The organism is Streptosporangium sp. H13245 (genome assembly GCF_055690525.1).
This window is the reverse complement of record NZ_JBSZKT010000026.1, coordinates 1-56,658: the sequence shown is the minus strand read 5'-3', so window position 1 is coordinate 56,658 and position 56,658 is coordinate 1. Positions and strand designations below refer to the sequence as shown.

At 69.5% G+C, this 56,658-nt stretch carries 51 protein-coding genes and 3 pseudogenes; 34 read left to right on the top strand and 20 right to left on the bottom strand.

Annotation, left to right across the window (positions count from 1 at the left end):
- Positions 1 to 434: 434 nt before the first annotated feature.
- Entirely contained in the window at positions 435 to 680 is a 246-nt protein-coding gene (locus ACW9TB_RS28080) for a hypothetical protein (protein WP_472751066.1), read from the bottom strand.
- Positions 681 to 904: 224 nt separating this feature from the next.
- Between ACW9TB_RS28080 and ACW9TB_RS28075 the strand changes: the two genes are divergently transcribed.
- Positions 905 to 1,243, top strand: coding sequence for a hypothetical protein (locus ACW9TB_RS28075; protein WP_472751065.1), 339 nt, complete (start codon positions 905 to 907; stop codon positions 1,241 to 1,243).
- Between the two features lie 569 nt (positions 1,244 to 1,812).
- Here ACW9TB_RS28075 and ACW9TB_RS28070 read toward each other — a convergent pair.
- Positions 1,813 to 1,986, bottom strand: a complete 174-nt coding sequence (locus ACW9TB_RS28070; protein WP_472751122.1) for a hypothetical protein — start codon at positions 1,984 to 1,986, stop codon at positions 1,813 to 1,815.
- 335 nt (positions 1,987 to 2,321) lie between these two features.
- Between ACW9TB_RS28070 and ACW9TB_RS28065 the strand changes: the two genes are divergently transcribed.
- Together ACW9TB_RS28065 and ACW9TB_RS28060 are read left to right on the top strand one after the other, a co-directional pair.
- Positions 2,322 to 3,530 carry a serine hydrolase domain-containing protein gene (locus ACW9TB_RS28065; protein WP_472751064.1) on the top strand — a complete coding sequence of 403 codons (1,209 nt, stop codon included), beginning with the start codon at positions 2,322 to 2,324 and terminating at the stop codon, positions 3,528 to 3,530.
- Between the two features lie 553 nt (positions 3,531 to 4,083).
- On the top strand, positions 4,084 to 4,611 hold the full coding sequence (locus tag ACW9TB_RS28060) for a GNAT family N-acetyltransferase (RefSeq protein WP_472751063.1): 528 nt from the start codon (positions 4,084 to 4,086) through the stop codon (positions 4,609 to 4,611).
- Between the two features lie 271 nt (positions 4,612 to 4,882).
- Here the strand turns inward: ACW9TB_RS28060 and ACW9TB_RS28055 are convergent, their stop codons facing one another.
- Positions 4,883 to 5,167 carry a hypothetical protein gene (locus tag ACW9TB_RS28055; RefSeq protein WP_472751062.1) on the bottom strand — a complete coding sequence of 95 codons (285 nt, stop codon included), beginning with the start codon at positions 5,165 to 5,167 and terminating at the stop codon, positions 4,883 to 4,885.
- A gap of 673 nt (positions 5,168 to 5,840) precedes the next feature.
- Between ACW9TB_RS28055 and ACW9TB_RS28050 the strand changes: the two genes are divergently transcribed.
- Positions 5,841 to 5,984: a hypothetical protein gene (locus ACW9TB_RS28050; RefSeq protein WP_472751061.1), complete on the top strand. Its 144-nt coding sequence runs from the start codon at positions 5,841 to 5,843 to the stop codon at positions 5,982 to 5,984.
- Here ACW9TB_RS28050 and ACW9TB_RS28045 read toward each other — a convergent pair.
- Complete coding sequence (locus ACW9TB_RS28045) at positions 5,974 to 7,509, bottom strand: carboxylesterase/lipase family protein (protein ID WP_472751060.1); 1,536 nt, start codon at positions 7,507 to 7,509, stop codon at positions 5,974 to 5,976. The two genes, ACW9TB_RS28050 and ACW9TB_RS28045, sit on opposite strands and share 11 nt — an antisense overlap.
- Before the next feature lie 326 nt (positions 7,510 to 7,835).
- Between ACW9TB_RS28045 and ACW9TB_RS28040 the strand changes: the two genes are divergently transcribed.
- The 3 genes from ACW9TB_RS28040 (at position 7,836) to ACW9TB_RS28030 (ending at position 12,220) form a co-directional block, all read left to right on the top strand.
- Complete coding sequence (locus tag ACW9TB_RS28040; RefSeq protein ID WP_472751059.1) at positions 7,836 to 8,207, top strand: VOC family protein; 372 nt, start codon at positions 7,836 to 7,838, stop codon at positions 8,205 to 8,207.
- Between the two features lie 209 nt (positions 8,208 to 8,416).
- Complete coding sequence (locus ACW9TB_RS28035) at positions 8,417 to 10,801, top strand: HelD family protein (RefSeq protein WP_472751058.1); 2,385 nt, start codon at positions 8,417 to 8,419, stop codon at positions 10,799 to 10,801.
- Positions 10,802 to 10,864: 63 nt separating this feature from the next.
- On the top strand, positions 10,865 to 12,220 hold the full coding sequence (locus tag ACW9TB_RS28030; protein ID WP_472751057.1) for a serine hydrolase domain-containing protein: 1,356 nt from the start codon (positions 10,865 to 10,867) through the stop codon (positions 12,218 to 12,220).
- Here ACW9TB_RS28030 and ACW9TB_RS28025 read toward each other — a convergent pair.
- Positions 12,163 to 13,059: a LysR family transcriptional regulator gene (locus ACW9TB_RS28025; RefSeq protein WP_472751056.1), complete on the bottom strand. Its 897-nt coding sequence runs from the start codon at positions 13,057 to 13,059 to the stop codon at positions 12,163 to 12,165. The genes ACW9TB_RS28030 and ACW9TB_RS28025 overlap by 58 nt on opposite strands.
- Positions 13,060 to 13,136: 77 nt before the next feature.
- On the opposite strand from ACW9TB_RS28025, the gene ACW9TB_RS28020 reads away from it, so the two are divergent.
- Complete coding sequence (locus ACW9TB_RS28020; protein WP_472751055.1) at positions 13,137 to 13,841, top strand: CTP synthase C-terminal region-related (seleno)protein; 705 nt, start codon at positions 13,137 to 13,139, stop codon at positions 13,839 to 13,841.
- Positions 13,842 to 14,052: 211 nt separating this feature from the next.
- The gene (locus ACW9TB_RS28015) at positions 14,053 to 14,877 is read left to right on the top strand and encodes a cytochrome P450 (RefSeq protein ID WP_472751054.1); all 825 of its coding nucleotides are present in this window, start codon (positions 14,053 to 14,055) and stop codon (positions 14,875 to 14,877) included.
- Positions 14,878 to 14,982: 105 nt separating this feature from the next.
- Here ACW9TB_RS28015 and ACW9TB_RS28010 read toward each other — a convergent pair whose 3' ends face one another.
- A complete protein-coding gene (locus ACW9TB_RS28010; RefSeq protein ID WP_472751053.1) occupies positions 14,983 to 15,651 on the bottom strand; it encodes a class I SAM-dependent methyltransferase in 669 nt (222 codons plus the stop codon).
- 158 nt (positions 15,652 to 15,809) lie between these two features.
- On the opposite strand from ACW9TB_RS28010, the gene ACW9TB_RS28005 reads away from it, so the two are divergent.
- The 5 genes from ACW9TB_RS28005 (at position 15,810) to ACW9TB_RS27985 (ending at position 19,200) form a co-directional block, all read left to right on the top strand.
- Complete coding sequence (locus ACW9TB_RS28005; RefSeq protein WP_472751052.1) at positions 15,810 to 16,406, top strand: helix-turn-helix domain-containing protein; 597 nt, start codon at positions 15,810 to 15,812, stop codon at positions 16,404 to 16,406.
- Between the two features lie 249 nt (positions 16,407 to 16,655).
- Positions 16,656 to 17,474, top strand: coding sequence for a helix-turn-helix domain-containing protein (locus ACW9TB_RS28000; protein WP_472751051.1), 819 nt, complete (start codon positions 16,656 to 16,658; stop codon positions 17,472 to 17,474).
- 59 nt (positions 17,475 to 17,533) lie between these two features.
- Positions 17,534 to 17,971, top strand: a complete 438-nt coding sequence (locus ACW9TB_RS27995; RefSeq protein WP_472751050.1) for an SRPBCC family protein — start codon at positions 17,534 to 17,536, stop codon at positions 17,969 to 17,971.
- A gap of 102 nt (positions 17,972 to 18,073) precedes the next feature.
- Positions 18,074 to 18,766, top strand: a complete 693-nt coding sequence (locus ACW9TB_RS27990; RefSeq protein WP_472751049.1) for a DUF2306 domain-containing protein — start codon at positions 18,074 to 18,076, stop codon at positions 18,764 to 18,766.
- Between the two features lie 242 nt (positions 18,767 to 19,008).
- The gene (locus tag ACW9TB_RS27985) at positions 19,009 to 19,200 is read left to right on the top strand and encodes a hypothetical protein (RefSeq protein ID WP_472751048.1); all 192 of its coding nucleotides are present in this window, start codon (positions 19,009 to 19,011) and stop codon (positions 19,198 to 19,200) included.
- 136 nt (positions 19,201 to 19,336) lie between these two features.
- Here ACW9TB_RS27985 and ACW9TB_RS27980 read toward each other — a convergent pair whose 3' ends face one another.
- Positions 19,337 to 20,101, bottom strand: a complete 765-nt coding sequence (locus ACW9TB_RS27980; protein ID WP_472751047.1) for a TetR/AcrR family transcriptional regulator — start codon at positions 20,099 to 20,101, stop codon at positions 19,337 to 19,339.
- 86 nt (positions 20,102 to 20,187) lie between these two features.
- On the opposite strand from ACW9TB_RS27980, the gene ACW9TB_RS27975 reads away from it, so the two are divergent.
- The 3 genes from ACW9TB_RS27975 to ACW9TB_RS27965 are packed head-to-tail and all read left to right on the top strand — an operon-like array spanning position 20,188 to position 23,109.
- Complete coding sequence (locus tag ACW9TB_RS27975) at positions 20,188 to 21,132, top strand: ATP-binding cassette domain-containing protein (RefSeq protein ID WP_472751046.1); 945 nt, start codon at positions 20,188 to 20,190, stop codon at positions 21,130 to 21,132.
- Positions 21,129 to 21,938, top strand: a complete 810-nt coding sequence (locus ACW9TB_RS27970; protein WP_472751045.1) for an ABC transporter permease — start codon at positions 21,129 to 21,131, stop codon at positions 21,936 to 21,938. Before ACW9TB_RS27975 ends, ACW9TB_RS27970 begins: the two co-directional genes overlap by 4 nt.
- Before the next feature lie 40 nt (positions 21,939 to 21,978).
- Positions 21,979 to 23,109 carry a serine hydrolase domain-containing protein gene (locus ACW9TB_RS27965; protein WP_472751044.1) on the top strand — a complete coding sequence of 377 codons (1,131 nt, stop codon included), beginning with the start codon at positions 21,979 to 21,981 and terminating at the stop codon, positions 23,107 to 23,109.
- A gap of 533 nt (positions 23,110 to 23,642) precedes the next feature.
- On the opposite strand, the gene ACW9TB_RS27960 is transcribed toward ACW9TB_RS27965, so the two are convergent.
- On the bottom strand, positions 23,643 to 24,788 hold the full coding sequence (locus ACW9TB_RS27960; protein WP_472751043.1) for a hypothetical protein: 1,146 nt from the start codon (positions 24,786 to 24,788) through the stop codon (positions 23,643 to 23,645).
- A 634-nt stretch (positions 24,789 to 25,422) separates the two neighbouring features.
- A pseudogene (locus tag ACW9TB_RS27955) lies at positions 25,423 to 25,672 on the bottom strand (catalase/peroxidase HPI); the annotation flags it as partial.
- 134 nt (positions 25,673 to 25,806) lie between these two features.
- Between ACW9TB_RS27955 and ACW9TB_RS27950 the strand changes: the two are divergent.
- From ACW9TB_RS27950 to ACW9TB_RS27925, 6 genes are all read left to right on the top strand, one after another.
- The gene (locus ACW9TB_RS27950) at positions 25,807 to 26,649 is read left to right on the top strand and encodes a helix-turn-helix domain-containing protein (RefSeq protein WP_472751042.1); all 843 of its coding nucleotides are present in this window, start codon (positions 25,807 to 25,809) and stop codon (positions 26,647 to 26,649) included.
- Between the two features lie 75 nt (positions 26,650 to 26,724).
- Positions 26,725 to 27,342, top strand: coding sequence for a dihydrofolate reductase family protein (locus ACW9TB_RS27945; protein ID WP_472751041.1), 618 nt, complete (start codon positions 26,725 to 26,727; stop codon positions 27,340 to 27,342).
- 258 nt (positions 27,343 to 27,600) lie between these two features.
- On the top strand, positions 27,601 to 28,179 hold the full coding sequence (locus ACW9TB_RS27940) for a dihydrofolate reductase family protein (protein ID WP_472751040.1): 579 nt from the start codon (positions 27,601 to 27,603) through the stop codon (positions 28,177 to 28,179).
- Between the two features lie 1,010 nt (positions 28,180 to 29,189).
- Positions 29,190 to 30,659, top strand: coding sequence for an MFS transporter (locus ACW9TB_RS27935; RefSeq protein WP_472751039.1), 1,470 nt, complete (start codon positions 29,190 to 29,192; stop codon positions 30,657 to 30,659).
- A gap of 452 nt (positions 30,660 to 31,111) precedes the next feature.
- The gene (locus ACW9TB_RS27930; RefSeq protein ID WP_472751038.1) at positions 31,112 to 31,486 is read left to right on the top strand and encodes a hypothetical protein; all 375 of its coding nucleotides are present in this window, start codon (positions 31,112 to 31,114) and stop codon (positions 31,484 to 31,486) included.
- A complete protein-coding gene (locus ACW9TB_RS27925) occupies positions 31,477 to 31,752 on the top strand; it encodes a hypothetical protein (protein ID WP_472751037.1) in 276 nt (91 codons plus the stop codon). The genes ACW9TB_RS27930 and ACW9TB_RS27925 overlap by 10 nt, the downstream gene beginning before the upstream one ends.
- 267 nt (positions 31,753 to 32,019) lie before the next feature.
- Here ACW9TB_RS27925 and ACW9TB_RS27920 read toward each other — a convergent pair whose 3' ends face one another.
- The 4 genes from ACW9TB_RS27920 to ACW9TB_RS27905 form a co-directional block, all read right to left on the bottom strand.
- Positions 32,020 to 32,553 (bottom strand): VOC family protein, encoded by a 534-nt coding sequence (locus tag ACW9TB_RS27920; protein WP_472751036.1) that lies wholly within the window; start codon positions 32,551 to 32,553, stop codon positions 32,020 to 32,022.
- A 647-nt stretch (positions 32,554 to 33,200) separates the two neighbouring features.
- On the bottom strand, positions 33,201 to 34,379 hold the full coding sequence (locus ACW9TB_RS27915; RefSeq protein ID WP_472751035.1) for a hypothetical protein: 1,179 nt from the start codon (positions 34,377 to 34,379) through the stop codon (positions 33,201 to 33,203).
- On the bottom strand, positions 34,376 to 34,849 hold the full coding sequence (locus tag ACW9TB_RS27910; protein ID WP_472751034.1) for a SigE family RNA polymerase sigma factor: 474 nt from the start codon (positions 34,847 to 34,849) through the stop codon (positions 34,376 to 34,378). The genes ACW9TB_RS27915 and ACW9TB_RS27910 overlap by 4 nt, the downstream gene beginning before the upstream one ends.
- Positions 34,850 to 35,602: 753 nt before the next feature.
- On the bottom strand, positions 35,603 to 35,740 hold the full coding sequence (locus tag ACW9TB_RS27905; protein WP_472751033.1) for a hypothetical protein: 138 nt from the start codon (positions 35,738 to 35,740) through the stop codon (positions 35,603 to 35,605).
- Between the two features lie 18 nt (positions 35,741 to 35,758).
- Here ACW9TB_RS27905 and ACW9TB_RS27900 point away from each other — a divergent pair, with 18 nt between their 5' ends.
- On the top strand, positions 35,759 to 37,063 hold the full coding sequence (locus ACW9TB_RS27900; protein WP_472751032.1) for an alkaline phosphatase PhoX: 1,305 nt from the start codon (positions 35,759 to 35,761) through the stop codon (positions 37,061 to 37,063).
- A gap of 241 nt (positions 37,064 to 37,304) precedes the next feature.
- Here the strand turns inward: ACW9TB_RS27900 and ACW9TB_RS27895 are convergent, their stop codons facing one another.
- Positions 37,305 to 37,517: a hypothetical protein gene (locus ACW9TB_RS27895; RefSeq protein WP_472751031.1), complete on the bottom strand. Its 213-nt coding sequence runs from the start codon at positions 37,515 to 37,517 to the stop codon at positions 37,305 to 37,307.
- A gap of 590 nt (positions 37,518 to 38,107) precedes the next feature.
- Between ACW9TB_RS27895 and ACW9TB_RS27890 the strand changes: the two genes are divergently transcribed.
- The 8 genes and pseudogenes from ACW9TB_RS27890 (at position 38,108) to ACW9TB_RS27855 (ending at position 48,337) form a co-directional block, all read left to right on the top strand.
- Complete coding sequence (locus tag ACW9TB_RS27890) at positions 38,108 to 38,470, top strand: nuclear transport factor 2 family protein (RefSeq protein WP_066367953.1); 363 nt, start codon at positions 38,108 to 38,110, stop codon at positions 38,468 to 38,470.
- A gap of 564 nt (positions 38,471 to 39,034) precedes the next feature.
- A complete protein-coding gene (locus ACW9TB_RS27885) occupies positions 39,035 to 39,415 on the top strand; it encodes an FmdB family zinc ribbon protein (RefSeq protein WP_472751030.1) in 381 nt (126 codons plus the stop codon).
- Positions 39,416 to 39,417: 2 nt separating this feature from the next.
- A complete protein-coding gene (locus tag ACW9TB_RS27880) occupies positions 39,418 to 40,341 on the top strand; it encodes a hypothetical protein (protein ID WP_472751029.1) in 924 nt (307 codons plus the stop codon).
- 2 nt (positions 40,342 to 40,343) lie between these two features.
- Positions 40,344 to 44,615: a CHAT domain-containing protein gene (locus ACW9TB_RS27875; protein WP_472751028.1), complete on the top strand. Its 4,272-nt coding sequence runs from the start codon at positions 40,344 to 40,346 to the stop codon at positions 44,613 to 44,615.
- Between the two features lie 665 nt (positions 44,616 to 45,280).
- Positions 45,281 to 46,030, top strand: a pseudogene (locus ACW9TB_RS27870) (DUF6193 family natural product biosynthesis protein); the annotation flags it as partial.
- 22 nt (positions 46,031 to 46,052) lie between these two features.
- Positions 46,053 to 46,751: a recombinase family protein gene (locus tag ACW9TB_RS27865; protein WP_472751121.1), complete on the top strand. Its 699-nt coding sequence runs from the start codon at positions 46,053 to 46,055 to the stop codon at positions 46,749 to 46,751.
- Between the two features lie 220 nt (positions 46,752 to 46,971).
- Positions 46,972 to 47,250, top strand: coding sequence for an IS3 family transposase (locus ACW9TB_RS27860; protein ID WP_472751120.1), 279 nt, complete (start codon positions 46,972 to 46,974; stop codon positions 47,248 to 47,250).
- 442 nt (positions 47,251 to 47,692) lie between these two features.
- Positions 47,693 to 48,337 (top strand): DUF1345 domain-containing protein, encoded by a 645-nt coding sequence (locus ACW9TB_RS27855; protein ID WP_472751027.1) that lies wholly within the window; start codon positions 47,693 to 47,695, stop codon positions 48,335 to 48,337.
- 194 nt (positions 48,338 to 48,531) lie between these two features.
- Here ACW9TB_RS27855 and ACW9TB_RS27850 read toward each other — a convergent pair whose 3' ends face one another.
- From ACW9TB_RS27850 to ACW9TB_RS27840, 3 genes are all read right to left on the bottom strand, one after another.
- Complete coding sequence (locus tag ACW9TB_RS27850) at positions 48,532 to 49,218, bottom strand: GOLPH3/VPS74 family protein (RefSeq protein ID WP_472751026.1); 687 nt, start codon at positions 49,216 to 49,218, stop codon at positions 48,532 to 48,534.
- 230 nt (positions 49,219 to 49,448) lie between these two features.
- A complete protein-coding gene (locus ACW9TB_RS27845; RefSeq protein WP_472751025.1) occupies positions 49,449 to 50,183 on the bottom strand; it encodes a helix-turn-helix domain-containing protein in 735 nt (244 codons plus the stop codon).
- A gap of 138 nt (positions 50,184 to 50,321) precedes the next feature.
- Positions 50,322 to 50,684, bottom strand: a complete 363-nt coding sequence (locus tag ACW9TB_RS27840; protein WP_472751024.1) for an aminotransferase class I/II-fold pyridoxal phosphate-dependent enzyme — start codon at positions 50,682 to 50,684, stop codon at positions 50,322 to 50,324.
- Positions 50,685 to 51,017: 333 nt separating this feature from the next.
- Here ACW9TB_RS27840 and ACW9TB_RS27835 point away from each other — a divergent pair, with 333 nt between their 5' ends.
- Positions 51,018 to 51,965: a GlxA family transcriptional regulator gene (locus ACW9TB_RS27835; RefSeq protein ID WP_472751023.1), complete on the top strand. Its 948-nt coding sequence runs from the start codon at positions 51,018 to 51,020 to the stop codon at positions 51,963 to 51,965.
- 37 nt (positions 51,966 to 52,002) lie between these two features.
- On the opposite strand, the gene ACW9TB_RS27830 is transcribed toward ACW9TB_RS27835, so the two are convergent.
- From ACW9TB_RS27830 to ACW9TB_RS27820, 3 genes and pseudogenes are all read right to left on the bottom strand, one after another.
- Positions 52,003 to 52,998 carry a zinc-dependent alcohol dehydrogenase family protein gene (locus tag ACW9TB_RS27830; protein WP_472751022.1) on the bottom strand — a complete coding sequence of 332 codons (996 nt, stop codon included), beginning with the start codon at positions 52,996 to 52,998 and terminating at the stop codon, positions 52,003 to 52,005.
- Between the two features lie 812 nt (positions 52,999 to 53,810).
- Positions 53,811 to 54,114: pseudogene (locus ACW9TB_RS27825) on the bottom strand (response regulator); the annotation flags it as partial.
- 414 nt (positions 54,115 to 54,528) lie between these two features.
- The gene (locus ACW9TB_RS27820; RefSeq protein ID WP_472751021.1) at positions 54,529 to 55,419 is read right to left on the bottom strand and encodes a helix-turn-helix transcriptional regulator; all 891 of its coding nucleotides are present in this window, start codon (positions 55,417 to 55,419) and stop codon (positions 54,529 to 54,531) included.
- 138 nt (positions 55,420 to 55,557) lie between these two features.
- Between ACW9TB_RS27820 and ACW9TB_RS27815 the strand changes: the two genes are divergently transcribed.
- On the top strand, positions 55,558 to 56,337 hold the full coding sequence (locus ACW9TB_RS27815) for an NAD(P)H-dependent oxidoreductase (protein WP_472751020.1): 780 nt from the start codon (positions 55,558 to 55,560) through the stop codon (positions 56,335 to 56,337).
- Positions 56,338 to 56,658 lie beyond the last annotated feature (321 nt).

The window sequence follows — 56,658 nt, the reverse complement described above, 5'->3', positions numbered from 1 at the left end:
CTGCGGTACCTGCCTGGGAGTGGGCGGCGAATGGATCGACCGGAACGACACCGGCCCGAAGCGGAGCATCTGGGCTGCCTGCGCCTCGTGTTCGGGGGTGGGGCGGCGATGACCGATCCGATCACCTGCCCCGAATGCGAGGGCGAGGGCGGCCGGTGGTTGGGCCGTCTGCGGATCGCGTGCCGGTTCTGCCACGGCCGGGGCCGGGGCTCCCTCGTACGCGAACCGCCCCCGCTACCCCCGCAACCACCGCGGCGGCGCCGACCGCCAAGCCGCCCGTGCCCACCTGCGCATGCAACGCGACGCGGCCGCTGCCCGAGCCACCCGCCCGGCGGTTGCCGCGTGAGCATGACGGTCGACCGCGCTGGCTGCGCCCCTACTTCAAAATCTACCACTCCGGCTGAAAGCCAGGGATCTCATCTGGCGACCACCACTCAGGCTGATAGTCGGGGTGGGTGAAGTAACGTTGTGGCCAACCCCAGCAAGGTCAGCAGGCCCTGTGGAGTTCGCTCTGCGCTGGAGATACGGCCGATGATCTGTCGCCGGTTCTCAACGTCGCCGAGCATGTCTGCGGCAATCGAGCGCAGCTCCGGTTTTGGATAGCGCCACTCCTGCTCGTCTTCGTCAATACGAGCATGCAGGAAAGCGAGCAAAGTATCCATGATGTCCAGAGCGTTCACAGCGTCATCATTCCTTGACCGCGCCGACCGTGCCAGCTCGGTTTCGCTGGCGCACCGGGCGCAGGCCGTTCATCATCAAAGGCATGACCTTCGGCGGCCAATACGCTTACGTGATTCAGACACGCGAACCCGGACGCTCTTCGTGGTCGTGGGTGAGCTATGGCGACGGGGAGCGGCGGATGGCCGGGCGTGGGGTCGTTGATGATGCTGTGGGTAGCCCGCGCGTGTTCGGTCGCGCTACTTTCCGCGCCTACCTCGGCCATCTGGTCGCTGAAGCAGGCGGGGCGGTGGAGTACTTCCTGGACGAGGAGTATGAGGAGCACGGCACTGACTGGCGCATCATGGTGTGGGACGTCCCCGCCACGGGCTACGACCAGCGCAGCACGGTGCCGCCTCCCGGTGATCCGCTCCGCGCGGGGTATGCCCTCGCGATGGCTATCGAGGGCGGCGAACCGCACTACGTGGGCAGGTGGAGTGGAGCCGACGTCCGCAAACAGCTGCGCGACCTGGTGGTGCGGGCCGAGGCGTCGCCTACCGGGCAGGCCGTTCCTCCCGCCGTCTGAGCTGGCTCTTCTCGGGGTGTCACATCGGCGTGCTTGGTCTGGTCTTCCTGGATTCTCAGTCGGGTGGCATGTCGACGAAGCGGCTGTAGTGGCCCTGGAAGGCCACGGTGATCGTGGCCGTGGGGTATTGCGGTGCTTGGCCACGATCAGGTCGGCCTTCCCCGCGACCCTTCAAACGCCGCATGGAACGCTCTGGCCAGGTCCCGTGATCGTTGTCGCCCTCCGCAGGAAAACGCAAAGCAGCGATAGCGGTCCAGGAGAGCATGTCGAGTGGTCGCACCGATGGGTCGTACGAGGGCATTGGCGCAACCAATGGCACCTCCGCCTCCAGACTCAACGCGCCATGTGGATCAGCGAACACGTCAAGGTGATCGCCTGGCGCCGCTGAGCACTCGGACAACACGAGAGCCGCCTTCATCCCCCGGAGGCGGCTCTCGTGTCGCACCACCACGCTGGCCAGCCATATCCGCCCGATCTCCAGCTACCCCAACCCCCTGTGTTGCTCGCGCGGAATCGATGTCAGCGACTTCTGTCAGCCCTGATCTCAGAGCTTGTGAACAAACCGATCGTTACGGGGACTGGCGTCCGGTTGATCGGGCGAGTCGCCGTCCCCTCGGGGTGATCATTGCCCAGAGGACCATGGCTTCGTGGTGCTCGGGTAAGCGCTCGTAGTCGCGGACGCAGCGGCGGCGCACCGTCTCAGGGTGACAGCCCAGCGTCGCGGCGATCGCCGGGCCTCGCATTCCCTCCCAGCTCAATGCGACGACCTTCGCGCGTCGGATCCATTCGGCGAGGCATGCCGGGCACCGGCGAGCCTGCGGATCTGATGTTTCTCCTCGCCGTTTCGCGGTGCCCGGGCGCGTGGCAGTTTCGGCATGACAGCACACCTCCCTGTCATCCACGATGCCCCTGGTCAGGACTACTGACCAGGGGCAACCGCAACACCCGTTGAGGGACAGAGCATTAGTAAGGCTTGAATCGACTGAACGGCCGAGGAACTCGGCCGAAAGTCCGATCCGGGGATCGGTTGATGAAAGAGATCATCTCAACACCAACAACTCAATGAATGTGAGGATTCGTGTTCACCCATCATCGAGGGCGCCCCCTGCAAAAGTTGATGGTGCTGGGGGTCTTCGCAGCGCTAGTGAGCGCCGTGGCCCCGACACCGGCCTCTGCCGCGCCCCATCCTGCCTACACCCACGCCGACCTGCGGCGGCACGTACGGGCCATCCACGCCGTGGGTGTCACAGGGGTGCAGGCCCGCCTTGTCGGCCCAGAGGGAACGGAATGGAGCGCCACCAGCGGCACCGCTGATATCCGGTCCCAGCGGCCGGTCTCGCCCGTCGGTCACTTCCGGATCGGCAGCTACAACAAGACCTTCGTGGCCACCGTGGTTCTCCTCCTCGCCGGTGAGGGCCGGATATCCCTGGACGACACCGTCGAAACCTGGTTACCGGCGATGATCCGGGGCAACGGCAACGATGGGCGGAGGATCACCATTCGCCATCTCCTCCAGCACACCAGCGGCCTTCGCGACGACTACCCCTACCCGGCGGCCATCGACTCCGCCGCCGACTACCACAGGTACCGCTACCGGACCTACAGCCCTGAACAGGTCATCGCTCGGGCCATGCGCCACAAGCCGTACTTCCGGCCCGGGAAGGGCTGGAGCTACTCCAATACCGGCTATGCCGTACTCGGCATGGTCATCGAGAAGGTCACGGGGCGTCCCTGGCATGCCGAGGTTGAGGCTCGGATCCTCCGGCCACTGAAACTCAGGAATACCTCATGGCCAGGCACCTCCGCCCGCTTGCCCCACCCCCACGCCAAGGGTTATGCCCGTTTCGAGCAGTCGAAAAGTTTCGTGGACGTCACCGAACACCGGGATGCGGACGCCTCAGGTGGCTTGATCTCCACCACTGCGGATCTCAACAGGTTCTTCCGTGCCCTCCTGGGAGGCGGGCTGTTGCAGCCCGCGCAGTTGCGGCAGATGAAGCAGACCGTCCCGGTGGACCAGCAGATCCAGCGGATATGGCCGGGAGCCCGTTACGGACTGGGACTGTTCTCCCAACGGCTGTCCTGCGGAAAGACCTCCTGGGGGCACGGCGGCGACATTTTGGGGTTCACGACCAGAGGCGGTACTTCAGAGGACGGCCGTCGCAGCGTCACGATCTCCATCTCCACCAGCGTCATTCATCCCATCGACACCATCATTCGACAGGAGAAGGCGGTGTCGTCGTTGATCGACCGTGCCCTGTGCGCCGAAGCGCTGGCTACGGGCTCGTAAGGGCCCGCACGCCGCTCTCGACCACATCGCCGCTCACCCCGAACCCGGCGGGCCGATGGCGCCGCGCCGAATCCCGCTTGCCGGACGGCGATGGTGTAGGCCAGCCAAGCATGGTGATTTCCGAGCGTGAGCCCAAGCCTGAGCCCGAGCGTTACCTCGGTTACGAGCCCGGTTACGAGCCCGCTGAAGAGTCCGAACGCGACCCCGGTTGCGAGCGCGCCCGCGCTGGCCAGGCTGCCTGCGAGTCCGGCTTGCCAGGCGATGTGGCGTCGTTATAGTCAGCTGAGCTGGCGCGTGCCGCGTGTGGTTTTGTTCGTGGGAACTGACCGCACTTGGCAGCCGGAAGCATGATCTGTGTTCGCGAGAAGTGACCGCACCTTTGGTGGCTGCGGGTCTGCGGCCGTGGTCGCCCTGGTGCGGGGTGAGCGGAACCGTGCTCCCGCCAGGTCGCGGCCGCTCGGGCATAGCCGGAGCACGTGGGGAACGTGGTGAGCGGTTGGCGCTTCTGCTTCGGCGGTAGCGGGGCGGTGACTGGTCGGACATGATGTAACGAATGACCACTGTGCGCATGATTGCGGATCAGGAACCCGTTGAGATCGTCATTGCGGATGAGAGCGATCTTTCCGGAATCGTCGATATCTTGAACGACGTGGCGGCAAGCTCGATCGCAACCTTTGATACCCGGCCGACCAGCGTGGCCGAGCGGCAGGCCTGGTTCGAGCAGTTCTCCCCGACAGGCCCCTACCGGCTGCTGGTCGCTCGGCGTCACGGTCGAATAGTCGGTTATGCCTGTAGTCAGGCTTACCGGAGCCACGAGGCGTTCCGGGACACTGTTGAGCTCAGCGTTGCTCTCGACACTGGTTGCCGGAGCGGGGGCGTGGGAACGTCGCTGTATCGCGCCCTATTCGAAAGCATCACCGACGAGCCGATCCACGCCGTCGTCGTGGGAATCGCCATGCCCAATGACGCGTCGGTCGCCCTCCATCGCAAGTTCGGCTTCACAGAGGTCGGTACCTTCCGCGAGTACGCCACCAAGAACGGCCAGTACATCAGTTCGCTGTGGATGCAGCGGCTCTTCTGAGTCCGTGAACATGCCGTCTTGGCCGAGGAGCACGCCCGGCGCGGCGACGAACTCAGCGAGGCCTCCCGCGGCCTGTTCCGCCCCACCTGATCGCAGCGGCCGGGGCAGTCATAGGTTCTGGGAAGTTGCCTTCCCGCTACCTAGATGGCCTATGAACTGCGGAAACGTGCGCTAACTCACGATAAGTGAGCACCAGTTCGAGATTCCTCGTGGTCCGCCGGATTCTGGGCAGCATCCAGCGGACCACGACATCATCCGAACGGATGCGTCATCATGGGCTCACTTGAATGTACAGATCGACCCAGCCGTTACCGCCCCGGCATTGGTAGTCGTACCATTCCCCGTTGCTAACACCCCGGTTTCCTCGGTCATAACACAGCCACCATGGGTTGGGGCCGTAGAAGGTGTCGTAGTAGCGCAGCGGCGACATGGCCACCGCACCACCTGTGGTCTGGGTCGCAGTGGCGGCCGTGGCGCCGCCTGCCAGCCCGACGCCGATACCAGCTGTCAACACCATGCCTACGCCGATGCTCGCCAACAGTTTACGAATACGCATTCCTTACCTCTTTTCACCCCTGCGGCGTACTGTTTCCACAAAGCACTATGGCAAGCGAATAATCATTCCAAAAGAAGGATTCCTGCCAATGATCTCGTCATTTAGGGCGAAGGTGATTGGTCCATTTAAATTCACTGAATAGCCATTTTCTGTCAATCTTCTGTTGCCTGGCGTGATCTTGAGACGGCATCCAGCAGGGCCCCACTCTTGTCGGCGTCACCAGGGAAAAAGTGGCTCCGTGTGACGGCGGTGACGGTGGGTGATTCGCAGAAACGAACGATTGTGCGAGGTCAGCGCCGTCCTCGTTCGGTGAGGCATTCACCCAGGTCACCATTCGCAGAACTCCTCTCACAACCGGAACGTTCTGAGAGATGGTTCTGAGACGGCTCTGATCTATGCGAACGCTCCACTTCGCCCCTGGTGACGGCGACCCGAGCGGGGGCCCTCTGTCTCTGGGACCCGAGACGAGACAGCCCGGCCCCCGTGACATCGGAAGACGCCCACGATCAGGTCCCCGGCTCCGTCGACCTGGACATGGTCCGGGCGGTGTTCGAGACCAACGTCTTCGGGGTGATAGCGGTGACCAACGCCATGCTGCCGCCGCTGCGACGGGCACCGGCGCCGCGTGTCGTCAACGTCAGCAGCGCCCCGGACGCTCCCTTCGCAGTCCGCGATGGGCGCGCTGACCGTGCGGTACGCCAACGAGCTGCGCGAGGACGGCATCCTCATCAACGCCGCCCCCGGCTACGTCGACACGGAGAGCAACAACCACAGCGGGCCGGTAACCCCGGCCGGGGTTACCGGTACTACGGGCTGATCAGCGGCAGCGCGGAGAAGGTGTGGTCCTGCCAGATCAGGCGGGAGGGCTCTTCCGGGTAGGCGGTGACAACCGGCCGGGTGTCGAAGCACTGAACGAGGCGCTGACCGGTGTCGTACGCGGGCCAGCCAGGGTCGCCGTCGGTGGCGAACGAGGTCCACGCCGCGCGCATCCGGGCGGACAGGGCCTCCGCCTCCGGAGAGGGTGTCTCACCGATCAGTACGGCGGGCTGGCCGCGGTCCAGGTTGCCGAAGACGAGCGGCACGTCGAGGCCGTGGCAGGCACCGAAGGCGCCGCCCATGCCCGGAGCGGGCCAGGCCAGCTCGTAGACGTGCGCGCGTCCACCGGCAGCCGTCTGGGCCTCGGCGAGGTGGAGCGACGGCATGCGGAACAGCCAGTCGGAATGGACCAGTTCGTACAGCTCGTCCGGGCTCGCCGCCGGGAAGGCGTCGCGATAACGGCGCGCGCCGTCCGGGCCGGGGGCGAAGACACGGAGGGCGTCCGCCGCCTGCTTCTCGCTCACCTCGCCGAACAGACCGTCGATGACGGTGAACAGGCGCTGCTCGTCGCGGGTGTGGCCGACGAGGAGTCCGATGTCGCGACCGGCGCCGTCGTTCAGGGCCTGCCACGGTGTGACGGCCAGGACCTCACCGTCGACCACGGGCGAGAAGGGGATCGTTCGGTGCGCGGGCCGGCCCCAGCGACCCGCCCAGCGGTCCATCTTGGCGGCGACCGCGTCGGCGGCGGCGGACAGCCGACTCGGGACGACGCCGGACAGGTCGGCCACCGTGGGGCGCAGCCCCAGCTCGTCGGCGCAGGCGGCGGTGATGTCCGCGGCGAGCTCCGGCGAGAAGAACGTGCCCGGCACGCTCTGCGCGACGGCCCGGTGAAAGAGCCCGGCCGCGCGGTCCATCGCCAGCAGCGCGGCGACCGATCCCCCGCCCGCCGACTGGCCGAAAACCGTGACCCGGTCAGGGGCGCCGCCGAAGGCCCGGATGTTGTCGCGCACCCATTCGAGAGCGGCGACCTGGTCGAGCAGCCCCCGATTGGCGGGAGCCTCCTCGATCTGCGCGAAGCCCTCGACCCCCACGCGGTAGTTGAACGTCACCACGACGACGCCACCGTCTCGCGCGAGACGGCCACCGTCGTACTCGGGGAGGCCGGACATGCCGATCGCGTAGGCGCCGCCCTGGATCCACACCATCACCGGCAGCCCCGCGCCCGGAGTGAGGTCGGACGACCAGACGTTGACCGTCAGCCAGTCGTCGTCCGCGTCCCGCGACAGCGCGCCCATGCCGAAATGGCCGCCCTGCGGGGGCGGCGGGCCGTACGAGTCGGCCTCCCGCACCCCGCTCCAGCCCTGGACCCGCCGAGGCGCGGCGAAGCGCGACGGGCCGACCGGGGGCTCGGCGAACGGGATGCCGCGGAAGACCGCCACACCCGCCTCCCGGCTACCGCGCAGCCTCCCGGCCGCCACACGGACTTCGGGCCGGGACCCAGATGGCACGGACTCGGCAGCGGTCATCACGACTTCCTCTCTCGGACCTGAGGAGAGGACTCGCCTCGGCCCCGGACCCTGCGAATCATCCCCCCGAGGCCGGATACCGCGCCAACGATTTATGGACGCACCCCGGGCCGCCGGGCGTCGTTCCCGTAGTGCCCGCGTGTGCCGGGGTCGCGTGGCGTGGCACGTCGCCGCAGGTGGTCGCGACGGCCGGGCCGAGAGAACCCGCGCCGATCCGCGTTCAGGCCCCTTCCGCGTCTCCTCCACGGCCGCGAGGACATCGGAGATGGCAACTCGCCTGGTCAGGGGTTGGCGACCCGTGGCCGATGCCCCGTAGGGTGCCGATCATGGCTTGCCGTATTTCCGAACTGATAATCCCCTGCCGGGATCCGCGACGGCTGGCGGAGTTCTGGTGCGAGGTGCTGGGCTTCGTCGTGCTCGACATCGACGACGGCGCGGTGGAGGTCGGGCCGAGGGAAGGGTTCGGCGGACTGCAGCCGACCCTCATCTTCAGCCCCACCACCGAGCCCAAGACGGGCACGCTGCGGCTGCACTTCGACGTCAACGCCACCGATCGCGATCAGGACGCCGAACTCGAACGCCTCCTGAGGCTCGGGGCGCGCCCGGTCGACGTCGGCCAGACCGGCGAGGAGTCCTGGCACTGCCTGGCCGATCCCGAAGGCAACGAGTTCTGCCTCCTGCGAGCCCGCCTGAGCTGAGCACCGGCCCAAGGTTCGAGGCACCGGGGCGGAGTAAGGCGGAGTAAGCACGAGCCGCCGGGGTCGGCATGGGCGACGTCGACAGCCGGTCAGATCATCCGTAAGAGCCCGGGCGGCGGACGCGCACTGGTGACGCGAAGGGGGATGCGTTACGCTATGCGCTCACACAAGAAAATACGCATGCCATCAGACAGGAGTCTACCAAAGACATGGAGCTTCGTCAACGCGATTCCGCCCTCGCCGAAGCGCTACGGGTCGAGCAGGCCCATGTCAGCGAGCTCTACGACCGCCTCGACATCGCCCGGGAGGAGACGCTGGCCGCGCTGCGCGCCGAACACGCCCGTGGCGAGAGCGGCGGCTCGCGTCAGGCCAGGATCGAGCGGGAGGTCGCCGCCGGAGAGCACGCCCGCCGCCTGGCCCAGCTGTCCGGGGTCGAGCGCGACCTGTGCTTCGGCAGGATCGACGACGCCGACGGCGAAACCCTCTACATCGGCCGGGCCGGGCTGCGCGACGCCGACCGCGAGATCGTCCTCGTCGACTGGCGCGCTCCGGCCGCCCGCCCCTTCTACACCGCCACCCCCGCCGCCCCCGGGCCGCTGGTCCGCCGCCGCCACCTGCACCTGCGCGACCGCGCCGTGGTGGGCCTGGACGACGAGGTGTTCGACCTGGAACGGCTGAGCGAGGGCGACCGCCGCACGCTGGTCGGTGAGGCCGCGCTCATGGCGGCCCTGCGGCGGGGCCGTACCGGCCGGATGGGCGACGTGGTGGCCACCATCCAGATCGAGCAGGACCGGGTGATCCGCTCGGGCCTGCCCGGCGCGCTGGTGGTCCAGGGCGGCCCCGGCACCGGCAAGACCGTCGCCGCGCTGCACCGGGCCGCCTTCCTGCTGTACGCCCACCGCACCACCCTGGAGCGGCGCGGCGTGCTGGTGGTGGGTCCCAACGCGCTGTTCTCCCGCTACATCGGCCAGGTGCTGCCCTCTCTCGGCGAGACCGACGTGGTGCTGTCGAGCCTGGGCGAACTCCATCCCGGGGTGCACCCCACCGCGGCCGACTCCCCCGCCGCCGCCGTCGTCAAGGGTGACCCGCGCATGGCCGGGGTCGTGGCCGCCGCGCTCGCCGACCGCCAGCGCGTCCCCGGCGGCGACCTGGGGGTGGCGATCGTCACACGGACCTCGGTACGCGACGGGGTCGAGGTGGTGGTCGAGCGGATGACGCTCACCGTGGACCACACCACCTGCGTACGCGCCCGCGACCGGGCCAGGGCCGCGCGCCACCCCCACAACGTGGCCCGCCGGTTGTTCGTGATCGACATGCTCAGGGCCCTCGCCCTGGACGAGGCCGCCCGGCTGGACGGGCCGACGGAGGAGGAGGACCTGCGTTACGCCCGCAAGATGCTGTGGGCGCAACCGGCGGTCCGCGAGGCGCTGGACGCGCTGTGGCCGCCCCTCACCCCCGAACAGCTGATCGCCGACCTGCTCGCCTCCCCCGACGCCCTCCGGTCGGCCGCCCCCGGCCTGTCCGGAGCCGAGCGCGCCGCCCTGCTGAGGCCGTACGGCGAGCCGTGGACCGTCGGCGACGTACCGCTGCTGGACGAGGCGGCGGAGATCCTCGGCGAGGACACCGGCGTCGGCGGCGGCGGAGAGAACGGGGCGCCGGAGTCGGAGAGGGAACGCGAGGAGGAGGAGCGCTACGCGCTGGGCGTGCTGGAGTTCACCGGCCTGCTGGAGGCGGAGATGATGGAGGCCGGAGCGCTGGCCGAGCGCCACCGCGCGCCGGGACCGGCCACGACCACCGCCGAACGGGCCCGCCGCGACCGGCGCTGGGCGTACGGGCACGTCATCGTCGACGAGGCGCAGGAGCTGTCGGCGATGGCCTGGCGGACCGTGATGCGCCGCGTTCCGGCCCGTTCGCTGACGGTGGTGGGCGACATCGCGCAGCGGGGGTCGGCCGCGGGGGCCCGATCCTGGGGCGAGATGCTCGACCCCTACGTCGGGGGCCGCTGGCGCCAGGAGCACCTGCGGGTCAACTACCGGACCCCGGCGGAGATCATGCGGGTGGCCGCGGACGTGCTGGCGGTTGTCGCGCCCGATCAGGAACCCCCCGAGTCGGTCCGGGACGGCGGGAGCGCGCCCCGGGCCCTGCTCCTCGACCTCGACTCCCCCGGCGCTCCCGGCGACCTCAACATCTCCGACGACCCCGGCGCTCCCGGTACCGATGACCGTGACGGCGACGGCGGTCCGCGCGGCCGGGCCGGTCTCGGCGCGCTGGCGGACCTGGTCGAGGGCGAGCTGGCTGAGATCGGTGAGGGCCGCCTGGCCGTCATCGTCCCCGACGCCCGCCACGCCGCGATCCACGCGCTCTTCCCCCCGCCCGCCGACGTCCTCGACTCCCCCGTCGCCGTGCTGACCGTCACCGCCTCCAAGGGGCTGGAGTTCGACGCCGTGGTGGTCGTCGAACCCGCCGAGATCCTGGCACAGACCCCCATGGGCGGGCACGACCTGTACGTGGCGATCACCCGGGCGACCCGGCGGCTGACCGTCACCCACCGCGCCGAGCTGCCGGCGATGCTCTCCCGGCTCGTACGGCACTAACCTGGGGGCACTTTTTCACGTTGGATTTCGCGTTGGGTCTCGTGTCGGGTGAGGAGCCATCTGATGTCGCCGGTTCTGGAGAGTACGGCTCGCGCGCTGCTGCGCAGGATCGCGGTCGAGCAGGCCCAGGGGCGCCTGCCGTCGCTGACCGCCGCGGTGGTGCGCGACGGGGAGCTCGCCTGGTTCGGCGCGCGGGGCCGGGTGGAGGGGGCCGTCCCCACCCCCGACACCCAGTACCGCATCGGCTCGATCACCAAGAGCCTGGTCGCCGTCGTGGTGATGCGCCTGCGCGACGAGGGGAAGGTCGACCTGCTCGACCCGATCGCCAAGCACCTGCCCGACCTGCGGGCCGGCGAGATGACCGTCGCCCAGTTGCTGTCGCACACCTCGGGACTGAGCGCCGAGTCCCCGGGCCCGTGGTGGGAGCGTACCGAGGGCGTGCCTGCCTCCGACCTCATTGCCGCGCTCGGGCCCGAGGAGGTCAGGCACCGGCCGGGACGCCGCTTCCACTACTCCAACGTGGGCTTCGCCCTGCTGGGCGAGCTGGTGGCCCGGCACCGCGGCGTGAGCTGGGCGCGGGCCGTGCACGAGGAGATCCTGCTGCCGCTGGGCATGCGCGACACCACCACACGGCCGCGCACGCCGCACGCCACCGGCTACGCCGTGCACCCCTGGGCGGACGTGCTGCTGCCAGAACCCGAGCACGACGCGGTCGCCATGGCCCCGGCCGGGCAGCTGTGGTCCACCCCCGTCGACCTCGCCCGGTGGGCGGCGTTCGTGGCCGGGGACACCGGGGGCGTGCTCTCCCCGGACACCCTGGCGGAGATGCGCGAGCCCGCGATCGTCGACGACGCTGACGCCTGGACCGGCGGGTTCGGCCTGGGCCTGCAGCTGGCCCGCGCGAACGGCCGCCGCCTGGCCGGTCACAGCGGCTCCATGCCGGGCTTCCTGGCCACGGTGTGGGCCGACCCCTCCGACAAGGTCGGCGTGCTGTTCACCGCCAACTCCACCGCGGGCGCCAGCCGCAACCTGCTGACCGACCTGCTGGCGATCCTCGACCAGCACGAGCCGCGCCTGCCCGAGGAGTGGAGGCCCGTCGCCGACACCGCGGGCCTGCTGGAGCTCACCGGCCCGTGGTACTGGGGGCCCAGCGCGTACGCGCTGCGGCTGCTGCCCGAGGGCGGCGTCTCCCTCGACCCGGTCGGCGGCGCGGGACGGGCCTCGCGGTTCACCGCGCGGGCGGACGGGACCTGGCTGGGCCTGGACGGCTACTACGCGGGCGAGATCCTGCGGGTGGTCCGCAGGGCCGACGGCTCCCTCAGCCACCTGGACGTCAACACCTTCGTCTTCACCCGTACCCCCTACGACCCGGAGGCGGAGGTGCCCGGCGGGGTGGACGAGGGCGGCTGGCGCAGCTGAGCGGCGAGCGCGGCGGCCGGGCCCGCGGCCTCGGCGTACAGGACCTCCACCCGGTGCGCCACGCGCGGCGAGCGCAGCGGCACCGGTGTCACCGCGCCCGCCGCCTCCGCCGCCACGGACGCGGGCAGCAGGGCCAGCCCGTGCCCGGCGGCGACCAGGTTCAGCACCGTTCGCACGTCCTCGCCGTCGTAGCCGAACGCGTCGCGAAACCCGCCCCCACCGGCCAGCTCACGCAGCCGCTCCACCGGTACGGCGACCGGCGCCCGCAGCCACAGGGCGTCGGCTAGGTCGGCCAAATCCAGGTCGCGCCGGTGCGAGAGCGGGTGGCCGGAGGGCAGGACCACCACCAGCTCCTCCTCGGCGACCCCGAAGCCCCGCAGCGGTCCCACGTCGGGGAGACGCAGCGGGTCGCTGGGGGCGGCGATCCCGTCGACCAGGCCGAGGTCGGCCGCCCCGGAGGCGACCTCGGCGGCGACGCGGTCGCGGGCGACGGCACGCAGCCCGCATCCCGGCGGCAGGCTCCGTACGATCGCCGGGACGCAGGCCAGCGGGGAGGCGGCCACCGTCAGCCGCCCGGCCGGTCCCGCCGCGGCGCGCAGCACGTCCGCGCGGGCGGCCCGGTGACGCAGCAGCAGCGGCCCGGCGTGTTCCAGCAGGCGTTCCCCCGCCCGGGTGGGCGCCACCGGGCGGCGGTGCAGCAGCGTCAGTCCCAGGTCGGCCTCCAGCGCGGCGATCTGCTGTGAGACCGCCGACTGGGTGTAGCCGAGCTCGACGGCGGCGTCGGAGAAGGACCGCCGGTCGGCGACGGTGACGAACGTACGCAGCAGGTGCGGGTCCACGGTGCATCAGTATCGCTTATCGGCCCAGCACGAATCATCGTTGGCGCTTACCCGGCCGCCGGGTCCAGGATCGGGGCATGACCACCGCAAGGATCGCCCTGGTGGGCGACAAGTCACCGTCTGTCCGGTCCCATGCCCGTATCCCCGTCCTGCTGGAGGCGCTGCGCGAGCGCGACGGGCTGGTGCTGGACGCCTACTGGATCCCCACCGCCGAGGCCGCGGTCCTTGAGGGGTTCGACGGCATCTGGATGGTGCCCGGCAGCCCGTACCGCAGCGAGAGCGGCGCGGTGAACGCCGCCCGCACCGCCCGTGAGCACGCCATCCCGTTCCTGGGCACCTGCGGGGGCTTCCAGCACACCCTCCTGGAGTACGCGCGCAACGTCCTGGGCCTGTCCGTCGCGCACGCCGAGAACGACCCGGGCGCCGAGGATTTCCTGCTGCTGCCGCTGGCGTGCTCGCTGGCGGGCCACGAGGACGCCGTCCGGCTGACGCCGGGATCGCTGGCCGAGAGAATCGTCGGCGCGGAGAGGACCGTGGAGCGATACTCCTGCGCCTTCGGGCTCAACGCCGACTACGTGCCCGCGCTGGAGGCGGGCGGGCTGCGCTTCACCGGCCACGACGAGGCGGGGCTGGTACGGGTCCTGGAACTGCCGGGCCACCCGTTCTTCCTGGCCACCCTCTTCCAGCCGGAACTGGCCGGAGACGGCAGCCGCCCGCACCCGGTCATCGCCGCCTTCGCCGCTGCCTGCGTCACCCACGCCATCTCCCCCGCGCGGGTGTAACCGCTGCCGCGGTTCGTACGGGTGGTTGGGCTCGGATGCTTCGGCGGGCGCCGAAGCATCCGGCGTCTAGCCTTCTGGGGATCGCCGAGCCACGGGGTGCCATACCGCGCGGCCCCCGGCGGAGACCGTGACAGTCCCCCGCCCCCGTGCCTCCGCGCTTCCTCCTTCGCCTTCGTCCGGGGGGAGGAAGGTCTCACCTCAGGGAGAACCGATGACGTCCGAGCCGCTGGTCGTGAGCAGTCCCGCCGAGATACGGGCCGTGCTGGCCGACCCTCGTTTCACCGTCGACCCCGTACCGCGCCCGCCGTTCGCGCTGACCGTGGCGTGGCTGCGCGGAGCGGTCGGCCGCTTCGCCGAGGGGGCCGCGCACGCCGAGCGCCGGGCAGCCGGTGTGGCGGTGCTGGCCGGGCTCGCCCCGGACGCGCTGCGCGCCGAGGCGTTCCGGCTCGCCTCCCGGGGCACCGATCCGGAACTGGTTCCGGTGCTGGTCCTGGCCGTCGCGCTGGGCGTACGGGCCGAGGACGCGGCCGGGGCCGTGGAGGCCGTCGCGGCGATCGCCCCGGCCTATCTACCGGGGAGCGGTCCCGGGTCCGAGCCCGCCGACGCCGACGAAGGGCTGGCGTGGCTCTCGCGCCTGCTGGGCGATCCGGCTCCGGAGCGGCTGGCCGTGGTGGCGGGGCTGCTCGCCCAGGCGTACGCTCCCACGGTCGCCCTGGTCCGCGGCGCTTTGGCCGCCGCATCGGCACGGCCCGCGGCGGGGGCAGGGGCGGGGGCGGGAACGGGGCCGGTGGAGAGCCTGCTGGACCAGACACTGCGCCACGATCCCCCGGTCCGTACGCTGCGCCGCAGGGCGCCCGGCGACGGAAGGACCGTGCTGCTCGACGTCTCGGCGTCCAGCCGGGATCCACGGGAGGCCCGTGGCCCGGACCTCGCGCGTACGGAGTATCTGACATTCGGGGCGGGACCTCGCGCCTGTCCGGGCAGGCAGGTCGCGCTGGCTCTGGCGGCCGGGACGGTCGAGGCGGTGACCCGATGACGTCCACGCGGTTCAGGGCGCCGCACCACGCGCCAGCGAACGGCGTTCGCTCCCCCCGCTGAGCAGGACCGGTGAGCCTGTTGGCGAACCTCCGGGGGCCGGTTCTCACTCATGGGATTCCCTTCGGGAAGGCAGGGGGGATCGGCGCCGGGTGGCGCGTACGACGACGTCGTGGAGGGGGGCCGCCCGGTCTCCGTGGCCGGTGAGCGTGCGGAGGTGCTCTTCGGCGGTGACGATCTCCCACTCCTCGCCGTCCAGGCGCGCGGTGATGGCCTCGGAGGTGGCCGACGCCTCGGCGGGAGGGTGGTGCCCGTGGCCGGTGGAGCCCGGGGTGTGCAGGTGCCCCACGATGAGCAGCGTGCCGCCGGGGGCCACCCATCCGGCGAGGCGGTCGTAGAACTCCAGCTGGGGCATCGCCGGGTGGGCGTAGTGGGTCATGACCAGGTCGAACCGCGCGTCCGGGGTCCAGACGCCCAGATCCGCCTCGACCCACCGCGGGTGTTCGAGGGCCCCGCTCGTCGCCGCGCGCCCGGCGGCGAGGGCGAGGGCCTCGGCGGAGATGTCGGCCGCGGTGACGTGCCAGCCCCGGGAGGCGAGCCAGATCGCCTCGGCACCGCCGCCGCACCCCGCGTCCAGCGCCGTGCCCGGCGTCAGGCCGCCGGTCTCACGGGCGAGGTACGGGTTCGGCGGGTTGCCGCCCATGGATCCGGGGCCTCCGGTTCGTCCCTGTCGCCAGTGCCGCTCCCAGAAGTCCCTGTCGAATTCGTGCGTCACGGCTCGTACTCCTCGTTCGCGATGATCTCTTCGTCGTGGCCGGTGACCTCGTCGCGTTCCCGCGAAGGGGTTCGAGAGGGCGTCTCCCGGTTCGTCCCCATGGTGCCGACGGAGAAGGCGGATGTGCAAACCTTGTTGCCAAATGGCAAAATGGGGGGATGGACGAAGCCATCGACCGCACTCTGGACGCCGTCGGGCCGAGGTTGAAACGCCTGCGGCTGCATCGTGACGTCACGCTCGCCGACCTCGCGGAGGAGACCGGCATCTCCACCAGCACCCTGTCCCGGCTTGAGGCGGGCCTGCGGCGTCCCACGCTCGAACAGCTGCTCCCGCTCGCCCGCGCCCACGGGGTCACCCTCGACGAGCTCGTCGACGCGCCGCCGACCGGTGACCCCCGCGTCAACCTACGGCCCATCCCCTGCGGCGACGGCTCGACCATCCTGCCGCTGACCCGCAGGCCAGGAGGAATCCAGGCGTACAAGTTCGTTCTCCCGGCCGGAAGCGACGACGCCGAGCCCGACCTGCGTACCCACGAGGGGTACGACTGGGTCTACGTCCTCAACGGAACGCTCCGCCTCGTCCTCGGGGAGCACGACCTCACCCTCAGGCCCGGGGAGGCCGCGGAGTTCGACACGCGCACCCCGCACTGGTTCGGAGCCACCGGCGGCGGTCCCGTCGAGTTCCTGAGCCTCATCGGCAAACAGGGCGAACGCGCGCACGTCCGCGCGGCACCGAGACAGGGCCCGGCCGAGTAACCGGTGCACGCGTGAGGCATTACGCGGTGAATACGCCGTCTTGAAGGCCTTTCCGGTTGTCGTGGATGAAAGCAGGACCGCTGACGATCCTGTTCGCGAAGATGGCGAACCGCGGCGGATACCTCTCGCCCTTGGCAGCCCGGATTTTGGAGCCGTGTCAGGCATCTGACCGCTGACTAGACTCGTGGTGTGTTCGATTCGCCTGACTTCGATACATCGTCTTATGCCGATTTCGACACACCGGCGTATGTGCGGCACACGTACAACAGCTGGGACAACGCCGGCTGGCGGTCGCTGCTGGTGCAAAGTTTCGACCACGCGTCCGAGGCCGAGCATCTTCCGCTGCCCGCGGTGTCCGACCTGCACATCGTGCTGTGTGTCGCCGGGAACGCGGACGTCCGGCTGTACGCCGGTGGGAAGCCCGTTGAGCGGCGGTGGGTGCCGGGCCACCTGGAGCTCATGGTTCCCGGTCGCGCCACCTCCTTCACCTATCGGGCGACGTCCAGGTTGCGGACCGTCCAGGTGCACGTTCCCTCGTCGGCCGTCCGGGAGGCCGCCGGGGCGCTGGGCGGTCGTGAGCCCGACTTCGAGGGGCTGTCCGCCGCCCTCCGGGCGGGAGATCCGGTCGTCGAGCAGCTTCTTCGCGCGCTGCCGGGCACCGGCGGCGCCGGTGACCTGTACGCGGAGTCCGCCGCGGCGTTCCTCTCGACGCACGTGCTGACCCTCGGCAGGGACGTGCGCCTGCCCGGTCCCGAGCATGCCGCCGTCCGGGTGAGCGTCGCCATCATGCGGGAGCGCCTGGCGGAATCCCTGACGCTGGCCATGATCGCCGCCGAGGTCCACCTGAGCGTGTACCACTTTGTCCGTGTTTTCCGGCAGGCCACCGGCGAGACACCGCACCGGTACCTCACCCGGTTACGGATCGAGCGGGCGCGGCTGCTCCTGTCCACCAGTTCCCTCAGCATCGAGCAGATCGCCCCGCGGTGCGGATTCGCCAGTCCGGGCGCGTTGTCGTCGGCCTTCCTGCGCCATACGGGTGTCCGCCCCTCGACGTACCGCAAGAACTGATCGATCGACGGCAATCGCCCGCATGTCCAGTGAGGTCGGCGGCTTCTACGTTTAACCGCATGCCGTACTCCTATGGCGTGACCGCGCGCTCGCGGGCCGCCCCCGACGCCGTCTTCGCGGCGCTCACCCATCCGGCCACCTGGCCCCGGTGGACGCCGATCGACTCCGCCGACGCCGAGAGCGGCGATCCCGCGGACCGGCAGGAGGTCGGCGACACCATGATCTTCCGCACCGGCCGCAACGTCGCCCGGGAGCGGATCGTCGAACTGGTCGACGACCGGCGGTTCGTCTACGACAGCCTGAGCGGGCCCTTCCGCTCGTACCGAGGGACCGTCGATCTCGCCCCGGTGCCCGGCGGGGGCACGCACATCACGTGGTCCGCCACCTTCGTCCCAAAGATGCCGCTCTCGGGTGGTTTCTGGCAGTGGTACCTGACCCGCTTCATGCAACGCATGGCTGACGGTCTCGCCGCGTACGCGAACGCCACCGATGGGTGATCGGCACCTCCCCACGGTGGCGGCGAAGCCCGGGGCGCGACGCGTCCCCCGCCGCGACCGGCAGTCGTTCCCCGACCCTCCGAGACAGTGAAGGGACACACCATGTCCACGACGAGAGCACGCTCCATCCGCGGCCGGAAGTGGTGGGCGCTGTGGGGGCTGATGGCGCTGTCCGCGGTCGGCTTCGCCGTCGGGTCGGTACCGCCGTACCTGACCGGAGACGCGGCCGACGCCCCACTGCCGCTCAACCCGGATGTGGCGTCGCACTACCTGTCCCTGATGGTGCACGCCGTCCCGGGCGGCCTCGCCCTGGTCCTCGGGCCGGTGCAGTTCGTCAACCGCCTCCGCGTCCGCCGGCCCGCGTTGCACCGCGTCGTCGGCCGGGTGTACATGATCTCCATCGTGATCGCGTCCATCGCGGCCGTGGTCAACGCCGCGGTCACGATCAGCGGCTTCGCGGTCCAGGTCGCGTTCTTCATCCTCGTGGTGGCGTGGCTGTACACCCTGGCCATGGCTTACCGGAGCATCCGCCGCGGCGAGGTGCAACTGCACCGGATCTGGATGATCCGTAACTACGCTCTGACGTTCGCCGCGGTCACGCTGCGCGTCTACCTGCTCCTCGGCCTGCAGCTGTCCCCCTCGACGGGGTTCGAGGCGATCTACACCTCCGCCGTGTGGGCGTCCATCCTGGGCAACGTCCTCGTGGCCGAGTACTTCATCGTCCAGCGCACGCTGGCCCCCTTGTCCCGTCGCCAGCAGCGCCGGGACACCCCGCTGGTCTCCACACCGGTATGACGTTCGTACGGTCGTGACCGCCGACGGCTCCCAGATCGAAACCGTACGGTTGTGACCGCCGACGGCTCCCAGGTCGAAACCTGGGAGAACAACCGCGTGATCTACTCCACCGCCTGCGACATCACCGACACCGAGGCCACCCGGTCGACCCCGACGACCTAGCCACCATCTCGGCAACCGGACCCCACCCGTCTCGATCTCGAATCACGACAAGGAGACCCGGCGGGCGGCTCCTAGGGCTCTTGGCTTTTCGGGGGGATCGGCCGGAGGCCACGGTCGTCGTCGAGGAGGACGGCGGTCGAATCGATGACAACGAGTACGCGCTCGCGGGCGAGCTCGCCGGGCTGGTCGAGTGGCTCGAAGTGATCGACCCACCCGGTGTGCGGGACCACCTCACCTTGATCGGCAAGGCGCTCATCGAGCGATACGGCTGAGACGGCCCCGACGACCCCTGCCTGGATCCTTCACCGCAACCGCGCAGGCCGGTGAAGGATCCAGGCAGTACGACACGTACAAGGCGATCCGGCCCGCGTACGTCTTTTCGGTGTCGAACGCCCGGCCCGCCCCCGCCTACTCCCCGGGCGGTCCGTCCTGGCGCGTCGACATCTGGGGCCCGGCCGTTGACGGGAGGGCCGCGGCGATGCAGTCGAGGACGCGCTCCAGCCCGTACCGGAACCGCTCGTCCTGGCTCAGGTGCGACTGGCGCGTCTCCGTCACGATCTTGGTGAAGATCGGGTACTCGCCGCTCTCCAGCAGTTGCCGGACGCGCGGGTAGCTGCGCGCCATCAATTCCGTCTCGGTGATCCCGCTGCGGCGGACCTCCTCGGCCCAGGTGACCTCGTCGCGGGCGGCGCCCTCGACGTAGCCGTTCAGGATGGCCATCAGGCCGAGGTTCTCGTCGATGGAGACGTGGGCGTCGAGCGCGCTCATCACCTGTTCGATCAGGCGCAGCTGGTTGGGGCCGTAACCGGTGCGTGCGCGATGCACGGTGGCGATCCACGGGTGGCGCAGCCACATCGCCCGCATCCCGTCGGCGTAGCGGGTCAGGTCCGCGCGCCAGTCGCCGGAGGGCAGTCCCTCAAGGTCGACCTCGCCCATCAGGTGGTCGGCTATGAGGTCGACGAGGTCGTCGCGACTGGGGACGTAGCGGTAGAGGGACATCGCGCCGGCGCCGATCTCGGCGGCGATCCGCCGCATGGTGGCGGCCTCCAGCCCCTCGGCGTCGGCGATCCTGACCGCCGCCTCGGTGATCTGCGCCCGGCTGTAGGCCGGTTTCGGCCCGCGGGCCGGACGCTCGGGCCGCATCCAGATGTTCACGTACTCGGCGTCGGTCACCGCCCCACCCCCCTTGTTGCGTACATGGTACCCAGTAATCTAGTGTGGCCGCCACAACCGCGTACAAGGTACCCAATGGAGGGGTTGTGGGGGATCCGATCGTGGTCGCCGAGGGGCTGTGCAAGTCCTTCGGCGACACCCGTGCGCTGCGGGGCCTGGACCTGAGCGTCCCGGCGGGAACGGTCTGCGGCGTGCTGGGGCCGAACGGCGCGGGGAAGACGACGGCGGTGCGCATCCTGGCGACCCTGTCCGCCCCCGACGCCGGTCACGCCCGCATCGCCGGATACGACGTCGTCCGCGAGGCCGGTGAGGTGCGGGCCAGGATCGGGCTCGCGGGCCAGTACGCCGCCGTGGACGACAAGCTCACCGGCCGAGGCAACCTGCGGATGTTCGGGCGCCTCTCCCACCTGTCCCGGCGCGAGGCGCACCGGCGGGCCGACGAGCTGCTCGAACGCTTCGGCCTGGCCGACGCCGGTGACCGCCAGGTCGCCGGTTACTCCGGCGGCATGCGGCGCCGCCTCGACCTGATCGCCAGCCTCATCCTGCGTCCCGAGGTGCTCTTCCTGGACGAGCCGACCACCGGCCTCGACCCGCGCGGGCGCGGCGAGATCTGGGACAGCGTCCGCGAGCTGGTGGCGGACGGCACCACGGTGCTGCTCACCACGCAGTACCTGGACGAGGCCGACCAGCTGGCCGACGACATCGCCGTCGTCGACCACGGGCGGGTGATCGCCGCGGGCACACCCGACGAACTGAAGGCCACCATCGGGGACCGCCTCGACGTCGTCGTCGAAGACCCCGCCGCGCTGCCCCCGGCGGCGACCGTGCTGACCGCCCTGGCCGGGACCGATCCGACGACGACGGGCGCCGACCGGCTCAGCGTCGCCCTGCCCGGTGGCGGCTTCCGGCTCGCCGACATCGTGCGCGAACTCGACCGCGCCGGAGTCGCCGCGGTCGACGTGAGCCTGCGCCGCCCCACCCTCGACGAGGTGTTCCTGCGCCTCACCGACCGTAAGGAGACCGTCCGATGACCGCCCTCGCCTCGCGCCTGCGCTGGACGTTCACCGACGGGCTGACCCTGGTCGGCCGCGAGCTGGGACGGCTGCGCCAGGAACCGGGCGAGCTCGTCGGTGCGCTGATCTTCCCGGCCGTCATGGTGGTGCTGTTCGGGTACGTCTTCGGCAGCGCGATCCAGGTGCCGGGCGGCGGCGACTACCGCGAGTACCTCATGCCCGGCCTGTTCTCGATGGTGACCTTCTCGGCGGTGATGGGGGTCATGACGCGGATGGCCTCCGACGCCTCCCTCGGGGTGATGGACCGGTTCCGCTCCATGCCGATGGCGCGGCTGGCGGTGCCGTTCGGCCAGACCGGCGCCGACTCCCTGGTCGGCCTGCCGCTGCTGGCCATCATGGTGGGGGCGGGCCTGCTGGTGGGCTGGCAGCCGCACCGCGGCCTGGTCCCCACCGCCGGGGCGTTCCTGCTGCTGATCGTGATGCGGTACGCGCTGAGCTGGGTGGGCGTCTACGTGGGCCTGAAGGTGAGGAACGAACAGGTCGCCAACGTGCTGGTGCCGCTGTTCCTGCCGTTCACGATGCTGTCCAACTCGTTCGTCCCGACCGGCGGCATGCCCGGATGGCTGCGGTTCCTGGCCGACTGGAACCCGGTGAGCGCGCTCACCGCCGCCTCCCGGGAGCTGTTCGGCAACCCGGGGACACCGTCCGGGGACGTGGCCTGGCCGCTCGCGCATCCGGTGGCCGCCGTCCTGCTCTGGTCGGCCGCGCTGCTGGTGGTGTTCGTCCCGCTGTCGGTCCGCGCCCACACGCGCAAAGGACGCTGAACGCCCGAATATCGCTCGTTCTCCTCAGAAAGGCATCTCAATGAAACACGACATCCACGAAGAAGTGCAGCGGATCCTGGACCGGGCCGTGGCCGAGGACGGCGTTCCCGGCATCGTCGCCGAGGTTCACGACGCCGACGGGACGTGGTTCGGCAGCGCGGGAGCGGCCGACCTCACCACCGGAGACCGCCGCCAGCCCCGGGAGTACCTGCACATCGGCAGCTCCGGCAAGGCCTTCACCGCCGCCACGGTCCTGGCCCTGGCGGCCGAGGGCAGGCTGAGCCTCGACGACCCGGTGAACACGTGGCTGCCCGGCGTCGTGGACGCGGGCGGCTACGACGGCGACAAGATCACCATCCGGCACCTGCTCAACCACACCGGCGGCCTGTTCCTCACCGGCCTCGCACCCGAGCTGCAGCGCAGCATCGCCACCCAGCCGGCCCGCGTCTGGACCACCTCCGAACTGCTGGACCTCGCGGTGTCCCAGCCACCGGTCGGCGAGCCGGGCGAGCACTTCGCCTACGCCAACGGCGGCTACTACCTGGCCGGCGCGATCATCGAGAAGGTCACCGGCAACAGCTACGCCGAGGAGGTCGAACGCACGGTCATCCGGCCGCTCGGCCTGACCCGCACCTACGTACGGCCCGCCACCGACACCGGGTACCCGACCCCGCACCCCAAGGCGTACGTCGCCGACATCCTCAAAGACGGCGTCGACCCGGCCTCGCTCACCCCGGAGGACTACGCCGCGCTGCTTGAGAACTCCGACCTGCCGCCCATCGACATCACCGAGCTCAACACCTCATGGGGGTGGGCGGCCGGAGGTGTCGTCTCCACCACCGAGGACCTGGGCCGCTTCCTCAGGGCGATCACGACCGGCACCCTGCTGCCAGCGGCCCAGCACCACGAGATGTGGACCATGGTCACCAACGACAGCGTCGTCTGGCTGCCGCACGCCCGCTATGGCCTCGGCGTGATCGAGTTCGACAGCGCGGGAATGAACGGCCTGACCGTACGCGGCGTGAGCGGCACCCTCCCGGGATCCTTCACCCTCGCACTGAGCACCGACGACGGCCCGAGAAGCGTCGTCATCCACACCAACATCGAGCCGAAGAACCTGGACATCCCCATCAGAATCATCAAGGCGATGTACGGCGTCACTCTCAGCTGACCGTACGGCCGGAGGAGCCGGAGTCAGGATCATCAAAGCGATGTACGGCGTCGCCCTCGGCTGCCCGTACGGCTGGAGAAGTCGGATATTCCAGCTATTTCGGCTGTTCCGGCGCGCGTGCCGAGTCGACGCCGAGCTGCCCGGCGGCAAACTCCAGCACCTCCCCCGGCATACCCGCCCCTCGGCCGCCCAGAGGTAGCGATCCCGGCGGCTGCCCGTTCGTGCATGACGGTTCTCATCCATCCCGTGCCCGGCTTCGGCGAGGACCGGAAGCCCCGTCCACGCGGAGCCGGGCCCCATTTTGTTCGCCGGTGTCGGCGAGAAGCCCTCGTCCGGCCCGGACGAGGGCTTCCCGCGCGTCGGCTTCGCGTACCCGGGCCGATCGATGGGGCCTGGTGAAACCCGGTGAAGCCTGATGAAGCCCAGTGAGGCCCGATCAGGCCTGATGAAACCCAGCGAGGCCCGATGAAGCCCAGTGAGGGCTTGGTAAGGCCTGATGAAACCCGGTGGAACCCGGCGAGGCCCGGTCAGGCTCAGCCGGGCTCGGCCCGTAGTTCCGCGGTGATCGCGCGTTCCCTGAGCTGGGCGGACTCGGCGCGCAGTGCCTCCATCTGGTCACGTAGATCCGACAGGCGCATCTGTTCCATGGCCAGCCGCATGCGTGCCTCGTCACGTTCGGCGACCGCCTCGGCCGCCTTGGCCGCCGCGCGCTCCCCCGCCTCGGCGATCTTCTCGGCGGCCCGTTCCTCGGCCTTGGCCACCCGGCGAGCCGTCCGCCTCTCCAGCTCGGCCGCCTGCTTGTCCACTCGTTCCGCCCGCGTACGCGCCTCGGCCGCCGCGGCCAGGGCCTGGGCGTGTGCGGCCGCCTCGGTGTCGGCGCGCGCCAGCGCCCGGTCCCGCTCGGCGTCGGCGGCGTCGGCGCGCGCCGACGCCGCCGACGCGGCACGCTCGGCCTTCCCTCTGGCCTCCTGCGCGTTCCTGGTCTCCTCCAGCGCCCGGTCCCGCTCGGCGCGCGCCTGCTCGGCCTGCTCCTGGTCGTGGACGGCCCGCGCCCCGGCCCGGCGCGCCTCGGCCTCGGCGGCCTCCACCCGCTCAGCCATCTCCCGCAGCGCCGCGTCCCGGGCCGCCTCGGCCCGCTGGGCCCTGCGGGTGGCCTCCTGCTCGGCCTGCCTGGCCCGGCGTTCGGTACTGGCCGCCTCGTGCAGCGCGGCCAGCGCCTGCTCCCTGGCGGTCTCCGCGTCGGCCAGCGCGGTGTCGCGTTCGGCGCCCGCCTCCTCCACGCGGCGCGTCATCGCGTCCCGCTCGCGCCGGGCGTGCTCGGAGGCCTCCCGCGCCAGGCGTACCTGCTCGAAGGCCTGTTCGCGTTCGGTGCGCGCGATCGCCACCCGGGTGTGCGCCTCGGCTTGCACCGCGCTCACCTTGGCCTCCACCCCCGCCGGGCTCAGCTCCTGCGCCAGCACCTGCGCCAGCGGCTCGATCGCCGCGACCATCCCCTTCTCCATGCGCTCGTAGAACTCCTCGGCTCTGGCCAGCGCCCCCTCAAGCCCCGGCGTCGCCCGCCGCATCTCGCGCTCGCGCTTGGCCACCGCCTGGCAGTCTCCCTGCGCGCAGTACGCTCTCGGCCGCCCTCGCCCGGCCCGCTGCTCGATCGGCGTCCCACAGTGTTTGCACGGCGTCATCGCACCCGGCTCCTGCATGGCAGGAGCCTAGCATCCCTGATTTTCCAGAAATTAAAAATCAAGAAACAAGATCTGTTGCGTCCAGCCCCGGCCAAAGTAACTACCGGGAATGGAAATTCCCGCAAGTTACTGCCCGAGCCGGAGGTGTCCCGTTGTGAAGCGGTGTGAAGCGCAGAGCCGATGTCAGCGGAAACGCAGGTCTATGACAGTGAGTTATGCGGCTCACAGGGTTGACCTGCGGCTTTCGGGTCTCAACGGTTGGCGGCGTGCAGTCTGCACCGCGCAGCTTTATGACAGTGACCATTTTCGTGACCAGAGGTGATGTCTTCCCACCTGCTTCGATGCTCGACACCCGCACCCCTTGAGCGGAGGCAGGGCGCAGTTCCGAGAGAGGCGTTCTCCGGTGCGACGACGGCCGCTGCCGCAAGGGCGTGAGCGCCTCAGGGCCGCTCAGAGAAGTCCTTAGGAGGCGGCAGAGCGTTCCCCGCGTTCAGCGGTGAGGTGCGTCCTTGAGCCCGCACCAACGGGTAATGAGCGAATCGATGCAGGTCACAAGCATGTTCTGATCGGCTTGATCGGTGATGGCCTAGTGCGGCGTCCGGTTTTGTGCAGGTTACAGGCCGACGTTTCGCATGGCGTTGTCCCGCCAGCGGTCGACGGCGCGGATGTAGCGCAGCACGATCAGGTCGGCAAGGTCGGCAAGCGAGATCTTCGCGCCACCGGCCTCGTTGAACTCACGCTGGATGCCCTCAAGGGTGTCCAGGACCGTCGCGAGCTGCTCGGGCTGGTTGACCTCCCAGCTGCGCTGCGGCTCCAGGCGGATTGGCACCGCCGCGCTTGTCGGTGGAGCGGAAACTCGCGGCGGAGGCCCAGGCAGTGGCCACTGAGCGTCGTAGTTGCCGGTGTGAGCCCGCCGGACGGCAGCCGGGGCCCCTACCCAGGTACGAATTTCACCCGCGCCTCCGGTCGTTGATGCCTGCGGCGGGTGCGAATCGCCTGATCGGCGATACTGGGGTCCATGGAGTATGTCGGCCGGGTGCCCGCCCCGCCGCTCGACCGGTTCATAGACGACATCTACTGCCTGACCGGGGTGCCCGGTCACCGTCGGATGGTTGTCCCGCCGATGCCGTCGACGCACCTGGTCATCAACCTGGGCGAACCTGCCCGCCTGTGGGATTCCGACCCTTCGGTGCCTCCGGAAGTGGTGTCGGACGGGTGGTTCGTGGGTCTGTGGACCAGGCGTTTCCTTTATGAGTACCCCACGCGGGTAAGGCTCGTCGGGGTGCACTTCAAGCCTTGGGGGATGGCGGCGTTTGTCGACATGCCGGCGACCGATCTGCGGGACCGGTGGGTGCCCGTCGACGCCGTGTGGCAAGGGTCCGTGGACCGGATCCGCAACAGGGTCGGCGAGGCCACGTCCGCCGCCGAGACGCTGCGGATCCTGGAGGAGGAGCTGCGCTCGCGCCTGGTCGAGGCGCCGTCGCGCGGGCTCGACCTGGTCCAGCACGTCGGCGGGTGGCTGGAAACCTCCCATGGTGCGATCCCTGTCGGTGCGCTGAGCGACGCCGCCGGAGTCAGCAGCACCACCCTGGCCACGCAGTTCAAGGCGCACGTCGGGGTCACTCCGAAGAGGGTGGCTCGGATGTACCGCTTCACGCAGCTGATCAGGTCCGTGGACGCCCTGCGCCCGGTCGACTGGTCGGAGCTCGCTCTCATGGCGGGCTACTTCGACCAGGCCCACTTCAGCAAGGAGTTCAAGGACTTCACCGGCCACACCCCGACGGAGTACCTGGCGCTGAGACGCCGGATGCCGGCCGAGCGGGAGTTCCCGCCGGACGACGGTCCGATGCCTGCTTCTTGATTTTCTACAAGCACAGCCCTTCCCGAGGCCAGCACAATCGGAGGTGACCATTCCAGAAGACTTAAGGAGACCCCCATGGGCGTAGTGATCATGCACAACGTGGTGTCGGTGGACGGCTTCATTGCCGACAAGAACGACGGAGTCGGGCCGCTCCACGACTGGTACTTCAGTGGGGACACCCAGCTCACGAAAACCGGTGCGGGGGGCGGGGACTACGACCACTCCCAGGGTGGAGGCGGCTTCAAGCTCTCGCGTGTTTCGGCGGCGTACGTCCAGCCGATGTGGGACTCGATCGGCGTGATCGTGATGGGCCGCCACCAGTTCGACCTGGTGAACGGCTGGGAGGGCCGGCAGCCCGCGGGCGACCACGTGGTCGTGGTATCCCACCGGCCCAAGCCCGAGGGCTGGCACCCCGGGGCTCCGTACCACTTCGTCGATGGCGTGAAGGCCGCGATCGAGAAGGCCCAGGAGCTCGCCGGCGACCGGGTCGTCGCCGTGAGCGCCGGCGAAGTAGGCGGCCAGATCCTCGCCGCCGACCTCGTGGACGAGGTGGCGATGGACGTGGTGCCGGTGGTGTTCGGGTCGGGCAAGCGCTTTTTCGGTAGCTTCGACGGGCAGCAGCTGCTGGAAGATCCCCACGTGGTCATCCAGGGCAACCGGGTGCTGCACCTGAGGTTCAAGGTGCGCCGCTAGTGAAGCCGCCCGCAATCTGGTGGGTCCGGATGCTAATGCCCGGCCCGCAGCGTGTGGCGTCACACCGGACGATCTTGTCGGCGCCGTCGTCGAGCACCGCGGCACGTACGAACTGGACAGGGGCGTCCTTGACGACGTGACATGGCATTTTCGGGCGGTTTGTTCATGTGGTCGCCGTCCTAGCTGTCCGCGCAGCATGGACGGCGGCAATGAACCCTTCCCATGTGCTGGCGATCAATCGCACTTCAGGAGGGCATCATGACGGCTGCCTACACCTTCGATGTCTTTTCCAGCCTCGACGGCTACGGCTCCGCCGACGGCAGCTGGACCGGCTACTGGGGCAAGCAAGGACCCGAACTGCTCGACCACCGCCTCGCCCTGTACGGCGAGGAGCGGCAGATGGTCTTCGGCGCCAACATGTATCAGGCGTTCGCGCGAATGCTGGCCGAGAGCACCGAGGAGTCCGACGTGCGTGACGCGTGGGTCACGTGGATGAGGAGCCTGCCAGCAACGGTGGTGTCGACCACTCTGGAAGAATCCCTCGACCGGCCGAATGCGAACGTCGTGAACGGCGATGCCGTCGACGTCGTCGCCCGGCTCAAAGAGGACTCGCAGGTACCGTTGCGCTCACATGGCAGCCTGTCGACGAACCGGGCGTTGATGGCCGCCGGTCTGGTCGACCGCGTCCAGGTGACGCTCTTCCCCGTGATCACCGGTCAGACCGGGCTGCAACCGATCTTCCGGGGTGCCCCCGACTTCGACCTCGAACTGATTGAGCGCCGGACGCTCGACGGTCACATCCAAGAGCTCATCCATCGGCCCACCCTGCGTGCCTGAGTCCGTCCGGGACCCCCGTCAATCAAGCAGCCGAACCTGCCGCGGTCTGGTGACACCAAACCTGGAGCGTGCGCAATCGACCCGGCGACACCAACACGGGGATCTCAGGCCACGGCTACGGCGCCGTCTTGCCGGTCACGGGATCAGCCCTCGTAGCTGCTCGGGCGGCGGTGTCCGCCGAGGTGCGGGGACGGGGCATGGCAGCGGCCGGTCCCAGGTCGAGGCGCTTGTCCATGTCGAGGCGGAACGTGCCGTACGGATTGACGTTGGACCAGAACAACGCGGTCAGGCCGCGCCGGTCCTCACGTTCTCAAACAGGCGTGGAAGTCGATCTGGTCGAACAACCCCGGAACGCCTGAAGAAGACGGACCGAAGTCGTCCGAACACACGGGGCATAGTCCCATGTCAGAGCTGGTCAAGGTCATCGATTACGATCGACACTTTGACCTCCCCCAGATCCAGGCCAACCCACGTGACCTGCATGAACAGTCTCTGCACAAGATCTCTGGGTCTTGATCTTTGCCGGGAATGGGTCGATTGCTGGAGCGTGAGAAGGTGGTCGGACTGCCCTCGGTGCCTGCGGTGGGGTTGACGGCGGCGCGTTCGAGGACGCGGTAGACGATGGCGCGTCCGGCGGAGAACACTTCCATCAGTTCGGCGATGGTAAAGGTGCCGGTGGCGTGCATCCAGCGGGTCTTCATCTGCGCGGAGCCATCTTGTGGACCCGAAGCCTTCAACTCACCTGAAGATCCGAAGCCCGTACAGGTCCTAGGTCCAAGGTCCCGGGCCATGCCGACCGGACGTCCGATGCCGTGGACCACGGCGAGCGGCACAGTCGTACCGAAGACAGCGCAGAGCACGCAGGGAGGGGAGGGGTGATGACCGGACCGGACGGACCGAGCCCGGGCGCCGCCCATCCCAGCGCCCTCAAGGGGTGTGCCAACAAATGTCCGCCGGTCCCGGTGCAGCCATGACAGCCACCGAACCACACACGGATGAAAGACACACCCATGCCCAAAACTCAGCCCCCGGCCCGCGGCCGACGGCCGGGATGGAGCCTCGCGCTGCTCGCGCTCGGGCACCTGATCATCAGCCTCGACTTCACCATCATCTACGTGGCCCTACCCGACATCGCCGCCGATATCGGCTTCACCCCGCACACCCTGCAATGGGTGATCACCACGTACGCCGTCCTCTACGGAGGCTTCCTGCTGTTCGGCGGCCGACTGTCCGACCTGATGGGACGTCGGCGGATGTTCGTACTCGGCATGACCCTGTACGGCGTGGCCTCCGTGCTGGGCGGCCTGGCCACGACGCCGGCGGTGCTGCTCGCCGCACGCGCCTTGCAGGGCCTCGCCGGCGCGGTGCTGTTCCCCGCGGTGCTGGCCCTGGTCAACACCGCCTTCGCCGAGGGCAGGGAACGCAACCGCGCGCTGACGGTCTGGGCCATGGCGGGCGCCGGCGGGCTCACAGCGGGCTCACTGGCCGGCGGGGTGCTCACCCAGACCCTGGGCTGGCAGGCCGTGTTCTACGTCAACGTCCCGCTGGCCGCCGCGGGTGCCTTCGCCGCCTTCGCCCTGCTGCCCCCCGACGGCCGCGTCACCAGAGGGAGCGTCGACGTGCCCGGCACCCTGACCGGCACCGCGGGCATCACACTGTTGATCTTCGCGGTCGCGCACGGCTCCGAGGTCGGCTGGGCGCGGGCCGAGGTGATGGCCGCGGCCGCTCTCACGGCGGTCCTGCTGGCCACGTTCCTGCGCGTCCAGGCCCGCGGTCGGACGCCGCTGATGCCGCTGCGGCTGTTTCGCAACCGCGCGCTCAGCGGAGCGGTCGTGATCATCCTCGTCTTCGGGCTGACGATGCAGGCCGTACCGTACTTCCTGACCCTGTACTTCCAGGACATCCTTGGCTTCAGCGCCCTGGAGACCGGGCTGGCGTTCCTTGGCCCGACCCTGTCGATCACGGCCGGCAACTTCCTCAGTGAGCGGCTGATCCACCGCTTCGGCACCCGGAACACGTTGATCACCGGCATCGTCGTCAATGCCGTGGGCGCTGCGCTCCTGGCCCCCGGCATGCACGCGGACGGATCCGTCCTCACCGTCCTGGCCGGGGTCGTCGTCATCGGCCTGGGCATGGGTATCACCTACGAGGCCATGTGGATCGCCGCCGGCACCGGCGTCTCGGCGGACGAACAGGGCCTGGCCTCCGGGGTGGCCTCCACCGCGCTGCAGGTGGGAACCGCCGCGGGTCTGGCGGTTCTCGTGGCTGTCGCCAACCACGACATCGAAGGGCTGTCCGGGCAGGCCCTGCGCGCCGCCTCCGCCGAGGGAATGCGCGCCGCCGTCTACGTCCTGGGCGCCGTCATGCTGACGGCTGTGCTGGCCGCCCTCAGGCTCCCCGGTCCGCGTGCCCGGGTCGCCGCAGCCGCGTCCCAGCCCGTCCCCGATCCGGACGCCGCCGACCTGCGCCCCACCGGCTGACAACGTCCGCGGCTCCGGCGGACCACGCGCCGCCGCCCGTTGTTCACGGCCCGCAGGGGCACTCCGCCCAGCGCGGGGCGGGGCGACGGGTGCAGCCGGGGCGGTGGCGCGTGGCCCGCCGGGAGCACTCTTCCTCCCGCCTCGGCTCGCCTCCGCTATCGGCTGGCCGGTTGTCGGTCGCGGGCCGAGAAGGGACGGCAGGAGGAGCGCCTATCTGGTTCGAGATGGGGCGTGCCCTTCCCGTGAGCGATTCCGATGGCTCACATGAGTGCGTTGACGGCTGGGTTTTGAAACGTGCAGCGTTTGAACCGATTGGTGGCCCTGTTCGTTGAGAGGGTATGTCGAGCAACAGACGGTGGATGAGCAGAGCGTGGACAACGGCGATGGTGCCGATGGTGCTTGCGGTAGGTGCGGTGGGGTGTGGGTCGCCGGGTTCTGCCACAGCCGGGCCGGTGGGTGCGCAGAAAAGGCTGGAAGCGGGGTTGGTGCGCGCGGAGGAGCCGGAGAGGAAACTGAAGGCTCGATCTGTGAACCGGGCGAGGCTAGAGCAGGGGCCACGGAACCCGAAGGTCAAGGTGGCCTACGCGTACGATCTGCTCAGCCACTGCGGCATCCAATATGCGAAGTTCGGCGGTCGGTGGTGGAGCATCAGCGCAATCCTCACCGATATCAGGTCACGTGTCGAAGGCTCGGGCAAGCCCGGCTTCAGCTACACGGCTGGCTATATGACGCTGTTCTCCAAGAACATGGCGGTGTTCGAATCCGACGTGTTCCCTCCTCTCCAGTTCGCTCCCGCGTCGAGCAAGGATGTGCCCTCGTGCGACTGACGACCCATCCCCGTGTTGAGCTGGACCCGCAGGCGCTCCGTCGCGCCATCGACCAGACGGGCGAGATCGCCCCGGTCGTAAAGCATCCGCCGGCGCTCAGCGACTTCGTACGCCGTGATGGCAGCTTTGATATCACCGGCCTTGGCCATGACCGTGGCATTCTCACCGTTGACCTTGATGGCCATATCGCCCGCGATGACCCGGCGATACGCGGTCACGACTGGCGCCACTCGGCAGTCAGATCAGCACGGGTTTCCACCCGATAGGCGATCAGCCGCAGCTTGGTCACCGCCGGTCCGGTTCCAGCCGCAGGAGTACCGAGCCAAGGAATGGTCATCTCTGCACCTCGGCATCTGACGCTGCGGCTGTCGCGCGATGACGGTAACTAGTCTCGATCCGATGCGCGGCCCGGTCGGGATCGGTCTCCGAGGCGTAGACGGCACGCCGACGCTTCTAGTTCCACCCGGCGTACCACCAGAACCGCATCCCGTCGCACCACACCACCAGATCCGACCCCGAGGGCCACCAGCGCGCTAGCTGGTCGTCCTGATGGGCGCGCTGCTGCGTCCCACGTGTCGACCGCTGAGTTCGGCGTCGAGCGTCTCTTGAGCCACACGCATGGCCTCGGCGTATACCGGATCCTGGAGTCGCTTCCACATCTCATCCTCGGAGACGTCTTCAACGCTGCTGACCACCCACCAGATGTTGCCGAAGGGGTCCTTGACGCGTCCTCCCCGCTGTCCGAAGGCGTTGTCCGCCAGAGGGGTGACGACATGGCCGCCGGCCGTAATGGCTTGTGAGAACGTCTGATCTGCGTCCGCGACGAACACGCGCAGCAGGCTCGGATTGTGAGGCCAGTCTGCGTGTCGGTCGAAGGCCAACACGACCGTGTCGCCGATCCGGATCTCACCATGACCGATCAAGCCGTCCTCGGTAGCCACCCGCCCGAGTTCTTCGCCACCGAACGCCTGGGTAACGAAGTCGAGGAAGGCTCCCGTGTCGTCGGTGACGACCCAGGGTGCGACGGTGGTGTAGCCCTCGGGCGCGGCGTTGGTCTGCTTGGGCATCGCTGTCCTTTCGCTGGTACTGCTTGTCAGCAAGGAAAATAGACGCGCAACAGGCCAGTTTCCGTCCTAAATTGTCGATTGGGGTGCAGGGGCCGAGGAACATTGGAGCCGGATCGTGCGACTCCACTCGATCGTTATCGGGGATTGTCCAGCGAACTAGCTGGTCAGCCGTTTGAAGTGGGCTGGACCAGGTTTTTCCCGGTCCGGCCCACGACGTGAAAGGCTGTCCTGGTCAGGGCGCAGCCGGCTCGGTGAGCCGGGCTTCCAGGTCGGCGATCATCTCGGTGAGCAGGCTGGTGTTGTGGTGCCTGACCACCTGGGGGCCGATCTTGTCGATGCGATCGTTGGGGCCTTTGTCCTCTTCTTGCAGGTCAGAGAGATGATCTCGTCCGGGTGTTCAGCCGTTTCGGCCGAAACGGCTTTCATCGCGGGACAACTCCGGAAGGAGCTGGGCCAGGTCGTGACGATCACGACTTCGGTCCTCACCGTACGCGGGCCAGGGTGTTCGGCGCCGCACGCCTCCTTCGTCGGCCCACGGCATCGAGCCAGCGGAAGGCCCAGGCGGTAGAGCACGGCAGCAGTGATCGGCAATCGCAACCGGGGACCCCCGACACGGCACCCCGAGTAGAGGGCCGCCTGGCAGTCATTCACCAGGCCGCTTCTATCGCCGGCGGCGGGGAGTCCGAGAGATGCGGATCTGAAGGCCCGTGGTAGAGCAAGGGGGTGACCCGTCCGTCGTCCAGCCTGCTCAGCGGGTAGAAGTTCCCTACGACCAGCAGGTGGCGCCCGGTAGCGTCGTAGCGGATCAGGTTCCACCAGGCGATGGTCTTGCCGTGGCGGTCCTCGCTGAGCAGCGTGCGAATCTTGCGGCCGTCTGTGACGGAGTACTCATCAATGGTGTAGCGATGCGGTTGCCGGCCGTCGGACAGATGGGTGCGGCCGATCAGCATGCTTCGCCCATCCGGGCTGATCGCCGAAGTCGTGGCCTCCTGCCCCGGGGCCACGACGCGGCTCCCTGCGAGCGTGGTGCCGGTGGCGGCGGTGTCCAGGACCCGGGCCTCGGATTTCACCACGAAACCGAGTACGCGGCGATCAGCCGCCCATGAGAGGTTCCTGATCTGTTCCGCGGCGCTCGTCGTCCAGGTGCGTCTCGTCCCCGCGGGCAGGTTGACGACCGTGAGCTGTGCTCCGGGACAAAAGCGCGGCGTCTTTCCCTGACCGCACACCTTGCCGTCGAGGCTGTAGGCCAGCTGAGTGCCGTCACCGGTGACGGCGAGGGAACTCGCGGTCGTGCCGGTCACCGCGGGGATCACGTCGCGGGCCAGTTCGGCCACGCTTCCCCGCTCATCGACCCGCACCCGATGAAACCAGGTGGTGCTCACCTGTGTCTGGCGGGATGTCACGCTCTGGGCGACGTAGAACGTCGTGCCTTCGCCGGTCCCGGCCAGCAGGTATCCACCGGGCTCCCGGAGGCTCCCCTCGGGGGCTCGGGGCAATCCGACCCGGCCTGTGATCCTCCCGGTTTGCGCGTCGCGGACTGTCACCCCGTCGTTGTGGGCGGCCAGCAGAAAACGCGGACCCGAGAGGGTCTTCGCTGCGGGCCCGGCCGGAGCCGAAGCGCGTATCCCGGCCACCGTAACGACGACCGCGCTTACGACGGCGACGACAAGGGCGGCCGCCAGCGGGATGGCCAGGACGAGTCCGCGCCGCGGCGCGATGACTTTTGCCCGCGCGCTCTCTTCGGCCGGGCGCAAAGTCTCGGCGCGGATCAGTTCGGCGCCGACGGCGAAGGCATCGCGGAGTCGATCTTCGGTCCGTGGGCTCATCGGTTCCCCTCCAGTTTCGCGGTGAGTGCCCTAAGGGCTCGGGAAATGGTCGACTTCACCGTTCCGCGGCTGACTCCCATGGCCTCGGAGATCTCCGCCTCCGACAGGTCGAGGTAATAGCGCAGCACCACGGCCTCGCGCTGGCGACGCGGCAGCGCACGCACGGCCAGGAACACCTCCCGGCGCGTCTCGCCCAGCAGGATGGCGGCCTCCGCCGACCAAAACGGTGTCTCCCGGTCACCGATGAACCTGCCGACGATCGCCCGCCGCCGATGGACCATGCGACACCCGTTCACCACGGCCGTCCGCAGGTAGGGCAGCACCCGATCATGGTCGACCAATCGGCTCCACCGACGATGGAGTGCCGCGAAGGCGTCCTGGACGACGTCCTCGGCGGTCTCCTGGCTCCCTACCAGCAAGAACGCCAAACGGACCAGGCCAAGCCGGTGGGCCAAGAACACCTCGGCCACGACGGCATCACCCGCGCTCTCAGCGGGCGGCCGCCCTGGTGGCGATGGTTTCGCTACCACTCGTTGAATCTCAGATGGCATACCTCTTCCATGCACAACCCACCGTCCAGGTTGCTCCGTAAGGCCAAAGTGACATTCACAGGTCTTTAACGAGGCGGTTCTGGCGCAAAGCCTGTGAAGTGGTGGCGGACGGTCACTGGGCCCGCCGAAGAGAGCATGCGCGTGTGATCGCGATTCTGTAACTCGGCGCGCACGATAACAGCCGCTTTGCCAGGTGTCGCCACGATGGCCGAAACCTCACCGGAAATGATCAACCTCTGCCCCAGGGCGAAGATCCATGATCATTCTCAGCGCCAGCCGCTGCTCCTGGATTCCTCAACCCCGGCGCCGACCGCGCACCTCAACGGCCGGATGACCGCGCGCGAGCGCTCACCCCGCCCGCGGACGAACGGGTGTACGCGGCATCGGCCGTGTCCGCTTCACCACCGGTGTCATCAGGCCGCTTCGTCGTGAACCGACTTCTGGGGCCGGGGTACGGCGTCACCCGCCCCGTCCGGCGGCCTCCGGCCGGAACCGCCGGGGAAGCCCTCGGCCGCGCGTGCGGTATCCACCTAAACGCCCCGAACACGTGGACATGGGCATGATCAGCCCTAATTCTTTGCCTCGATGTCGCCGTTCCATCACATGGATGAAGTGTTCACGTCGGTCCACAGGAGTTGGTTGACAAGTCATCATGGTTGTTTTGAACAGGAGTTAGCCCAGGTGTCTCCTTCTCGTCGTACCCTCCTCACCGGCGGTGCCGTCGGCGTAGGCCTTGCCGTCGCCGGTAGCCTCCCGTCCCTGGCCCAGTCCCACCCGGACCGGCCCCGCCCGCCAGCCGGGAGCGGCCACCCGCCCTTCCCGCCGCTCGTGGACGACCCCGACGGCATCCTGGCCCTGCCCAAGGGCTTCAAATACTCCGTGGTCACCAAGACCGGCGTCACTCGGCTCGACGGCGGTCAGGGAACGACCCCGTCCGACCACGACGGCATGGCCGTCTACGACGCCGGCCGCGACCGTTACACCCTGATCCAGAACCACGAGATCGACCCGGGCGCCAAGTTCGGCGTACCGCACGTCAAGGGCACTGTCTACGACCCCGGCGCCGTCGACGCCGGTGGCTGCACCGTGATCAGGACTGACCGCGCGGGCCGCAACCACGGCGAGTTCGTCGCCCTCTCCGGCACCATCGCCAACTGCGCGGGCGGGCCCACCCCGTGGGGGACGTGGCTGACCTGCGAGGAGGCCGAGGAGCGGGCCGGGGGTTCCTGGAAGGAGAACGGCAAGTCCGGAGTCTTCCAGAAGGACCACGGTTACGTCTTCGAGGTCTCGGCCGACGGCAAGGCGGACCCGAGGCCGATCAAGTGCCTGGGCCGCTACGCCCACGAGGCCCTGGCGATCGACAAGGACCGCACCAAGATCTACCTCTCCGAGGACGCCGACGGGCCCAACGGCCTCTTCTACCGCTGGACCGCGCCCCGCGGCGTCAAGCTCGGCCCCGGGGTGCTCACCCGCCTCGCTCCGGACGCCGGCGTCCTCGCCGCGATGCAGATCATCATGGATGACGGCTCGGTGCTGCCGGACGTCGCCTACCTGACCTCCGCCCAGCTGGGCCGCCCCTTCCCCGTACGGTGGATCGAGGTGCCCGAGCGCGACGCGCGGACCAAGACCGTGCGCGAGCAGTTCGCCGCCGGCCAGGTTACCCGCGGACGCAAGTTCGAGGGCGTGTGGGGCACCGACGAGGGCGTGTACGTGGTCAACTCCTACGCGTGGGACGAGGGTGACCTCCCGGCGGACGCGGCCCCGCACGACGGCATGGTCTGGTTCTACAACTACCGGGCCCAGACCATCCAGCTGGTGACGTACTTCCCGCACCAGACCGCGTCGGAGGAAGGCACGCCGACCAAGTACAGCGACCTCACCTTCGACGGCCCGGACAACGTCACCGTCACCCCGTGGGGAAGCCTCGTGCTCGCCGAGGACGGCTCGGGCGCCTCCCACGTGCTCAGCTCGATCCCGGGCGGCCCGACGTACGCGATCGCTCGTAACCAGCTCAACGACTCGGAGTTCTGCGGCCCGACCTTCACCGCCGACGGCAAGGTGCTCTTCGTCAACATGCAGGACCCCGGCCTCACCCTGGCCATCACGGGCCCCTGGGAGAAGTATTTGGGCTGACGAGCCCGATCGACCGGCAGAGGATGCGGAGCAGCTCGGTCCTGGCACGTTCGGTCCCACCAGAACAGGGTCCTGACCTGCCAGGACTGCTTCGCGCTGGTCGACCGCCTCGAGTCCTGGATCGAGCTCGACCTCGAGGGTGCCGTTGAACGCCTCGGCCGCCGCGTTGCCGGGCGCGCGGCCCGCCCGGTCCGTCGGCCGGACCGGGCGCGGACGGTTCGCCGGCCTCTCACCGGGCACCTCATGAACGGCGGACCAGTGCGCGAACGCTGACCGCGAGCCCGACCAGGCACCAGGCCATCAGCACCACCAGGTCGGGCCAGTTCACCCCCTGGCCGCCCGACACCAGCCCGGCACGCAGCAGGTCGCGGGCGGGCCGGAACGGGAGCACGTCGTGCACCGCCCTGAACCGGTCAGGCAGCTGACTGGCCGGGAAGGTGATCGGCGAGAACACTGGAGCCTCGACACCGTCACGCCGTGTCGAGGCCGGTCAGCAGTGCGGCTGCGGCCGCCCCGCTCCCCTGGCCGCGCACGGACGTGTCCGTGGCGACCAGGGGGGTGGCGGCGGCCGCGGTGAAGGTGGGGCGTGCGAGGGGCCGGTCGATTCCACCGTCCAGGCGACCGTCTCGATGGGGCCCTGCTGGGTCAGCTCGTTCAGTGCCGCACCCAAACCCCGCTACCTCGCTCGAAAGACAAATATCAAGATCAAATAAGTGAGTTATTCTCACTGACAGCACATGCAGATCTACTGACATCTCACGCAGGATGCCCAGGTGAGTGGCACTGACATCTCACTGCAGATTTGCATCCGCACTGTCTCACTGATGTGGTGAGCCGCTTGTCTCACGATCATGGCGGTTTCCTCACCTGCGGGGACTGACGGTCAGGATCGGTCGATCGACGGGGTGCTCGTCGAGGATGTAGCGGATGTGCTCGCTCGTGGTTCCGCTCACCGGCGATCGGAGTCCCTGGATCGGACTGCGAAGATCAGCCGAGCGTGAACGTCCTGGCGCGGATACGGCGCCGGCTGGGAGGGTGGGCCTCATGATGGAGGACTTGCGGGACGCCGAGCGCCGACTCCAGGCCGCGCAGCTCGCTGGAGATGTCGAGGCGCTGGATCGGCTGCTGGATGATCGGCTGATCTTTACCTTCGGCGCGAACGTTGCGACCAAGGCGGACGACCTGGAGCTGCACCGCACTCGGACGCAGGTGGTGACGAGGGTGGCCGAGGAGGAGTTGACCGTGCTCGCCGATGGGCGCACCGGGGTGACGTGGTTTCTCGGCACCGTCGAAGGGACCGTCTCCGGTGCGCCGTTCGCGGCCAGGATGCGCTACACCCGTACTTGGCTGTACGGCGAGACGCACGGCTGGCGAATCATCGCCGTGCACGCCAGCACGACCGATTGACATAGCCGACACGTTGTCCGGCGACCGACCAGCCGGATGGTCGCCGACGAGGTTCGACCGCCCCCGGGGGGGCGAGCCGACGCTGGAAGCCAGGCTATCCCTGCAAGACCAAGGACTGAATCTTGGTATCCCAGCTCCGGCCCATGCACGAAAGGATCAAAGCCAGAGGGATCAAAGACCCCTCTCACAGAAAGGCTGTCTCACCGATCTGGCACATGTGCCAGATCGGTGAGATCCTACAGCGCGGCTACAGGCCGACGTTTCGCATGCGGGTGTTCAGGTCGCAGACGCTGACCATGGCGCGCAGCGCGTCGATGCCGACCGGTGGGGCTTCGCGCTGGCAAGGTCGCGATGAATATCGCAGGCCCTCACGAGCGGGGGCGTCGAGGTCGTGATCGCGATGGTGGGTGTGCTCACGGCTGAGATGTCCACGATCCTCATCCTGTGGCCGCCCTCACGTCTTTGATGGCCCCCGGATCGCCATGGCCAAGATCACCCCCATGAAGGCCCGGTTGAAACGAGCGGCCCACCCGAACCGATATCAACGGAAGGAAGGGGGCCTCCGTGCGGGACGAGGAGATCGTGGCCGCGGCACAGGTGATCCGTACCCGGCTCGGCGTCCTTTTGGGCGAGGACGCGGCCGGAGTGGAGGAACGGCTGTCCGCCTTGCTGGCGCAGGCGATCGTCGATGTGGAGGCGGTCATCGAGCTCCTCGGGTGGCGCAAGGAGACCCGGGCGGCGATGCGGGAGGAACTGGCCCGGGCGCGGTTCGTCCCGAGGGAAGGGCCGCCCGGATACGCGGCGGTGGCCGGGCTCGGCGACCCCGCCGCGCCGATCGTCTACCGGTGCGAGGAGTGCGGATACACCTATCCCGTGTTCGAGGTGGGTGAGCCGGTGCCCGCGTCGTGCGATGAGGGACACGGCCCGCTGGTCAGGGTGGAGTGACGGTGTTCACGTCGGTGTGGACGCCGCTCGGAGGCAAGGTCGCCGACAGGTGGGCCGGGCTGCTCACCTCGCCGGTGATGGTCTTGTGGGGCGGTGGGCTGCTGGTCTGGGTGCACGGGCACGGCGGCCTGACCGGAACCACCTCGGGCTGGAAGGAACTGCGACGGCAGTGGCGGACGGCGTTCCCCGAGCCCGCCGCGCAGGTCGCCCTGCTCATCGGGGCGTTGCTGGTCGTCCTGGCATCGGCCCGGCTGCTGGAAAGCCTCACACTGCCGGTGGTGCGCCTGCTCGAAGGGTACTGGCCCCGGTGGGCGTGGCCGGTCAGCGCGGCGCTGACACGGATTCGCGGGCGCCGGATCGAGCGATCAGCGCGGCGGTGGCGCGACCTCGCGCTGCGCCGCGACGAGCTCACCGCGAGGGAACGCCTGCGTTTCTCCCGGCTCGACGCGGGCCGGGCGGCCGTCCCGGCGGTGCCCGACCTGCGCATGCCGACCGCGCTCGGGGATCTCCTGCGGGCGACCGAGCTCAGGATCCGCCTCCGCTACGGGCTCGACGCCGTCGCGTGCTGGCCGAGGCTGTGGATCCTGCTGCCGGAACAGGCACGCGCCGACATCGGCCAGGCACGCGCGAGGCTCGACGAGATGGCGCGGTTGTGGGCCGTCGGGGTCGCCCTGGCCGGATTCACGGTCCTCACCTGGTGGGCACTGCCCGCCGCGGCCGTCGTCGCGGCCGTGGCCCACCGGCTCCTGCGATCCGCGGCGGCCGACTACGCGATCATGCTCCAGTCGTGTTTCGACCTGCACCGCAGGATGCTCTACGAGGCGGTGGATCTGCCCTGGGAGATGCGGGCGGAGCCGGAGGACGGGCAGCGCATCACCGCTTTCCTCACCCGTGGTACGGCGCTCACCGTCGCCCGGGAGGGCTAGACGTGGACGTACGGGGGTGGACGCGGGCGAGCCGGATCGCCTGGCGGCTGATCCGCGGCCCGGTGCCGTCCTGGCCGGAGGTGGGGCGGCTCCTCGCCGATGAGCCCGCCGACGTCCTTGAGCGGCTGGAGAGACTCCTGCTGGTGGCGCTGCGCCAGACGCGCGCCCAGCCCGGCCAGGACCCCAGGGCCCTCACCTGGATGACGGACCTGTCCTGGACGGTTCAGACGCTGCGCCTGAGGGGTTCGCGTGAGACGCCCCGCCTGCCGATCGACGGGCTGCCGCTGGGCGTCTCGACCACGGTGTCCCATCTGTACGGGCCGCTGGAGGAACTCCTCAACGCCTCCGGCGCCGACCGCGCGGCCGCGATCCTGGCGGCCCATCCCGAGCTCCTCGGACCGCAGGTCGACGCGGCCCTCACCGAGTTCGCGTCCGCGCTTGAGGTCTACCGCAGGTTCGGGGAGGCCCACCGCGTCCGGCGTTACCTGGCCGGGTTGAGGGCGGGCGGCGTGTTCCATCCCGACGAGTTCATTCCCGCCGAAGCCGCCCTGCGCCGGGTCCGCGAACTGTCGGAGCGCTTCGGCCGGTTGTGCCGGGCAGCGCACGACCCCGCGGTGGCCGACGCCGCGATCGACGACGGCGAGCGGCTACTCCTCCACCCGCGGTGGCCGGGCCTCCACGACGAGGTCCGTATCCTGCACCTGCACGAACTCGCGAACGCCTACACCGACCGGTTCGAGCGCACCGGACGCACGAGCGACGCCGAACGCGGCGCGAAGCTCAACCGGGCCCTCGGCGACCACACTCCGCTCGACCACCCGGAACGGCCCGGCTACCTGGCCAATCTCGGCAAGTCCCTGCACGTCCTCGGCCAGATCGAGGAGGCCGTCCCGATTCTGCGTACGGCCGTCAAAACCGCCGGGCCGCGCTCGCCCCACCGGTTTTCGTTCCTCAACAGCCTCGGCAACGCCCTTCGCGACCTGTCGGCGCTCCACGACGACGACGTGACCCTCGACCGGGCGATCGCCGCCTGCCGCCTGGCGGCGTCCGAACAGGCGCGCCCCGACGCCCTCTACCCGACCTACGTCGCGAACCTGAGCCTGACGTCGCTGGCCCGGTACCGCCGTCGTCGCGACCCCGCCGACCTGAGCGCCGCGATCGAGACCGGCCGCGAGGCGGTACGCCTCGCCCCGGAAGATCACTACGTACGAGGACGGCTCGCCGAGACGCTGATCGACGCGGGCCACTACGGCGCCGCCCGCGTGATGATCGAGGAGGCGCTCGCCCGGGTCCCGTACGGGGCGGCCATCGGCGAGCACTACCGCGCGGTCCGCCAGACCCTGCGGGAGGTCCGCGATCCGGGCCCGCGGCCCGGCGATCCGGCGGCGGAGGCCCAGCGCGTCGTCGCCGTCGCGCTGGCGGAGGACTCCTCCGCCGCCGACCGCCGTGCCGCGCTCGACCGGATCGTCGAGGCGCTCCTTGCCGCGGTCTCCCGCGCCGGCTCACCTCAGGAGCGGAACGAGCTCCTTGACCGGCTGGCGTCGGCGTTTCACACGCGGTATCTGGAGTTCGACCGGCTTGAGGACCTCGACCAGGTCATCGGCATCAACGCCGCGCTGGTCCGGGACGAGGCGACGTCCGAGCGGCTGATCCGATGGGCCGCGCGGCTCTGCGACCGCTACCGGGAGGTGCCTGACGTCGAGACGCTACGCGAGGCCGTCGACGTCTACCGGCAGGCTCTCACCGCGTCTTCGCCCGACGAACCGGACCGCTGGGAGTACGCCCGGGAACTCGGCGACGCGCTCAGCATGCTTTATCGCGCCAGCGACGACGTGACCCTGCTCCGGGAAGCCGTACGCCTTCGGGCCGAAGCTCTTGGCGAGCTCACGGTGGACCACCCAGAAAGACCCTCGGTGCTGCTGGAACTCGCCGTCGACCGGTACGAGCTGGCCGCGCACGACCCGGCCACCACCGACGCGGATCTGCGCGGCCTCATCACCGAGGCGGGCCCCGACCCGGCGGCGCTGGCCGGCTTCGGCGACCGGCTCGTCGACCGCTATCTGCGGTACGGGCTCCCGGCCGACCTCGACAACGCGATCGTCCTGCTCCGGGGGGCGCTCGCCGGGACCGGCGACGACATCGAGGCGGTGTACCGGACCGCCCGGCTCGGCGGCGCCCTGCGCCTGCGGGCGACCGGCGCCACCCGGCCGAAGGACCTCCACGAGGCCGAGTTCCTGCTGCGCGACCGGCTCGCGACCACCACCACCCCCGGCCTGACCGCCCGGCTCGGCTTCGAGCTGGCCGGGACCCTGTACGAGGTGTACACGGCCACCGGCGACGCTACGGCCCTCGACGAATGCGTGCGCCTCGACGAGGAGGCGATCAGATCGGCGGGCCGGGCCAACTCCCAGTACATCGGTGGCCTGTGCACCGCGCTCATCACCCGGTACGAGCTTCTCGGCCGCCGGGCCGACCTCGATCGCGCGACCGCCCTGCTCCGGGAGGCGACCGCCCGGGAGCTGCCGCGAACCCCCAAAGCGGTCATGTTCAACACGCTGGGCAGTGCGTTGCGCCTGCGGGCCGAGGCCGAGGAGCGTCCGGAGTTGCTGGCCGCCGCCATCACGGCGATCCGCCAGGCGGTCGACCTCCTGCCCGCGACCGCGCCCTACCGGGCGCAGTACCTGGCCAATCTGGCCGGTCTGCTCGCCGTCCAGGACCGCGACGCGGGCGTTCTCGACGCCGCCGTCACCTCGGCCAGGGCGAGCCTGTCGGTCGCCCCATCGGACGAGGTCAGGGCCCGCCTGCGGCTCACGCTGGCCGATCTGCTGTCCGCCCGGGGCGACGACGAGGAGGCCGGGGCCGAGCTGGCCGCCGCGGCGCTGTTCGCCGACCCCGCCGTCCGGGCGCGCGCCAACCGCAAACGGGGCGACCTGCTGAGCGCGCGGGAGTCCTGGCGGCCTGCCGCCGAGGCGTACGCGGCCTGCGTCGCGGGTTTCAATGACGTGTTCGCGATCCAGCACACCCGCCACCACCGGGAGGCATGGCTACGGGAGATCTCCGGCGTGCCCGGCGCGGCCGCGTCGGCGTTCGTCAAGGCGGGTGACCTGGACGCCGCGATCGACGTCCTCGAGACCGGCCGGACCCGGCTGCTTACCCAGGCCCTCGCCGAATTCCCCCGTGACGGGGAACCGGGGCTGCCGCTGGTGCACCTGATTGCCTCAGGCGAGGAGTGCCTGGCCGTGATCACGCCCTCGGAGGGAGAAAGACACGCGCTCCACCTTCCCTGGGGCGGGTCGGCCCTGCTCGACCGGGCGCTGGAGTACACCACGGCCCTGGTCTCCGAGGACGACGACCACTGGGCGCGGGTCCTCGACGACACCACCGGCTGGCTCGGTGAAACGATCATGGGCCCGGTTCTCGACGCCGCTGGAACACCCGCCGCCCTGACGCTCGTCCCCACCGGCGGCCTGACGTTCCTTCCCCTGCACGCCGCGTGGACGGCCGACCCGGACGCTCCCGGCGCCCGCCGATACGCCCTCGACACCACCACGATCCGCTACGCCCCGAACGCCACGCTGCGGCCCGCGACTCCTCGCCCGCCGGGCTCGGCCCTGAGCGTGGCGGACCCACAACCCGTGACCGCGGGCCGCCTGCCCTACGCCGAGCTGGAGGGCAGGGGCCTGGCCGCCCTCCTGCCCCACACGGTGACCCTCCACGGTCCCGCCGCCGACAAGGACGCCGTCCGTGCCCACCTGCCGTCGGCCCAGCTCGTCCTGTTCTCCTGCCATGCGACCACGGACGTGCGCACCGTCGCCGACAACGGCTTCCTGCTCGCCCATGACGAGGTCCTCAGCCTGCGCGACTTCCTCGCCCTGCCGCTGACCGCCGACCTCGTCATCGCCTCGGGCTGCCAGACCGCCTTCCCCGACCTCTCCGCCCTCGACGAGGTGATCAGCCTCCCGACCGGTCTCCTTCAGGCGGGAGCCGGTTCCGTCCTCGCCACCGCGTGGAAGATCTCCGACGGCCCGTCGATGATCGTCGTCCTGGCGACGCTCCGACGGTGGCTCACCGATGACCTGCCACCCGCCGAGGCCCTGCGCGCCGCCCAGTCGTGGCTCCGCACCGCCACCACCACGGACATCCTCACCCGCTTCACCGACTGGTATCCGGCTGAGATCACCTTCCTGCGCCGTCTCCTGGCCTTCGAGGACCCCGACGCCGTCCCCTTCGCCCACCCCGTGCACTGGGCGGCCTTCGCCTTTCATGGTGGCTGACCCACAACACCAGCCCGGTCTCCGGCCTCGGTACTGGTGAGCTCGCCTCTTCGACTGTCACGAGTCGTCGGCCTCGACACGGAGGTTGCCCGGAAGCCACGTGCTGTGCGACAGAGTCACCGGGGCGGACGTAGCGGGTGTACCACCGGAATACGGCAGAATCGGCCCGCGAGCTGCGGAGTTGCTGGTCCGCGTTTGATCAGGGTGTCCCCCGTAGTGGTCTTCCTGATTGCGGTACCAGCGCTCTTCCTCATCCCTGTCCGCCCTGGCAGTGTCCAGGCATCGCCTGTACGTGGCACGATCCGGATCGTCGCAGATCACGTCCGCGACGGCGGCCCCGCGACATAGCGGTATGACAACGCCGTTCTTGACCTTGCCTGCCATGTGGACTGCGCGCTCCGACGACTCGCTCATGCCCGAGACGGTAGCGCGCAGGAATCTGACGATCACCCCCGTGGCGGACGCAGGCCGACAGATCCATCCAAAGCCCGCTCAGTATTCACAGCTACTTTCCGGCTGGTGACACGGACCCGAGTGGAGGGGCCGGAAGTCGGCTCCAGTACAGGCGGGTGGGGGCGCAATCGACCGGCTCCGCCCCCGCGACGGATCCAATCAGAACACCATGCCCAACCTGCTGGAACGAGCCGCCGATCCCATCGGATCCGATGTCCGCCTCCGCTTTTCGCCCCCTGCGATGGCCGCCACAGCACGCCGCACGGGCAGAAGATCGGAACATCATGAGCCGCGAACCAGACCCAGCCGTCCTCTACCCGGACGTGGCCGCCCACGGCAGTCTCGCCGCAGCGCTTCAAGCCGTGGCCGCTGACCAAGGCATGTCCCTCCCATTGGCCGTCACCCCGTCCGATCCACTGCGTCATGCCACGATCGCCAGCGTCGTCCCACATCGCCACGCGTCCTACGTCGTAGCGTGGCATCACGAACGGCGCTGGAGTATCTGGGGCTCGTCCAACAACAGGCTCATGATCTGCAGTGACACCAAGGACCTCCGTGAGCTTCCCCAAGTGATCCGCGGTTGGGCCGAGGGAGCCGGCCTCGACGAGATCGGGCAGGCTGCGCCCTTCGACCTCCTGACTGGACATTTCGAGGTCCCCGACAACAACGTTACCGACGTCATCGCCTCACAGTGGCAGTGGCTGCTGAAGGACGCCGACGACGCCGACTGGCCGCAGTACCAGGCGCTCATCGAGTCCGCCCACGCCGAGCGCAAGCTCCGCAGGCTCTACCCCTTCACCAGCCACTGGGCGCTGGGCTTCTCCCACACGCCCCACCACCCGTTCTCCCCGGCCTTCGTCTGGATCGAATCACCACGGGGAACCGGCGACTACATCATCAGGGAGGGGCGGAACAGCGCCGTTCTGCGCCACGTCACCACAGCCGCCAAAGCGATCGCCATCGCCGTCGGCCGACGCCGCCCGCCTGTTCCGCTCCGTCGCCGACATCCTCGCCCTGCGCCCCGTGCTCATCCGCCGCGGCCTGCACCTGCGGGTCGAATCCGGGCTCCTGTCGGGGATCGACCTGGCCAGCGACGATCCCAGCACCAAGATGACGGTCTCGGTCCTTGCCGCAGTACTGGAGTTCCAGCGCGACATGATCAGCGAGAACACCCAGGAAGGCGTCGCCGCCGCCGAAGCCTCCGCCAAGACCCTCGGCCGCCCCGCTGCTCTCGCCGCCGAACAGACAATCGCCGTCGTGGCGGCCTACCGGGAGGGCACCGCCGTCAAAGCCCTGGCCCGTCAGCACCGGGTCGCCCCCAAAACCATCCGTCGCGTCCTTGACGCCGCCCGTGCCCGCGAGCTGCCCGACCAGCTCGACACACCCCCGGCCATCCCCGACCAGGACCACCACCTGCCCATGCCTGACCAGCAAGTGGCACTCGACCTGCCCGGTCTGCTCGCCGACCGCCTGCGCATCGTCGGCGACGAGGCCGTTCGTCGCGTCATTGCCACCGGGCGAACTATCCGACGTGGCCAGGGCCACACGCTCCGCGTCACCGCCCCGCTCGCACTCCACCGCGCCGCACTGGAGCAGATCGCCGCTCTCGCCACCGCCGGACCGGCCGAACGCAAAGCACACCGCGTGTACGCCGCCCGCATCACGAACGCCGATCAGCAATGACTCTCGGCAACTGACCCCCGAAAGGCGATTCGAGGCCATCGCGGTGATGGCCACCGAAGGACTCCCCACCCAGGTCCGCTGCCGGATCATGAACGTATCGGAGTCGGGCTTCTACGCCTGGCGCAACCGACCGCCCTCTGGTCACCAACGCGCTCGGCATGGCCATCCATAACCGCACACCTCCGACCGGAACGCTGATCCACTCCGATCGCGGGGTTCAATTCACCTCCTGGGCGCATCCCCAGCGCGCCAAAGCCTCCGGTCTGGTGCCGTCCATGGGATCGGTGGCTGCTTCGCAGGCGCGGTCATCGAGTCGTTCTGGGGACGGATGCAGACCGAACTGCCCAACCGCAAGCAGTGGAAGACCCGCATCGCGCTGGCGAATGCGATCTTCGAGTACCTGGAGATCTTCCACAACCGGCAACGACGACACAGCGCCCTGGGGATGCTCACCCCCGTCGAGTACGAAATGCTCTGTCCGAACGTCCAGCCGGCATGAGAGTCAACCAAGCCGACTCCACCGAACTCGGGGTACATCACTCTATGAGTTGACTCCAGCCGCCGGTCAAGTCCGCTCCCTCGCCGGCGCTCGGTCGGCGGACTGGACAGCCGGCCGCGCGCCGGCCAGCGGTACCAGCCGAGATCCGGTCCCGACGGCGACCGGCGAGTAGTCGGTCTGCTGAAGCGATCCGCCGGGGTGCGCGAATTCGATGGGCATTCGCTCTCCCCGTCCTACTGCTGCTGCCTGCAGATGTCCCCCTGAGTCCAACCTGTGTTGTCGGAATGCAGTCAAGACAACGGCCGGTGGGACACGCGGATCCCGGCATGTGCGAGTTGACCATGTTGTCGGAACACGGTTTTCACTGATCCGCGTGGCCGTGCGGCGAAGGCTGGGCGGCCGTGTGAACGCATTGTCGAGGCTCAACCGGGGGATGCGAACGATGCACTGGTGGACCCGCGAGTCGTCACGACAGCTCCTGTCCGTGCCGGCGATCGTATTCGGCCTGCTCGTCCCCGGCGAGGTGGTGGTGAAATGGCTGGCCGCCTGGGATTTCTACGCCACGACGTATCTGGTACTTACCTGGCTGGCCTTCCGCGGCCGCACGCCGGGCGAATCGCGGGCGATGGTCTTGGCCAAGCGCCGCCGGAGCATGACTGACCGTCTGCTGGTCGCCGCGCCGGAACAGTTCTCGCAGGCGGCCGCGGCGACCGCGTTGGTGGCCACCGCCGTCGCGATCCCGCAGGCCCGGCAGTTCGGCGCGCCGCTGCCGGTGGTGCTCGCCGTGTGTGCCGTCGCGGTGCTCACCTGCTGGCTGGTGCTGCAGGCCGGCTTCGGCATGAGCTACCTCCGGATGTACGCCGAGCGCGGCGGCCTGGACTTCCCCGGGGAGGAGGAGCCGAACACCGTCGATTTCCTGTACTTCTCGGTCGCGGTCGGCACCACCTTCGGCACGACGGACGTCAACGTCACGCAGAGCCGGGTGCGCCGCCAGGTCCTGGCACACGGCGTCATGGCGTTCATGTTCAACACCCTGGTGCTCGCCGTGACGGTCACTTCCCTGAGCTCGTACGTCGCAAGGCCGTAACCGCCCGTCCCCCTCCGATGCCGCTGGGGCAGAGCGGCTGTCGTAGGCATCCGGTCACTGGGCGCACGCCCATGAGCGTGATCAAGGCGACGGCGTTAGCGTGAACCCTCGTCAGCGCATGATCGTCGTGTCGGTTCCCGGGGCCCCGCGCGACGCCCGCGCCGATCGGGCCGCCGAGCGCGAGGCGTGGTGGCTCACGACGAGGGAGTTCGCCGCACGGCGAGCGATCCGGACAGGGCCGAGCGCAGGCCCGGCAGGTCGCGGTCGATCCGGGCGGTCAGCGCGCGTACCGCGGGCTTGTGGCCTCTCAGATCCGCCCACCCGAAGACGGTGCTCACGTTTCCGTCGACCGCGAGCACGGCCAGCACGGCGTCGCCGATGGCCACCGGCTCGGGACCGGGCTCCCGTCGCACCGCGTCGCGTACCCGGGCGCGGAGAGTCTCCGCCGTCGCGGGATCGGTGACGTGGATCCGTTTCGTCCCGATGGGACCGAGGATCCGGCGATGCTCGATCGCGATGACTCCGGCGGCGACGAGCTGGTCACGGACGACCTTCTCGGCCTCGAACCATCGCTTCTCCAGTACGTCGAACCAGCGGCGTGGACGATCCGCCGGGACGTCGTCGAGCACCTGGGCGAGGAATGGGTCGAGCGGGGCCGTCACCGCGGCGTTCGTTCGTTCGGCCTTGCCGTCGTTGTCGCGCAGGTGGCCGGTGATGCACAGCTCGGCGAGTACGGCGGCGGACAGCAGCGACCCGCGGACCGCGGCGCTGTCGTCGTCGAGCTTCGCCTTCCCCGGCCGCAGGCTCAGAAGGAAGAGCCGCTGCGGCAGCGACAGGGGCCCCGACGCCGGCAGCGGACTGTTTCGCTGGGAGATCGACATGGCTCCAGTAGAAGGGCTGTGGTCACCACACAGTCCAGTCGAGTCGCAACGTGGTCGAGTCCCGCTCTCCGGTTGACCCTGTTCCGACAACACGTGCTCTGCCGGGGCGGCCGGCCCGTTACGTCATGGCGCGGGCGTTCGGTATCCCCGTGCACGCCGCCAACGGCCTCGGCCGCGCCGAGATCGTCGCCCAGACGATGCTTTTCTCTGACCGGCCCGTGCCGTCGTCCTCAGCCGCGGGCGAGGCGCAGTTGCCGCTGGGCGAGGACGCTGGCCCGGCCGAGCACGTCGACCTGCGCGGTGTTGTAGAGCGCGACCACGGCATCGACGAAGACCTGCTGGGTGACGTGCTCGCTCTTGGACAGGTGCCCGGCCGGGTCGCTCAGCCAGGGATAGTCGATGAGGTGCTGCACGAGGATCGGTGCGAGCCTCTCGGCGAGGTTCTGCCGGGTCACCTCGTCGGCATCGGCCGGTAGAGCGTCCATGTCGGCGTTGACGGGGTCGGTGTCGGCCTCGACCATGCGTCGCAGGTCCTGCAGCGCGTCGACGTCGTACAACTGGGTGAAGACGTGGATGAGCGAGCTGTCGGACGCGGACAGGCGGAGTGCGACGGACTCGAAGCCCGCGGGCGCATCGGCCGGGGCGCCGTCGCGCAGAATGACGGCGATGTCGGAGCGGGTCCTGCGTAGGCGCTCGACCTCGGCCAAGAGATCGACGTCGACTTGGCGCAGCACTTCCGCGGGGATGTCCCCGTCTGACCCGGCCGCGCCGATCTGAGACAGCGACACCCCGAGCTCCACGAGCCGCCGGATCCGCAGCAGGCAGACCAGATCACGGACGCCGTACTGCTTGTATCCGTTGTACCGGCGCTCCGGCTCATCGAGGAGGCCGATCCGATGGTAGTGCCGGACGGTGTTCACCGTGGTGCTGGCGAGCTCGGCGAGCTCCCGGGTGCTCCAGGACACGTCCGCCCCTTCCCGAATCAGGCCGGGCCTGATGGGCCTGGTGGTCGGCGGTGGGATCCACGCGATGATCTTCAATGTGGGTCTCCGGATTTGCCATCGTACTCCCACAACCGAGTCAGAACTTCTGTCCCGATCGGTCTACCACGAGGACGACGAGGCGTATGCGATCTGGCGCGAGGTGATCGGCTTGGCGCGTTCGTCGAACGCGGCCTGCGACTCCAGCGAGGCGCTGGCGGCGGCCTGCGAGAGGTTCGTCACCGCGAAGGGTGGCGTCGCCTTGCGGATCGAGATGGCCACCTCCGGGCGCGCGATGGCGTAGCCGACCCACCACAGCCCCGCGAGGCCGTACGCCTTGGAGAACGTCCGCAGCACGACGACATTGGGATGATCGGTGAGGGCCGCGAGGCCGCTCGCCGCCTCAGGGGCACAGACGAACTCGACGTACGCCTCGTCGACGACGACCAGGAGGTGCCCGGGCACCCGCTCCGGGAACGCCGTCACGACCGGGTGGGGTTGTCGGGCGTGCGCACCAGGACGACCTTGATGCGGTCGTTCACCGCGGCGGCCATCGCGTCGAGGTCGTGCGTCGCGTCCGGACGCAGCGGGACCCGGAGGGCCGTTGCTCCCGGTCAGATCGGCTGAGATCGGGGAGGAACGCACTCGACGCGTGGCTTGAGGAGTTCGACGGGGTCGTCGGCGACTGACCTGATCCGCATCATCCCTCGCGCGCTGCGGCGCCGTTGCCCGAGGCGGATGCGTACGGATGGCGGCAATGCGCACACATGCGAGGATGATGACGCGGTCGGCACGCGTCGACCGGATCGGAGCCGGGTGATGCAGCGACCGCATCAGGTGGTGGTTCTCGTACTCGACGGGGCGCTCCCGCTGGACGTCGGGATCCCGGCGGAGGTGTTCCATCCGGAGTCGGGGTTCCCCTACGAGGTGTCGGCCTGCGGGGTCACCGCCGGAACGGTGCCGTCCCACGGAGGCTTCGGCTACGCGGTCCCGCGGGGCCTGGACGCACTGGCCGACGCGGACACGATCGTCGTCCCGGGGTACGCTCCGGCGGGTCGGCCGATACCGGCGCAGGTGCGCGAAGCGCTCCGGAGCGCCGCGTCCCGCGGGGCACGCATCGCGTCGATCTGCTACGGCGCGTTCGCCCTCGCGGATGCCGGCCTGCTCGACGGCCTGCGGGCGACGACGCACTGGGACGCGGCGGAGAAGCTCGCGGAGCGGCATCCGCAGATCACGGTCGAGCCGAACGTGCTCTTCGTCGACGAGGGACCCATCCTCACCTCGGCGGGGGCCGCCGCCGGTCTCGACCTGTGCCTGCACATCGTTCGGCGCGACCTCGGCGTGAGCGCGGCGAACGAGATCGCACGAGGACTCGTCACCGCGCCCTACCGGACCGGGGGGCAGGCCCAGTACCTGCCGAAGACCAGCTCGGCAGCCCATGGCGAAACCCTCGCCGCGACGCGCGAATGGGCCATGACGCGGCTCGACCAGCAGCTCACGATCGCCGGACTCGCCGCACACGCGCGGATGTCGCCCCGCACGTTCCTGCGCCGCTTCGCCGAAGAGACCGGCAGCACCCCGCTGCAGTGGATCCTGCGGGCGCGGGTCGACACCGCCCGCGAACTCCTGGAGAGCACGAGGTTGCCGATCGACCGCATCGCGGACCAGGTCGGCCTGGGAACCGGATCGAACCTCCGACTGCATTTCCGCCGGCTCCTGGATGTGTCCCCCTCGGAGTACCGCGCCACCTTCTCCGGGCGGAGCTGACCACCGCGATCACCGCCCGAGTGCCTGGAGCGTTCCGCTACGGGATGCGAGGAGGAAGCGCGACGGTTTCGCCCGCCACATCGATCGCGACCTTGCCGCGGAGTGCGTACGAGCGCCTGTTCTCCAGGAGTTCGTGAGCCTCGCCCATTCGAGCGAGCGGGAGAGTCGCGCCGATGACCGGCTTCACGAGACCGCGCTCGACCAACGTGGTGAGCGCGTCCAGCTTTCCTCGGTTCTGTCGTGTGAAGACGAAGTGATAGGCGGCGTTCCTGTCCCACGCCTCGATGAGGTTCTGCGGCTGCGCGATGTCGACGATGCTGATGACGCGTCCGAAGTCGGCGAGCGTCAGCGGGCTTCGTGTGAGCGTGTCGCCACCGATCGTGTCGAAGACGACCTCGACCCCCTTGCCTCGCGTCAGCTCGGCCACGGCGTCGACGTAGTCCGTCGAAGTGAAGTCGATCGCCGTATCCGCTCCGAGAGAGCGCACGAACTCATGGTCGCCGGCTTTCGCGGTGGTGATCACTCGTGCGCCGATCGCCTTCGCGATCTGGATCGCGATCGTGCCGACACCGCCCGCGCCTCCATGGATGAGGATCGTCTCCCCCACGGTGAGCTGAGCCCGCGTCACCAGGGCCTCCCAGACCGTTCCGCCGACGAGAGTCAGGCTCGCCGCCTCCAGGTGACTGAGATTCTCCGGCTTCCGGCCGACGAGGCCGACGTCGGCGACGTGCTGCTCGGCGTAGGAACCGGGGCCGCCGAAGATCCGGGGCGTGTAGTACACCGCATCGCCGGCGCGGAACTCGGTCACGTGGGATCCGACTTCCTCGATCACGCCGGAGACGTCGTGCCCGATGATCGCCGGGAGCGGCACATGATCCGCGTAGTCTCCGCGACGGATCTGATAGTCGAGCGGGTTGACGGCGGTCGCGTGGACGCGCACCCGTACCTGGCGGGGTTCGACGTGCGGTACGGAGACGTCGCGCAGCTCGAAAGCATCGGCCCCTCCGAAACGGGTGAGCACGACGGCCTTCATCGGATCAGTCATATCGGTGTTCCTCATCGTGGTTCTGGGTGCGCGACGCGCCGGGATGGGCGGTTGTCTCTCAGGGTCGCGCGCACGATCCCCACACTCCAGTGGCGGCAATGCCAATATCCGCGAGGATAGTGACACGCCTGCTGCACGGTGCCCGGGCGACGCAATGGCCCTTGGGGGCTGGATCCGGCGCTAAGGGTGTTCTTCTGGCTCACCTCAGACCGGCTCAATAAGCATCGGGCGGCGTACGCGTCGCGGCTCCAAGTCGTCCCCATCCTGGACGCGACCGCATCACGGCGACCGGGCGGCGGTCAGCGCCATTAACAGCGGGTACGCCCTCAGGAAGCCCGCGCCCCGGGGGCGGCGACGTTTGTCCCCTACCCGCAATGGGCTGAGTCGGGGTGGGTGAGCGAAGCGGTCGCGCTCGGCACCAAGAAGCGCCGCAGGTCGTACCCGCCGGTGGAGCTGACGATCGTGGGGGCGATCCCCGACATCATGCGGTACGTGACCGCCACGTCCCGGCTCGCAGGCGATGAGCAGTTCACAGGAAAGCATCCGGGCTCTGACGGCCCGGCTCCATCGCTGGCCCCCCTCACCCCGCCTCGGATCCGATTCCTGACAATCCTTCCGCTGGTGCGCAGACGACTGTCCAGTCCGGAGCGGACGAGCGCAGAGAGGATCATCCCACCGATTGGTGCGACGGCGTGGCCCCTTGTCCGGGTTGCCCCGGTCTACGGGTTGCTGTCCGCGCTGCCGCCGGGCGCGGGTGCGGCGCCGGGCTGCGCTGCGGCCCGGTCGGCGTGGCGGCCGACCGCCTGCAAGGCGGCCATCGCCTCGGGATCCATGACGGCCACCGTCGGCCACCCGGCGCAGGCCGTCGACGAACTCGCTGACCCGGCTCACCCGGTCCTTGAGGAGGTAGCCGACGCCGCCCCGGCCGTCGGAGAGGAGTTCGCGCGCGTAGACGTTCTCGACGTACTGCGACAGGACGAGCACCGGCATGCCGGGATGCGCGCGCCGGATCTCCAGGGCGGCTCTGATGCCCTCGTCGCGGAAGGACGGAGGCAGCCTGACGTCGACGATCAGCACGTCCGGCCGGTGGCGATCCGCGGCGTCGACGAGGCCGAGACCCGTCCGCGTCGACGAGTCGTGGTCGCACTTCGCTCAACTGCAGCCAGGCGGCCCGGTTCTTGCCTGTGCCGTGACCGCGTTCGGTGTTGACCTTCTCATCACCGCTGCGCCGGTAGTGGTCCACGACCTTCTTCCAGTCCTGGTCCTGGTAGTCCTGCGAGGACCAGACGCTGGCCATGAACACCGCTCCCAGGCAGTCGGCCTGCAGCTCCAGGCGGCGGCTTTGGGCCAGTGCTTCCGCCTTGGTGGGAGCCGGCATGGCTCACCGAGATGACTGGATCTCCTCAGCCCCGACGCAGGGGTTCTCCAGCGGGTCCGCTCGGTCTGCATGCGGGGAGAGCGGTGCTCGCTGAGTTGAGGTAGTGGATCTTTCCCTTGCGGCCGGGGACCGGAAAGCCGTCAGTGTTGAGGCGTTCCCGGCGGTGAGTGGGGAGCGCTGAGTTGCTCGCGGACCTGAGCGTTCACTGTGGGATGCGTGTCACCGCTGTCCGCGCTCAGGCCCGCGAGCAGGCGCAGCCCGTCCTCGGCGGGGCTTCCGGGGGCCGCGGACAGCACCAGCAGCTCAATGCCCGATTTGTCCGGTAGTGAAAAGTTTTCCTGATGCAGTTCCAGCAGTCCGACCAGCGGGTGCCGGTACGCCTTGCGTCCATGGGTGCGGGCGCGCACGTCCGCGCGGGCCCAGAGGCGGCGGAAGCGCTCACTGCCCATCGCCAGCTCGCCGATGAGCGAGGCCAGGCGGGGGTCCTCGGGGTATTTGCCGGCTGCCAGGCGCAGGTGCCCGACCACGTCGAGGGTGCATTTCTCCCAGTCCGCGTAAAGGCCGCGCTCGGCCTCCTCAAGGAAGATGTGCCGGGCGGTGTTCAGGCCCGGCATCGGCCGGCCGAAGAGGAGCCCGGCGAGGCGGTTCCCGGCGAGCACGTCCAGGCGGTGGTCCATGATCAGCGCGGGTGCGTCGGCGACCAGGTCGAGGACGCGCAGCAACTCCGGCCGGACCCGCCCGCCCGGCGCCTTCGCGCGGCGGCGGCGCTGCCGGGCGAGCCGGTAGAGGTGCCCGCGTTCGGTCTCGTCGAGACCGAGGACGCGGGCGAGCGCGTCGAGGACCTGCTCGGAGGGCTGGGTCGCGCGGCCCTGCTCCAGGCGTACGTAGTAGTCGACGCTGACTCCGGACAGGTGCGCGACCTCTTCGCGGCGCAGCCCTTCGACCCGGCGGCGGCTGTCGACGGGGATGCCGGCGGACGCCGGGTCGACCCGGGAACGCCGGGTCCGCAGGAAGCCCGCGAGATCGTCCATGCCCCCACTATGGCCTCGGTGGTGCCCGTGAAGGTGGTCCTGCCGTTACCAGGAAGTCCCGTCCGATGGAAGAGGCGCCCCTGAACGCCAGGCGCCGCGGCTCCCAGAATCGAAGCCACCCGATCCGAGGGAGTTCCCATGAAGACGCTGATCGTCTACGCCCACCCGGAGCCAAAGTCGCTCAACAGTTCGCTGAAGGACCTCGCGGTGTCCACATTGGAGACCGCCGGGCACGAGGTACAGGTGAGCGATCTGTACGCGATGAACTGGAAGGCGATCGTGGACGCCGCGGACTACGGCCCCGACGCCTCAAGTCCGCTGAAGGTCGCTTTGGACTCGGGCCGGGCCTTCGACGCCGGGACGCTCACCCCGGACGTCCTCGCCGAGCAGGAGAAGCTGCTGTGGGCCGACACGATCATCTTCCAGTTCCCGCTGTGGTGGTACGCGATGCCCGCGATCCTCAAAGGCTGGGTGGACCGGGTGTTCACCTACCACTTCGCGTACGGCGTCGGCGAGCACAGCGACACCGGGTACGGCGAGCGCTTCGGCGAAGGTACCCTCGCGGGCAGGAAGGCTCTGCTGTCGGTGACCGCCGGCGGCCCGGAGTCGCATTACGCCGCTCGCGGGATCAACGGCCCCATCGACGATCTGCTGTTCCCGATCCACCACGGCATCCTCTACTACCCGGGCATCGAGGTGCTGCCGCCGTTCGTGCTGTACGGCACCGACCGGATGACCGGCGAGGACTACCCTGACGTCGCCAAGGCCTGGGAGCAGCGCCTGCTCACCCTGGAGTCGACCGAGCCGATCGCGTTCCGGCGGCAGAACTTCGGCGACTACGAGATCCCCTCGCTGCACCTGAAGAAGGGACTGGAGCCCGCGGGCCGAACGGGATTCGGGCTGCACGTGCGCGGCTAACCCGGGTGGTGGTCATATCCGGCCGAGATTTCCCGCTCGCAGTCCGGCCGCTGTTCTCGGAAGTGTCGAGCTGGCCGTACGTCTCGCTCCGGCTCTCGTTCTCGGAAGCCCTCCCGATGAGAGCTTCCGAGAAGATGGTCTTCTCGGAAGCCTCTGGCCTGCGATGGCGGCCGGTAACGGGAGTTTTTGGCCGGATATGACATACGCCGACGCCCGCGAGGAGGAGTGCGTGTGACGCGCGGTGCTGTTTGGCAGGGTTTCAGCGACGTTATTTGGCAGAGTCAGTTGGTGCCGATGACGAGGGCGTCCCGTGCGGCATCG

Excerpts from the sequence above, each read along its gene's own strand:
- ACW9TB_RS27960 (WP_472751043.1), bottom strand. The coding sequence starts at position 24,788 with ATGACGCCGTGCAAACACTGTGGGACGCCGATCGAGCAGCGGGCCGGG.
- ACW9TB_RS28045 (WP_472751060.1), bottom strand. The coding sequence starts at position 7,509 with ATGACCGCTGCCGAGTCCGTGCCATCTGGGTCCCGGCCCGAAGTCCGT.
- ACW9TB_RS27935 (WP_472751039.1), top strand. The coding sequence starts at position 29,190 with ATGCCCAAAACTCAGCCCCCGGCCCGCGGCCGACGGCCGGGATGGAGC.
- ACW9TB_RS27995 (WP_472751050.1), top strand. The coding sequence starts at position 17,534 with ATGCCGTACTCCTATGGCGTGACCGCGCGCTCGCGGGCCGCCCCCGAC.
- ACW9TB_RS28040 (WP_472751059.1), top strand. The coding sequence starts at position 7,836 with ATGGCTTGCCGTATTTCCGAACTGATAATCCCCTGCCGGGATCCGCGA.
- ACW9TB_RS28005 (WP_472751052.1), top strand. The coding sequence starts at position 15,810 with ATGGACGAAGCCATCGACCGCACTCTGGACGCCGTCGGGCCGAGGTTG.
- ACW9TB_RS27950 (WP_472751042.1), top strand. The coding sequence starts at position 25,807 with ATGGAGTATGTCGGCCGGGTGCCCGCCCCGCCGCTCGACCGGTTCATA.
- ACW9TB_RS28050 (WP_472751061.1), top strand. The coding sequence starts at position 5,841 with ATGGGCGCGCTGACCGTGCGGTACGCCAACGAGCTGCGCGAGGACGGC.
- ACW9TB_RS27915 (WP_472751035.1), bottom strand. The coding sequence starts at position 34,379 with ATGAGCCCACGGACCGAAGATCGACTCCGCGATGCCTTCGCCGTCGGC.
- ACW9TB_RS27890 (WP_066367953.1), top strand. The coding sequence starts at position 38,108 with ATGATGGAGGACTTGCGGGACGCCGAGCGCCGACTCCAGGCCGCGCAG.
- ACW9TB_RS27920 (WP_472751036.1), bottom strand. The coding sequence starts at position 32,553 with ATGCCCAAGCAGACCAACGCCGCGCCCGAGGGCTACACCACCGTCGCA.
- ACW9TB_RS28060 (WP_472751063.1), top strand. The coding sequence starts at position 4,084 with ATGACCACTGTGCGCATGATTGCGGATCAGGAACCCGTTGAGATCGTC.
- ACW9TB_RS27835 (WP_472751023.1), top strand. The coding sequence starts at position 51,018 with ATGCAGCGACCGCATCAGGTGGTGGTTCTCGTACTCGACGGGGCGCTC.
- ACW9TB_RS27970 (WP_472751045.1), top strand. The coding sequence starts at position 21,129 with ATGACCGCCCTCGCCTCGCGCCTGCGCTGGACGTTCACCGACGGGCTG.
- ACW9TB_RS28020 (WP_472751055.1), top strand. The coding sequence starts at position 13,137 with ATGACCACCGCAAGGATCGCCCTGGTGGGCGACAAGTCACCGTCTGTC.
- ACW9TB_RS27965 (WP_472751044.1), top strand. The coding sequence starts at position 21,979 with ATGAAACACGACATCCACGAAGAAGTGCAGCGGATCCTGGACCGGGCC.
- ACW9TB_RS27815 (WP_472751020.1), top strand. The coding sequence starts at position 55,558 with ATGAAGACGCTGATCGTCTACGCCCACCCGGAGCCAAAGTCGCTCAAC.
- ACW9TB_RS27855 (WP_472751027.1), top strand. The coding sequence starts at position 47,693 with ATGCACTGGTGGACCCGCGAGTCGTCACGACAGCTCCTGTCCGTGCCG.
- ACW9TB_RS27820 (WP_472751021.1), bottom strand. The coding sequence starts at position 55,419 with ATGGACGATCTCGCGGGCTTCCTGCGGACCCGGCGTTCCCGGGTCGAC.
- ACW9TB_RS27945 (WP_472751041.1), top strand. The coding sequence starts at position 26,725 with ATGGGCGTAGTGATCATGCACAACGTGGTGTCGGTGGACGGCTTCATT.
- ACW9TB_RS28035 (WP_472751058.1), top strand. The coding sequence starts at position 8,417 with ATGGAGCTTCGTCAACGCGATTCCGCCCTCGCCGAAGCGCTACGGGTC.
- ACW9TB_RS28070 (WP_472751122.1), bottom strand. The coding sequence starts at position 1,986 with ATGCGAGGCCCGGCGATCGCCGCGACGCTGGGCTGTCACCCTGAGACG.
- ACW9TB_RS27830 (WP_472751022.1), bottom strand. The coding sequence starts at position 52,998 with ATGAAGGCCGTCGTGCTCACCCGTTTCGGAGGGGCCGATGCTTTCGAG.
- ACW9TB_RS28030 (WP_472751057.1), top strand. The coding sequence starts at position 10,865 with ATGTCGCCGGTTCTGGAGAGTACGGCTCGCGCGCTGCTGCGCAGGATC.
- ACW9TB_RS28015 (WP_472751054.1), top strand. The coding sequence starts at position 14,053 with ATGACGTCCGAGCCGCTGGTCGTGAGCAGTCCCGCCGAGATACGGGCC.
- ACW9TB_RS27940 (WP_472751040.1), top strand. The coding sequence starts at position 27,601 with ATGACGGCTGCCTACACCTTCGATGTCTTTTCCAGCCTCGACGGCTAC.
- ACW9TB_RS27990 (WP_472751049.1), top strand. The coding sequence starts at position 18,074 with ATGTCCACGACGAGAGCACGCTCCATCCGCGGCCGGAAGTGGTGGGCG.
- ACW9TB_RS28055 (WP_472751062.1), bottom strand. The coding sequence starts at position 5,167 with ATGCGTATTCGTAAACTGTTGGCGAGCATCGGCGTAGGCATGGTGTTG.
- ACW9TB_RS27850 (WP_472751026.1), bottom strand. The coding sequence starts at position 49,218 with ATGTCGATCTCCCAGCGAAACAGTCCGCTGCCGGCGTCGGGGCCCCTG.